Annotated in this window: 46 protein-coding genes and 1 riboswitch; of the genes, 14 read left to right on the top strand and 32 right to left on the bottom strand. The window is 44.7% G+C overall.

The genetic code is table 11. The features are described 5' to 3' along the window. Positions 1-121 precede the first annotated feature (121 nt). Positions 122-202: riboswitch (glycine riboswitch) on the bottom strand. A gap of 310 nt (positions 203-512) precedes the next feature. From DW826_RS13920 to DW826_RS13880, 9 genes are all read right to left on the bottom strand, one after another. Next, complete coding sequence (locus tag DW826_RS13920; protein ID WP_117553035.1) at positions 513-1,385, bottom strand: PD-(D/E)XK nuclease family transposase; 873 nt, start codon at positions 1,383-1,385, stop codon at positions 513-515. Positions 1,386-2,755: 1,370 nt separating this feature from the next. Continuing rightward, on the bottom strand, positions 2,756-4,864 hold the full coding sequence (locus tag DW826_RS13915) for a TasA family protein (protein ID WP_181968081.1): 2,109 nt from the start codon (positions 4,862-4,864) through the stop codon (positions 2,756-2,758). A 124-nt stretch (positions 4,865-4,988) separates the two neighbouring features. Further along, positions 4,989-5,747: a SipW-dependent-type signal peptide-containing protein gene (locus tag DW826_RS13910; protein ID WP_181968080.1), complete on the bottom strand. Its 759-nt coding sequence runs from the start codon at positions 5,745-5,747 to the stop codon at positions 4,989-4,991. Between the two features lie 394 nt (positions 5,748-6,141). After that, a complete protein-coding gene (locus DW826_RS13905) occupies positions 6,142-8,553 on the bottom strand; it encodes a TniQ family protein (RefSeq protein WP_181968079.1) in 2,412 nt (803 codons plus the stop codon). A 129-nt stretch (positions 8,554-8,682) separates the two neighbouring features. Continuing rightward, a complete protein-coding gene (locus DW826_RS13900) occupies positions 8,683-9,483 on the bottom strand; it encodes a metallophosphoesterase family protein (RefSeq protein ID WP_117553033.1) in 801 nt (266 codons plus the stop codon). 68 nt (positions 9,484-9,551) lie between these two features. Further along, positions 9,552-11,594, bottom strand: coding sequence for a TniQ family protein (locus tag DW826_RS13895; RefSeq protein WP_207659893.1), 2,043 nt, complete (start codon positions 11,592-11,594; stop codon positions 9,552-9,554). Between the two features lie 41 nt (positions 11,595-11,635). Further along, positions 11,636-13,270, bottom strand: a complete 1,635-nt coding sequence (locus DW826_RS13890) for an ATP-binding protein (RefSeq protein WP_117513303.1) — start codon at positions 13,268-13,270, stop codon at positions 11,636-11,638. A 24-nt stretch (positions 13,271-13,294) separates the two neighbouring features. Then, a complete protein-coding gene (locus DW826_RS13885) occupies positions 13,295-15,487 on the bottom strand; it encodes a DDE-type integrase/transposase/recombinase (protein WP_117513301.1) in 2,193 nt (730 codons plus the stop codon). After that, on the bottom strand, positions 15,474-16,163 hold the full coding sequence (locus tag DW826_RS13880; protein ID WP_177968669.1) for a TnsA endonuclease N-terminal domain-containing protein: 690 nt from the start codon (positions 16,161-16,163) through the stop codon (positions 15,474-15,476). The genes DW826_RS13885 and DW826_RS13880 overlap by 14 nt, the downstream gene beginning before the upstream one ends. 523 nt (positions 16,164-16,686) lie before the next feature. Here DW826_RS13880 and DW826_RS13875 point away from each other — a divergent pair. Beyond that, on the top strand, positions 16,687-17,058 hold the full coding sequence (locus DW826_RS13875; RefSeq protein WP_117513297.1) for a helix-turn-helix transcriptional regulator: 372 nt from the start codon (positions 16,687-16,689) through the stop codon (positions 17,056-17,058). Positions 17,059-17,199: 141 nt separating this feature from the next. Here DW826_RS13875 and DW826_RS13870 read toward each other — a convergent pair whose 3' ends face one another. Beyond that, on the bottom strand, positions 17,200-17,403 hold the full coding sequence (locus DW826_RS13870; RefSeq protein WP_117513295.1) for a helix-turn-helix domain-containing protein: 204 nt from the start codon (positions 17,401-17,403) through the stop codon (positions 17,200-17,202). Positions 17,404-17,441: 38 nt separating this feature from the next. Then, the gene (locus DW826_RS13865) at positions 17,442-18,437 is read right to left on the bottom strand and encodes a hypothetical protein (RefSeq protein WP_117553031.1); all 996 of its coding nucleotides are present in this window, start codon (positions 18,435-18,437) and stop codon (positions 17,442-17,444) included. Between the two features lie 296 nt (positions 18,438-18,733). Here DW826_RS13865 and DW826_RS13855 point away from each other — a divergent pair, with 296 nt between their 5' ends. The 6 genes from DW826_RS13855 (at position 18,734) to DW826_RS13830 (ending at position 23,762) form a co-directional block, all read left to right on the top strand. Next, a complete protein-coding gene (locus DW826_RS13855) occupies positions 18,734-19,063 on the top strand; it encodes a hypothetical protein (RefSeq protein WP_117513289.1) in 330 nt (109 codons plus the stop codon). Positions 19,064-20,442: 1,379 nt separating this feature from the next. After that, a complete protein-coding gene (locus DW826_RS13850) occupies positions 20,443-20,703 on the top strand; it encodes a hypothetical protein (protein WP_117513287.1) in 261 nt (86 codons plus the stop codon). A 72-nt stretch (positions 20,704-20,775) separates the two neighbouring features. Then, positions 20,776-21,639 carry a replication initiation protein gene (locus DW826_RS13845; RefSeq protein WP_117513285.1) on the top strand — a complete coding sequence of 288 codons (864 nt, stop codon included), beginning with the start codon at positions 20,776-20,778 and terminating at the stop codon, positions 21,637-21,639. A gap of 78 nt (positions 21,640-21,717) precedes the next feature. Continuing rightward, positions 21,718-22,569: a replication initiation protein gene (locus DW826_RS13840; RefSeq protein WP_177968670.1), complete on the top strand. Its 852-nt coding sequence runs from the start codon at positions 21,718-21,720 to the stop codon at positions 22,567-22,569. 119 nt (positions 22,570-22,688) lie between these two features. Beyond that, positions 22,689-23,552 carry a hypothetical protein gene (locus tag DW826_RS13835; protein WP_117553029.1) on the top strand — a complete coding sequence of 288 codons (864 nt, stop codon included), beginning with the start codon at positions 22,689-22,691 and terminating at the stop codon, positions 23,550-23,552. An 18-nt stretch (positions 23,553-23,570) separates the two neighbouring features. Beyond that, positions 23,571-23,762: a hypothetical protein gene (locus DW826_RS13830; protein ID WP_117513277.1), complete on the top strand. Its 192-nt coding sequence runs from the start codon at positions 23,571-23,573 to the stop codon at positions 23,760-23,762. Positions 23,763-23,852: 90 nt separating this feature from the next. Here DW826_RS13830 and DW826_RS13825 read toward each other — a convergent pair whose 3' ends face one another. Then, positions 23,853-24,806 carry a HEPN domain-containing protein gene (locus DW826_RS13825; RefSeq protein ID WP_117513275.1) on the bottom strand — a complete coding sequence of 318 codons (954 nt, stop codon included), beginning with the start codon at positions 24,804-24,806 and terminating at the stop codon, positions 23,853-23,855. A 138-nt stretch (positions 24,807-24,944) separates the two neighbouring features. Then, positions 24,945-25,142, bottom strand: a complete 198-nt coding sequence (locus tag DW826_RS13820; protein ID WP_117553028.1) for a helix-turn-helix domain-containing protein — start codon at positions 25,140-25,142, stop codon at positions 24,945-24,947. A gap of 233 nt (positions 25,143-25,375) precedes the next feature. Between DW826_RS13820 and DW826_RS13815 the strand changes: the two genes are divergently transcribed. The 7 genes from DW826_RS13815 (at position 25,376) to DW826_RS13785 (ending at position 30,273) form a co-directional block, all read left to right on the top strand. Then, positions 25,376-26,782: a hypothetical protein gene (locus DW826_RS13815; RefSeq protein ID WP_117513270.1), complete on the top strand. Its 1,407-nt coding sequence runs from the start codon at positions 25,376-25,378 to the stop codon at positions 26,780-26,782. Between the two features lie 139 nt (positions 26,783-26,921). Continuing rightward, positions 26,922-27,227, top strand: coding sequence for a hypothetical protein (locus DW826_RS13810; RefSeq protein WP_117513269.1), 306 nt, complete (start codon positions 26,922-26,924; stop codon positions 27,225-27,227). Between the two features lie 71 nt (positions 27,228-27,298). After that, a complete protein-coding gene (locus tag DW826_RS13805) occupies positions 27,299-27,613 on the top strand; it encodes a helix-turn-helix transcriptional regulator (RefSeq protein ID WP_117513267.1) in 315 nt (104 codons plus the stop codon). Positions 27,614-27,745: 132 nt separating this feature from the next. Then, on the top strand, positions 27,746-28,195 hold the full coding sequence (locus DW826_RS13800) for a hypothetical protein (RefSeq protein ID WP_117553027.1): 450 nt from the start codon (positions 27,746-27,748) through the stop codon (positions 28,193-28,195). A 92-nt stretch (positions 28,196-28,287) separates the two neighbouring features. Next, on the top strand, positions 28,288-28,770 hold the full coding sequence (locus DW826_RS13795) for a DUF3841 domain-containing protein (protein WP_117513261.1): 483 nt from the start codon (positions 28,288-28,290) through the stop codon (positions 28,768-28,770). A 101-nt stretch (positions 28,771-28,871) separates the two neighbouring features. Further along, a complete protein-coding gene (locus DW826_RS13790; protein WP_181968078.1) occupies positions 28,872-29,633 on the top strand; it encodes a class I SAM-dependent methyltransferase in 762 nt (253 codons plus the stop codon). A 37-nt stretch (positions 29,634-29,670) separates the two neighbouring features. Then, positions 29,671-30,273 carry a Type 1 glutamine amidotransferase-like domain-containing protein gene (locus tag DW826_RS13785; RefSeq protein ID WP_117513256.1) on the top strand — a complete coding sequence of 201 codons (603 nt, stop codon included), beginning with the start codon at positions 29,671-29,673 and terminating at the stop codon, positions 30,271-30,273. A 152-nt stretch (positions 30,274-30,425) separates the two neighbouring features. On the opposite strand, the gene DW826_RS13780 is transcribed toward DW826_RS13785, so the two are convergent. The 19 genes from DW826_RS13780 to DW826_RS13690 all read right to left on the bottom strand — a co-directional run bounded on the left by DW826_RS13780 (position 30,426) and on the right by DW826_RS13690 (position 43,774). Beyond that, positions 30,426-30,962: an RNA 2'-phosphotransferase gene (locus DW826_RS13780; RefSeq protein ID WP_117513254.1), complete on the bottom strand. Its 537-nt coding sequence runs from the start codon at positions 30,960-30,962 to the stop codon at positions 30,426-30,428. 28 nt (positions 30,963-30,990) lie between these two features. After that, entirely contained in the window at positions 30,991-31,584 is a 594-nt protein-coding gene (locus tag DW826_RS13775; RefSeq protein WP_117513248.1) for a hypothetical protein, read from the bottom strand. 24 nt (positions 31,585-31,608) lie between these two features. Next, entirely contained in the window at positions 31,609-32,445 is an 837-nt protein-coding gene (locus DW826_RS13770) for a TIGR02452 family protein (RefSeq protein WP_117553026.1), read from the bottom strand. 100 nt (positions 32,446-32,545) lie between these two features. After that, positions 32,546-32,902 (bottom strand): hypothetical protein, encoded by a 357-nt coding sequence (locus DW826_RS13765; protein WP_117513244.1) that lies wholly within the window; start codon positions 32,900-32,902, stop codon positions 32,546-32,548. 524 nt (positions 32,903-33,426) lie between these two features. Beyond that, on the bottom strand, positions 33,427-33,780 hold the full coding sequence (rsfS, locus tag DW826_RS13760; protein WP_117484561.1) for a ribosome silencing factor: 354 nt from the start codon (positions 33,778-33,780) through the stop codon (positions 33,427-33,429). Continuing rightward, the gene (gene yqeK / locus DW826_RS13755; RefSeq protein WP_117553025.1) at positions 33,701-34,429 is read right to left on the bottom strand and encodes a bis(5'-nucleosyl)-tetraphosphatase (symmetrical) YqeK; all 729 of its coding nucleotides are present in this window, start codon (positions 34,427-34,429) and stop codon (positions 33,701-33,703) included. Before yqeK ends, rsfS begins: the two co-directional genes overlap by 80 nt. 124 nt (positions 34,430-34,553) lie before the next feature. After that, positions 34,554-35,165, bottom strand: a complete 612-nt coding sequence (gene nadD, locus DW826_RS13750) for a nicotinate-nucleotide adenylyltransferase (protein ID WP_117553024.1) — start codon at positions 35,163-35,165, stop codon at positions 34,554-34,556. 70 nt (positions 35,166-35,235) lie between these two features. After that, complete coding sequence (gene yhbY, locus DW826_RS13745; protein ID WP_021905028.1) at positions 35,236-35,529, bottom strand: ribosome assembly RNA-binding protein YhbY; 294 nt, start codon at positions 35,527-35,529, stop codon at positions 35,236-35,238. A 74-nt stretch (positions 35,530-35,603) separates the two neighbouring features. Beyond that, positions 35,604-36,887 carry a GTPase ObgE gene (gene obgE / locus DW826_RS13740; RefSeq protein ID WP_015554474.1) on the bottom strand — a complete coding sequence of 428 codons (1,284 nt, stop codon included), beginning with the start codon at positions 36,885-36,887 and terminating at the stop codon, positions 35,604-35,606. A gap of 133 nt (positions 36,888-37,020) precedes the next feature. Further along, positions 37,021-37,311, bottom strand: coding sequence for a 50S ribosomal protein L27 (rpmA, locus tag DW826_RS13735; protein ID WP_015554473.1), 291 nt, complete (start codon positions 37,309-37,311; stop codon positions 37,021-37,023). A gap of 4 nt (positions 37,312-37,315) precedes the next feature. After that, positions 37,316-37,645: a ribosomal-processing cysteine protease Prp gene (locus DW826_RS13730; protein ID WP_015554472.1), complete on the bottom strand. Its 330-nt coding sequence runs from the start codon at positions 37,643-37,645 to the stop codon at positions 37,316-37,318. 8 nt (positions 37,646-37,653) lie between these two features. After that, positions 37,654-37,962, bottom strand: coding sequence for a 50S ribosomal protein L21 (gene rplU, locus DW826_RS13725; RefSeq protein ID WP_021905027.1), 309 nt, complete (start codon positions 37,960-37,962; stop codon positions 37,654-37,656). Between the two features lie 299 nt (positions 37,963-38,261). Then, on the bottom strand, positions 38,262-39,323 hold the full coding sequence (locus tag DW826_RS13720) for an IS30 family transposase (protein WP_002591292.1): 1,062 nt from the start codon (positions 39,321-39,323) through the stop codon (positions 38,262-38,264). Between the two features lie 270 nt (positions 39,324-39,593). Then, positions 39,594-40,097 (bottom strand): hypothetical protein, encoded by a 504-nt coding sequence (locus tag DW826_RS13715; RefSeq protein ID WP_117553023.1) that lies wholly within the window; start codon positions 40,095-40,097, stop codon positions 39,594-39,596. Positions 40,098-40,118: 21 nt separating this feature from the next. Next, complete coding sequence (locus DW826_RS13710) at positions 40,119-40,316, bottom strand: helix-turn-helix transcriptional regulator (RefSeq protein ID WP_003023288.1); 198 nt, start codon at positions 40,314-40,316, stop codon at positions 40,119-40,121. A 465-nt stretch (positions 40,317-40,781) separates the two neighbouring features. Beyond that, positions 40,782-42,191 (bottom strand): phage tail tip lysozyme, encoded by a 1,410-nt coding sequence (locus DW826_RS13705; RefSeq protein ID WP_117553036.1) that lies wholly within the window; start codon positions 42,189-42,191, stop codon positions 40,782-40,784. Positions 42,192-42,269: 78 nt separating this feature from the next. After that, positions 42,270-42,752, bottom strand: coding sequence for a phage holin family protein (locus DW826_RS13700; protein ID WP_002591287.1), 483 nt, complete (start codon positions 42,750-42,752; stop codon positions 42,270-42,272). Positions 42,753-42,754: 2 nt separating this feature from the next. Then, positions 42,755-42,934, bottom strand: a complete 180-nt coding sequence (locus tag DW826_RS13695) for a hypothetical protein (RefSeq protein ID WP_117553022.1) — start codon at positions 42,932-42,934, stop codon at positions 42,755-42,757. 24 nt (positions 42,935-42,958) lie between these two features. After that, positions 42,959-43,774 (bottom strand): reverse transcriptase/maturase family protein, encoded by an 816-nt coding sequence (locus tag DW826_RS13690; RefSeq protein ID WP_242994107.1) that lies wholly within the window; start codon positions 43,772-43,774, stop codon positions 42,959-42,961. Positions 43,775-43,802 lie beyond the last annotated feature (28 nt).

The following is a 43,802-nucleotide window of genomic DNA, read 5'->3' as shown; positions in this document are numbered from 1 at the left end:
AAGGGCACAAAACCGCCCTTTACGGTTTTGTGCCCCCGTTGAGTTACCTGAGAGATTCCCTCCGCTTTGGGAGGTTGCACCTTCGGTGGTCGGGCGCTGCCGCCCGGCCTTTTCGGAGCGTCGTCCGAAACCGGTCCTTTTGCCTGGGAGCTTCTGCGTTCCCCTTCGGCATCGCCTGAGCGATCTCTCCCAAAACAAAACTACTTTTTTATTTCCAAAATAGAAAATTATCGCAAATCCTTTATCCATGCGGATTTGCCGCTATTTTGTACATTTCCTAAATTTTTTCCAAAATCCAAAATAGGCCGTCAAATCTTACCTCAAATTTTCTCCAATTTTCCAAAATGAATTTTTCCAATATCGCCCCATTTTGGCTGTAAAATTTTTGACAGCCAGCAGGGTATGTGTCGCAAAAGTTGGTGCTGGCATCAAAAAAGAGCCTCCTCTCAGGGAAGCTCTTGGGGAAATATCTTTTGCTGTAATGTTTCTCCACAAGGAGAGTTTCGGCAGCTCTACAAGTTTAATGCCTTATAAATAGCATCAACGTTGTAATCCGGACCAAAGTTCGGGGCTACATCCATAATTTTCTGGATCAACGGCACGTCCTGCTCAACAAGATCATTTGCAATTTCCTCTGCTGAAGAAAACTTCTGCATCTTGGCGCAAACCTGCTTAATCAACTGCAGCATTCTACCTTTTTTGATGCCTATTTCAACACCTTCCTCATGTGCCAGATTTCTCATAATTTCCATTTCACGACACATAATCGCCACTCCTCTCTCATCTTCCTTAAAATACCGGACGCGGTCTGCAAGGACCTTGTTATGCATATCCTTTGCGTTTGTGCAACTGAAATCATGCATTAATCGCCCAAGTTTCGTTTCATCCTTAATCTGGGAATTCACATATATGATATGCGCCTCATCCTTAAACAATTTCCCAGTTTCCTTTACAACCCTATCAATATGATAGATTGGGAGATCTGCTTTCATAACATCATTTTCTGTAATGAAGATTACGAAAGTCTCATTCAGAGCCTCATACAAATCACCTGGTTCGGTGACATTCGCATCAATCAATGCGCTGTTGTATCGGGCCCTCTTCGCGCCAGCACCTTTGTCACTCCGCTGAACCTCTACATTAAATACACGGCCATGACTATCGATAGCAAGAATGTCCAGTCTTACGGACCGGCCCTGTAAGTTCTTGATGCCACGCTGACTGTGTACTTCCAGAACGTGGATGCCTTCATCGTTCAGGATGATCCGAAGCAACAGTTCCGCACACTGGATATCTTCAAATACTTTCGTCATGAAGTCATCATCCAATAAGCGGAAACCTCTGAGTCTTTGCAGATCTTCCTGATGTTTCTTTTCAAAATCCATGCATCTTCCTCACTTTCTCTGTGATATTTTATATAAACAGGGAAAGCCCTTCTGTAGGCATCCCCTGATCATATCGATCTCGGGGCAATGCCCACTTATCAACTTTTTGGAACTAATAATGTATAGTATTATCTTACCACACTTGAAACAGCGTCGCAAGATTTCCTTCGATATTTCACCATTACTCTATGCCTTGCATCAACCTATTATAAGTATGGATATGGATCATGGTTCCCAACTGCGATTTTTCGGTGCAGAGGAATTTTAAGCTTCTTTTTATCCCCTCAATTTCTCATTTATATGTAACATTATCGGTATGTCTTTTGTACTGTGTCAAAAGACATCAAAATCCTGACAGCTACAGGTAGATGGAACCCTCATTGAACCAAAATGTGAGGTCAGCCACGGGAACTTCCGTGACTGGCCTCATGTGTTTTATATCTACAAACAAGTGAGTAAATTCTGTGATTGTATAAAGATATACATTTTCCATTTTGGATGTTTTTGGGGGACATATCCAAAATGCATTCTACTGATGTTAACCTATTTTGCGGATAACGGTTTTTGGAATTCTTGTAACCCAATCCATTCCATTTTTGTAACCCACTTTGGTTCACAAATTTTGAAATATCCAAAATGGAGCGATTTTAAAAAGTAAGTTTTAATATGTAACGTTTTCAGTGAAATTTTCGCTCAGACGTTCCTGCCTGAAATCATAAAGCGCTTTATCATAATTCCGGTACCGGTATTCCGTTCATTTCAGCATTCGCCAAACCGTTGCCGCCACTATATCATCAAGTTTTTTAAATTGCAAGAGGGTATTTTTAGATAATCAGATGTTTGAGAAATAAAAGGAAAACACTTTATCAGCCTTGTTCGCGATAGATGGGAAAACACAGATTTCAAGTTTTTCTCTCTTATTCGCGATAAAAGGGAAAAACCATTTGCAGGTTTTTCCCTTTCTGTTCGTGATATAAAAGGAATTTTTCACGCTTATTTTATCCCTTGTTCGTGATTAGAGGGAATGTTCGCGAAATAAAAGGAATTAAACAATTTTTGTTTCTTTCCTTTTATTTCGCAAACATACTCCCCTCTTTTCCCTTGTTTTTCTGTACGTTTTTTCCTTTTATATCGCAAACAAGCGATTTTTCCTGCATCCTGTTTTTTCCTTTTATTTCTTAAACAAGCAGAATGCGTTTTCCTTTTATTTCCTAAACAAGCAAGTTTCATGTCGGTGAGTTTTTTCCTTTTATATCCTAAACAAGCGTATTGAGGAATGGTGCGAATTTTCCTTTTATTTCGTAAACACCTGGAGGTAAAGTGAAGAAAAAAAATCCTGCGGCCAACCACCGCAGGATTGTAGAATTAGATCAGGTTGTTGGGGTGAAGGTGCCCTTGCTATCCCAGGTACCTGCTCGCTTGGTGAAGATCGGGTGCGATGGGCAGTTCTGGAACATGTATTTAAACGCAGTGACACTTGAGATATCCCAATTGTTGATGGCGGAAGGATTTGCCAACTTCGTACAACCACTAAACATATATCTCATAGTTGTTACATTACCAGTATTCCAACTTGCGAGTGGACTCAAATCAACGATACTACTACACCTATTAAATATTCCATTCATATTCACAACTTTTTCTGTATTCCAATTTGTTAATGGCGTCAGATTTACGAGACTGGTACACTCATAAAACATATCAGACATTGTTGTGAGGTTATCAGTATCCCAGTTAGCTATTGGTGTTAAACTTGCAAGACTGGCACATTGAAAGAACATGTTATTCATACTGGTAACATTGCTTGTATTCCAATTTGTTAACGGATTTAAGTTCAAAAGATTAATGCATTCTTTGAACATATCTCCCATATTGGTAATGTTGTTTGTATTCCAGCTGGCTAGTGGGGTTAAATCAGAAAGGCTGGTACAACGGGAAAATATACAACTGACATCTATCAAATTTCTAGTATCCCAACGTTTTAATGCTGTTAAATCAGTTAGATTGTTACAGGCAGAGAATGTGGATCGCATGCTTGTTACGTCTTTAGTATCCAAATCTGATAACCCACTGATGTCGATAAGGTTTGTCATGTAATGACATAAATAATTTAGATTTGAATTTGCTACAACTGAATTTGCTGCTGACCACCACTTAATTGTTCCATCCTCGAACCACATATATACTGGAACTTCGGAATCTTCTGTAGATACCAATGAAGTAGGATTTGTTTTTATCTCATCTGAAGGTTCTTGGATAGAATGTTGGATTGCTGTAATTTTGGTATCTACCTCATAACAGTCTGCATTTTTCTTTCCAGCCAATACTTTCATTCTGGCATTTAATGTTTCGCCATCCAGAGTGGTGGCTGTTTCTTCTTCCCATGATGCTGCAAAAGTCACATTTCCTGTACTGTCAGTCTGTATTTTTGCCGGACTCCATCCCGTGAACTTATATCCAGTTTTTGTCGGTGTTGGAGGAATATATCCGTAATCATCCGCTGTATAGGAAGCCTTTTCTCCGCTTATGTTGCCGCCATCCAGATTGTACGAAATGCTACCAAGCACATCTGCAGTCCACTTCGCAGTCATTGTTACGGTTCCCGTGCTGCCGGCCGGAATGTTCTCCGGTTCCCATCCCGTAAAAGTATAGTTTTTCTTCGCTGGAGCTGGCGGCGTGTATCCATAATCAGCGCTTCCATACTCCGTCAGTGTTCCGGCTGCCAGGGTGCCTCCATCCAGTTCATAGCTGATCTTACCGAGTTTTCCTGACTGGTTCCGGTCACCTTCATCTGCCGGTCGGCTTGTCTTGTTCCCGGACTGGTTCAGGAAGATGGTGTATACCTGATCCAGAGCATCCTTACTCAGATTTCCATCACTGCCAGGTGTCAGGTTCACATCCGGGATATCGGTTGCCTGAATGGCGCAGGCGGTCACAATGATATCTTCCACGTTTCCGCTCAAATCGGATTCCACAGCATTTTTCATCTGTACCTTCTGGAACAGCTTGTCCGTGGTTGCGTCTTTCCCCAGGGTCTTTTTGTAACCGTACACATAGGATGTTTTTGCTTTCCCGTCTTCCCCGGCCACTGTTTCCGTCCGCAGCAGTTCCCACTGGTCACTGACGCCTTTTAATCGGAACAGATCCTGCTTCTTCTGCTCTCCTATGCCGTCATCCTCGTCGGTAAACGTTTCCTGTGGTATCTCCACCCGTATAAATACCAGAGCATCATTATTGCCGGTATTTTCAATCTGCGGATCCTTCACGATCTCCTGGTTCGGGATGATGTTTTTGACCTCGTCACTGTCATTTCCGGGATAGCTGGGTTCCTCCAGGTCGATCTTGACCTTGCCGACCGTGAACGTGTTGGTGGCTGTCTCGGCATCGGTCAGATAGGCCACGGTGCCGCCTGCTGCCACGGAAACCACCAGACCACAGGCAATCAGTGTCCGAAGCAGCTGCTTCTTTGATTTCCTCATAAAAAGAAAACCTCCTTCCATATTTTTTTGTCGGTATAATTATGGAAAATTTGCACCCAGAATTGGTGGAACGCAAAAGAACCTGCTCCGATAAGGAACAGGCTCTTGTTTTATGAAAATATGATCAGACTGACAGGTCATTGCCTTCCAGGTTCTTGCTGTTATTGGTATTTGCTTCCGGGACGGTCTGACCGTTGTTCTGCTTGCCGTAGATATCATAGATCTTCTGCAGATTCTCTTTGGTCAGGGTATCGGTCAGGTCGGTATCCTCGCCCTCCAGCACCTCGGCTGCCTGGATCGCGTAAGCGGTCACCTTGATATTTTCGGTATTGGTATCGATCTGTCCCTCGATGACGTTCTGCAGCTGGATACTGTCAAACAGTGCCGTGGTCTTGGCATCCTTTGCCAGTTTCTCCTTGTAAGCATAAACATGTACATTTGTATCAGCACCGGTATCATCGCCCTGAAGCTCTACCCAGTTCTTTCCAGCGGTACTGCCGTCAGTTGCCGGATCGATATCGGTATTCAGCATGGTAAAGAGCTCGGTCACCGCAGTGGTCTTTCTTGTGCCGTCTTTCTCTGCCACAATTACGGCCTTCTTCGGCATCTCAACCTTTAAGAATACGATTGCATCGTTGACACCGGTATTCTCCACCTGCGGGTCCTTTGCCACGATCTGGTTCGGTACCAGGTGCTGCTTCTGGGTTTCCGTCAGTTTTGCATACTCCGGCTCTTCCAGATCAATCTTTACCTGACCAATGGTAAAAGTGTTGGTTGCGGTCTCACTGTCAGTTAAATACGCCATGGTTCCTCCGATGGCCATTACTCCCATCATGGCACAGGCTGCTGCTGCCATGACCATCTGCTTCTTTGATTTCCTCATAAAAAGAAAACCTCCTTCCATAAATTTTCTTGCGGAACAATTATGGAAGAATTACTGCATAAATTAGCAAAACGTAAAAAGAACCCATTCCCACCAGGGAACAGGCTCTCGTTTGATGTGACATACCCAATCTTATTGGTTATTTCATCATATGATTTTTTGACAGAAAAATTATGGAAGAAATTGGTTTTAATGCCACACCTTACAATTTTACTTTTCTTCTTATGTGAACTGCCTCTCTACTTAGGCTTTCTCCTTTCCTGTTTGATATAGGAATTATGGAAGAAATTTACGCAGAATTGGTCAGGAAACAAAAAAATGGAACACGATTGTTTTTCATTTAGCCAACTTATTTCGTTACCTGTAGAGATAGGGGAATTTTCAAGGGTTCTTCCTATTTAAAAAGTCCCTTGACAATCTTTTTGATCATATTCGGATAATACTGGAAATACGGCTCCATATCTGCAACATACACGCGGTTCTCCAGAAGCCAGTCTTCTACCTGTTTTTTATATTCCGGGTGCTTGCCGGAAAACATCAGCAGATTGATCCCCTCGATTGCCCTGTAATTCCGGTTATTGATTTCCGCATATGCCGCTCTGGTTTTGAACTTTGTATTTCCCACCTTCTGATTCCTGAAGTCATCCGTTTTCACGTCATTACACAGAATGTATTCCGTTTCCGGTTTCTTATCCAGAATACCGGCATGGTACGCGGCGGATTCATGGTAATAAGCCCCGATATGTTCCCCGCGACGCTCCAGGTAAATCTCCCGGATTGCAGTCTCATCGGGAACATCCAGATCCACGGAGAATACGCCCGGACATTTCCGGAACAGGTGCCCTTCGGCAAGCAGCTGACGTGACAGATACTGAATCTTTGCAAACTCCATGGCGGCGTCCGTTTCTTCCGGTATCCAGACTCCATATTTTCCGCAGACTTCCTTCGCCTTGAAATACAAAACCGCGGCATCCCGCAGGGGAATTTCCGGTTTTTTGACCACGTGATTAAACACGGAGGATTTCTCGCCGAGCGAAAGCTCCTGTATAAAAAACTGTACCGAGTTCGTCAGTTCCTTTCCGTCCGGGCCGCATACCGTTATCGTGTTCCGTTCAATGCTGCTCACACGATATTCCCCGCCGGTACACTCCGTCACATATCCTCTCATGTCTTCCTTCGGTATGATCGGCGTACACAGGGCACACCGCTTGCCGTTCAGAAAGCTGAGGGCATATCCTTCGGTTGTTGTTCCGCAGGTGCGGTGGCGTACCGTCATCATCTTTGACAGTCCCTGATAGGGAGTGACCATTTCATACTCATCGCCCATGAGTTCATGAAATCTCTCTCCGAAGCGGTCAACGACCGCCTGACCGCTCCTGCAGCAACGACAGAACGGTGCCCGTTCAAATTCCCGAAGAGATACTGTGAATTCGCCTCCGCATTCCTCATGCCGGAGCGTCACGAACTGTCCGATTCCCTTACCGCCCCGGTATTTCACCAACGTGTATGTATTTTCCGCATGCGCGGCCCTGTCGATCCTTGCCTGCAGTTCTTCCTGTCTGAGATATGTTTCACAGTAACAACGTTTCTCCATCCATATCAGCTCCGTGGCGTTCACATTACGTTCCTTGCCACAGGTCTTATGTCGGATCTTTACGGGTCTTCCATATCCCGGGAAGTGTTCCTCCAGTTCGTAGGTACCGTCCCCAATCATATGAAGCTGGCGCTGAAACACCTCATCCGGATCCGCTTCCCGGTCACATTTTGGACATCCGGCACCAAGGAAAAGAGCATAAGGATGGATATGGAACCGCTCCCCGCATTTCCGACACTCCAGTTCTGCAATCCAGTGATCCACGGAATGCACGATGTATCCCGGGAAAAGCTCGGCAAGCGTTCCCGTATCATCCGTCTGTACCTTCAATGCCGCCTTCTGAAAATCCTCGTAATCATGGAACAGGAATAACAACAGTGCAATCGCGTCTTCCGGTACAATTTTCTTCTGTGACAGAACCTTGAACACACGCACATCCGTTTTACCGGCGAACAGACCGGCATATCCGGCAGTCCAAAGATCATCCGCAAGATTTCCGTACGGTGACTCCAGTGGATATCCGCCTTCTCCCATGCGCGCCAGAATCATCGCCTGTAAGCCATTCAGATCCAGATCCGGCGGGCACTCATATAATTTCCGCATAAACTCACTGATACGCTGTTCCGTTGTTTCATCTGCTCTAAGCTCCACCGGAACCATGGACCCGTCATCAAGTCCGCGTTCCCAATCGTCCGGTTCTATCTGTACACGCATCAGTACCCGGTGATGTTTCGGACACATCCGAACGCCAGGCAAATGATGGACGGTATGAAGATACGGTCTTTCATATGCGGCAATATCCTCCCGCGCGCAGTCCGGGCATACGTGCAACTCAGTGATGTCACTGTCCATTACGGGGATATCCAGTTTGCAGCCGCTATGTTCCCGGAGCAGAATTTCCATACATTCCGCCTGATATCCCCTGGTCATAAACGGAAACAGGGCTGTGAGCGGTGTCATTTCCGCAATCATGCTCCTGACATCCGGGAAACATTCGAATTCTTCGTTCTCCGAGCATATATGGTCCAGATTGAATCGGTAATCCAGACGAACGGGAACCGGTTTCCCCATTTTAAATTTTCGATCTTCATACGGGATATAAGCTGCACAGAATTTCTCAATGGAATCGTACATATTGACCCTGAATAACCGTACAATCCAGCCGTACAGCAGTTCACCGGGATAAGGTTTCAGGCATGTCGGCATAAGCATAAATAGCACTTCCTTTCCATAACTTCTTTGCATAAATTATGGAAGAAAAGCCCCCTGTTACCGCAAAAAGAAAGCCCCGGAAGGCTCATTCCTCCGGGGTTCCAAGCAGATATTATTAACTTTTTGAGTTTAGCAGATTCTTGTGATCTGCTCATAAATCACGGAGTCTTTTTCCGTGATTTGACGGTCCACATGATGATGACCGAAAAACCATTTATTGTATGAAGTCTTCTTTTTCACTTTTTCCAGATATTGATTCAGCGGATCTGGAGACAAAAGTCCGCCTCCCAGAATCTCCAGGCTGGAAGACGGTCCGTCATGGGAAAAGATAAAATCCGTTTTCCAATTGTGAGCTTTCAACGTTTCCAGTCCATGCAGCATTTCCAATCGGGTCGGCATTTCTGACCGCCACCAGCTCACCTCTTCGATTCTGGCACAGCAATTTGTTGTTCGCAATATTTTTAATTTTTCGTAAATCAGCGGATCATCCGGCTGCAAAATTCCCGCCGTATAATCTTTCTTTAAAGCACTGTTTGTGGCAAAACCATCAATGTCATGAGAACGTGCGCCGCCAAAAGTAAAGATCATTTTCCCATCCAAATCGAACATCTCACCCCGCATCAAATGGATGACGTGTTCCCGAATTTTATGAACGCGGCCACCGTGCCACTCTTCTATTGGAAGTGAGTTGAGTCTGGTAAAGTTTTCATGATTCCCGTCCACGAAAAGGGTGGTGTATGTTTTGTTTTCCAGCCAGTCGAGCCACCAGGTCTCTCTCTTACTTTCCCGATCCTCCGACCATACCAGCCCAAAATCACCGCAGATAATAACATAATCATCCCGGGTCATTTCTTTCTGTTCCGGAAAATTTTCCGTATTAAACCGATCCGGCTCCGAGTGAATATCTCCAGTAACGTAAATTCTTCCCATTTTTTTCTCCTTTTTGTATAATTCTATTCCAATCCCCAAGGAGTCTACCATTATCATACCATTGGGTCTTACTCCTGTACAGTCCCGTCATCGGCAGTTTGATTTTCATCGCTGTGCTCTCCCGAAAGCTTCTTTTCTGACAGGACATATTTACCGTAGCCTATCCGCTCTAAATAACTGTTTCGAACCAACCAGCGCATAAGATCCTGTACCTGCTTCAGCAGCAGTATGTCAGCCGAGTCCCTGGGGCTCCAGAATCCCTTCTGTCGGCAGATTTCTTTTGCGGATAAATAAATCAACGCTTCTTTTCTTGGTGCAGGCTTCGGTTTTGCCACTCGGTGCGTAAAAAGCTTTGATTCTGTCGGTCTGGACAATTCCTGCATGATGTATCCTGGATCCCGAAAGAATCTCTCTCCGTTTTCACCCTCGATAGCGTATCTGACGTTTTTCATTCCCGTGATCCGGTAGTACCCTCCGGTACATGATTCCAGTTCCGCTTCCAGTTCCGCCCGTCTGATTACTTTGTGGCATAAGTTGCATCTTCTGCCGCGGAGAAAATCATTTGGAATCATCTCGGTAACGGTTCCGCACGCCCGGTGTCTGACCAGAATCCGACTCCTCAAATCCGTGAACCCGCTTGCCAGCTCGTATTCATCGCCGACCAGATCACTCATCCTTTTTATGAAGTCTTCTACTGATTCTCTTGGAGCACGGCGTCTTTCACATACCATGCAGGTCGGTCTTTTCTGAAAGCGCCCGAGCTCCCAATCAAAGGTCTGACCGCAAACTTTATGTTTTAACCGGACGATGTGGTCCTTTTTCCCTCCGATATACCGAATCAGTGTAAAATCTGTGGATGCAGCGCGAACACGTTCCGCCGCATCCGAAAAACTTACTTTTGTCTCGCAGTCGCATTTCTTCTGCATCCAGAGTGTTTCCATGAGGCGGGTCTTCCGGACGTTTCCGCAGGTTTTATGGAGGATGCTGACCCGCTCTCCCATGGCTTCTTCGTTGACATCCTCCGCCAGTTCGTAATTTCCGTCTCCGAGAAAAGAAAGTCTCCGGTTGATTCGCTGCTGCAATGACATCCTTGTTTCGCAAAAAGGACATCCGCAGCCCAGACCGAGTGAATACGGGTGGATATGGAATCCCTTTCCGCAGGTTACGCATTTCAGATGCACAAGTCTGCCGAATCCGGACAGTAATTGGAACCGTCCGTGGATTACGTCCGCAAACGGCTCCTCCAGTTCGCCCAGAAAGCGCTGTGCTTTTTCTTCCAGAACGGAATATTCGCCAAACAGGAATGCCGAGAATGCCATGATTTCATCCATTCCGTTCCGCGGTTCCATCAGCATTTTCTGTACCCTTTTTTCGCATTCGGCGTTCAGGTAAGGAAGAAATCCGGCTGATTTCACGGCTTCCGCAATTTTCTTCCTGATGTCCAATTCTTCCATACGTTCTGAAAGTAAAGCCTGCAACCCACGAAGATCAAAAAACAGAGGTTTCTCATATAATTTTTTTGCAAAGGAACTGATCCCCCATTCCGTTTCTAAATCCCCGACCAATTCTTTTTCCGACAGGATGATTCCGTCCTCATCCAGGTCCAGAACCTTCTGCTTTTTGTATTCCAGGATCTGCAGCGGAACCTTGTGAACAGCGCACACCCGCACGCCCGGCAGATGGTGCCAAGTGCGCAGATAAGAAAAACCATACTTTTCATGATCCTGCCGCCTGCATTCTGGGCACGACAGGAACTCAGAGATCATGTTGCCCCGGTTTCCCGTCCCGGTCAGGGCAGTGCCTGGTTCTCTCAGGATGAACTGTGTCCACCAGGACTGGTTCCCGTATGTAAGAAACGGGAAAACGGTATACAGCGGAGTCATCTTCCGAAGCATTTCATCCGCTGTTGGGAAGCAACCAATCTCCTTGTATTCCTCACAGACCCGGTCCAAATCCCGGATGAAATCCACCCGTGGATACCAAGATATCCTTTCCGGCGGCTGAAGTGCGGTTCTTTCGGTGAGGAACCGTTTTCCAAATTCCGTGAGTGAAGAATATCTGTTTTCCAGTGACAGCCTTGACAGCCACCCATACAGTAATTCATCAGGCATAGGTCTCATACATACGGGCATGATCATGGTACAGGCTCCTTTCACTTCGCGATGCAGTTCATCAGTTCACGCTCAATTCCTTTCATTTTTCCTTCATCCGTCTCTGTCTGTTTTACTCCCGTCGTCCGCTTTTTTCCTTTTCCGACCTTTTTTAATACGGCAAGAACCTTCTGAACACGTTCTCCCTTGGCTGCCTTTTTGAAACTGTCTTCCTGCTCCGCTTTTGCAAAGGCTTTCCGAATCTGAAGCTCCGAATATTCCGGATAACAATCTGAAATGGATCCCATCATCTGAGAAAGAATCATGTCGCGGTCATAATGATTATCAATATTTTCCTTCGCTTCCCGGCGGAATGCTTCCACGACTTTTCTTTCCTCATCCGCCAGGGCTGACTGCTGAATATCCATCAGCATATTTTCACGAAGTTCCAGAAATCGCTCTTCATTCTCAATCAGGGATTCCTTTAACAGCCCCCGCATTTCCTTGATGTGTTTCTCGGCAACCTTATGAACAAACACTTCATCAATAGTCGGCTGCTCCTCATTGCTTAATACCTCAAACTGCATCATCATCCATAACGTTGTCAGAAGATCGATGCTTCCGCAGCTTTCCTCATACATGCTATTTTCAATTCCCTCCGTCAGGGGTGCCGGTTCGTCCAGCCACTGGTATTTCCAGATTCTCTCGATAATCTCGCTCATGAACTTCTTGTCTTTGCAGTAAGAATCTGCCCGGATAATTGTGCTTGCCATGCGTCTCTGGATCCGCAGCATGCCTCCCCATAACCGGCATGCTTCCGGGGTTCCGATTGCCACGATTGCAACGCCAGTCTGAGCCGTGATTGTCAGGAAATTCTCAAAACTTTTCGCGCTGCTCTGTGAAAAATCCAAAAACTGGATCTCGTCAATCGCAATCGCGCCAATATGATACAGTTCAATCCACCCACAGATGATGGAAACAATCTTTCCTAAATTCGCCTTACCCGAAATCACATTCAAATGATCTTCCCCGGTATCCAGCAGCCGGTCAAGCTGCTTGGCGAATGATAAGAACAATGCCGTTAAGTTGGAATTCGAAAATGCCGTCAAACGAATAATCGGAATCTGCGTGTAAAATCCATCCGGGAAGGTGTGGCGGATGACCCGCGGATACTTCGCGCATGTCAGGTCAAAAGCGGTCGATTTGCCTACTCCGGATGTTCCGACAATGGAGAAGCCCAGTACGTTGGCAGAAATATCATTCGCATATGAAATAATATTGGTCTCCATCTCCTCGCCCGCAACTTTGATCGGTCTGGCCATAGCCGTTATTCCGTTCCGTCTGCTGGCGTATGACGAAATCAAAGCCGTGGACAAGTGGTATTCAATAAGCGAATGGAACGGAATCGGATAACGGATCTTTTTCAGACTGATCAGTTGACGTTTCCGCTCAGACAGCGAGGCCATTTTCACCTTTGCCGGGTCATATCCGGAAATGGGGATATTGTTCTGTTTGAGCAGTTCAGTGATATCCGCTGCACGCGGCAATGAACAAATGTCCGGATTTCCAAGATGTCCGTTCTGCTTCCAGTAGCGTGCCTCCACACAATCTTCCACTGACAGATCCACGCCGTCATACAGATTTTTTCCGCCGGCCGGTTCCACATAATCAAGATTCATGTTCTTAACAAATTTCATGATTTTTTCCGTCCTTTCTGCATTCTACACACCAAAATATTTTGTCATCCCGCTAAAATCGTCCGGGAGCACTTCAAGTACCTTTTCGGCTGCTTTAGGTGCCTTATCTTTCACCTTTTCCGTAACGTTCTCTTTTTCCGTTTCCGGCTTCTTTTGAAGGATATTCGCATCCGGCAGTCCGGTCACGACATCCTCTCCGCCTACCGTAAGGCGCTCCGCAAGCGTATTCTGGAGTTGTCCGTTTTCCTGTTCCTGTTTTCTGGCCTCCCGAATATTTTTCTTTCTGTTTTTCCCGGCATTCTGCAGCTTTTTCGCCGTTGTGATGACATCCGCCATGTCACGCTGGACAGCGACCTGCTGTTCCAGATCATATGCCTCCAGGCTACGGCTGGTATCCTTTCTCCGTTTCCAGAGCTCATCATATTCTTTCCAGCTCATGTCTCTGAATGTTCTCTGTTCCTCCCGGATCTCGTTCAGGGCGATGACATGCAGTGCACCATCTTCCATTAAATACACGTTATTGATGCTCCGCGGGTCGTAGCGCACACCCGGTAATGCTTCTTTTTTCTTTCCTGTCTTCCACATTTTCTCCAGAAGCCACTGTTCTCCGTTTTCATAAAAGAGCCCGCGGTATGTAACGCCCCGCCTGGAGATCTGGAACTTCCTGTCCGTTTTCAGAAGTGCGAAAAATGCAGTCTTTTTCGTACTCTCCGTCAGCCACCGAGGTGTCATCAGATACTCACATCCGTACTGCCAGATGGAAGCCGGGATTGGCGGAACATCTGCCTGAATCATTTCCTTCGTCAGAGGGTATCCGTCCCGTTTGTGCTGGTTAAAATAAACGACAAAGCGATACGCCATGCGACGAATATCGTCCAGGTCGGTGCAGGCCGTTTCATAGTGCTTCGAGTCATGCGTTTTCATAATGACTCCCGTTCCACCAGCTGCGCTGCGCACGAGCTCCTGGAACTGATGGAACGACTGCTCAACGATGCCTTTCATGGAACCCGTGGCCGGAGGCGCCAGAACAATGTTCATTCCGATTTCCCGGCCGACACGCCTCATATCTTCTGATGTGTATTCGGCACCGTGGTCCGTGCGCAACTCCTGCGGAATGAATCCCATCGGACAAACCTCTGACGGTGCGGTCAGACCGTATTTTGCATACTGCTCACGGCCGTCAAAAAACAGCGCCATAAGTAAATTTGTGATTCCAACAAAGCTATTGTTTGCGTAATCGACCCAGCAGCCTACAATACAGCAGGAATAAACGTCGATTGCGAGGTACATGACTGCGCGCCCGACCACCTGCCTGCTGTCCCGTGAGGACACGTTAATCATGTCGATCTCCACTTCGTCCACCTCAACGATATGTCCCGGTCCCAAGCAGCCGGATTGGCTGTTGCCGCGCAGGAGCCTTGCGTTGTTTCTCCGCTCCTTGGCGCTCATCTTTAACGGTGTAATGCCGTTCCTGTCATTCTGTTTATTGCAGTATGTCCAGAAACGCTTATATGTCGGAATTTCCTCAAGCGAAGCCATTTTCTGAACCAGAATTCCATTATTGTATTCCTGTGTCATGTAATGCTTTCCGACCAGATATCTGTATGCCGATTTAAGCGACACTCCAGCCTCTTTTCCTTTCAGAAAATACTGATAGCCGTCCTGGAAAACCTCCTCCAAATGCTCATCGTTGGCAACTGTCTTATCACCATGTCCACGGACAGGGTCTCCTACCTTGTACTCATTCTTCCTGTTTTTTTCTCCCTTTCTTCCATCCACAAGCGAATAAGGATTTCTTCCGGATTGAAGATAGTTGCGTATTTTTCGATGGGTAACCGCCTTGCTGCGCCCGAGCTCCTGCATCAATTCCTTTATTTCCGGCTTTGTTTCCTTCGACTGGATTCGTTCCCATTCCGGGTATAAGCTCTGCAGCATACGCTCTATCGCAACTGCTTTCCGGTTCAGTTCTTCCTTTTCCTCATCCGTCAGATCTTTCACCAAAAGCTCTTCATCTTTCCAATCAGATCTTTTTATACCGCCTATGGATATCTGATACTTTACGAAATCCATGGAAAAACGCAGGATGTTCAATCTGGTTGTTTCTATTTGGATAAAAATTCCGCAATTAGGAGTCATGACCAAAACCCGATATAAACCGTCAGGCATCTGTACCACGTCACCCACCTGCATCTGCAACTGCCCGTTATCTACCATCATGATACCTCCTGAATGCTTCTCTAATCTGGTCCTCGTTACCTCTTACCAGACTTGCAAACCGTACGATTTCCCCATCCATGGGGATTGATACAGCTTTATGCGCGACCAGGTATTTCAGCATGGTTTCCGTTCCCGTCACATGAGCTGAATCATAGTACGCCATACAATGTTCAATGTTGGCCGCCAAGGTTTTATTCAGATTTTCCCGTAAGACAATCTTAAAATCCACGCCGTACCGTTTCCAATATTCCAGCTCGACATATTGCCGGATCAGAATCTTTCCGTACTTCGGCGAATCCGGGGTAAAATCATCCGAACCCGATTTAACGCTGTATGCGACCCTACTGCCGTCACGGAATGTAATGAGAAAATCCGTGGATAAGCGATTCCGCGGAATACGGAATCCATGCTCTTCACAGATTTTCCGAACCGTATCGGAAGAAAGCATCATCTGTTCCTGAATCAGTTCCACGTCATCCCGGTACCGCATGATCCAGAAAAATTCCTTTTCACCCATGGATAACGTATCCACTGTCCGGCCTGCAATGGGGTCATACACTGCCGATGATGTTCCGATACTGCCGATTTCATTCGCCTTAATAAATCCGATGTACTGATCTCCGCCTCCCAAGCATCTGCCCTCGGCCAATTTCGTTTTATCACTCTTCCGTTTCAATTTCTCACCTCCTCGCTCCGTTTCAATTATGGAATATACTGATCCGTGTCCTTTCCGCCGGAAAGCATATGGAACATTAAAATTCCGTTTCTTTAAAAAAATCCGCTCATACCGACTGTGCCTTTTTTGAGTTTCCACGAATTGCATGATCATAATGACTGCCCTTTTGTTTATTTTTCTTTGCGGATAGACAGAGTTCATTTTTTTAAACAACATGTATGTACCATCTCGCATATATGCAGTCATTTTGTTTTGAAAATGTTGTTTTTAACGTTGATACACACTATGACTGTGTGTTTCATCATATTTTTCGCAAAATCACACACTGTGACTGTGCTAGACTGTGCTTTTGGGTTGCGGATATCTAAATTCATCATATTCAATCGTACTGACTGTGTAATTTTAGCTTTTCGCAGTCATTTTGATATATGATTTTCCTTCATAAATTCAGTTTCCCGGAATCCGGAACTGTGTTATACTTTTCTTATTACTGACGATAAAAAATCTTCGAGGTACACATACGATGAAATTAAAACGCAATGATGAACTGATCCCTAAACGGCTCAAAAAACTTCGGGAGGAAAAAGGCTGGTCCCAAACACAGGCCGGTGATGCCATCGGCGCAGGCCGCGGTGCCTGGCAGCAGTGGGAACTCCGCAAGCGTACGCCAAGTGACACGGCCCTTATCGCCGCTTCCTATATTTTCAACGTAAGCCTTCCGTATATCTGCGGTGTGGATGACGAACCGACTCCACAAAGCATGATTATCCCGGAGTCCCGCTTACAGCCGATGGACCGTAACGGGATTGAGGCTTATCTCAGTCTGACGCGGCAGGAAAAAGAGTTTGTGCGAAAAACCATGGATTTCCTTCAATCTCATCGGCATCAACAGTAGAGTCCCCGCTGCCGGAACAGTAATCTGCTCCGGCAGCGTGCTTTTTCGATATCATTTTTCTTCTCTTAATCATCGCATACAACTTTTTCAAACGACTTTTCTGCATAATCCGCAGCTTTTTCAAGGGACTTTTCAAATTTCTTATTTCTTTTCGCCACACAGCCAGGCATCAAAATCTTCCTTTGGCACACGGTACATGGTACCGATTTTATGCACCAGAAAGGGCCCGCCGTCCGTGTAAACCTTTGTCAAATAATTATATGTTGCTGACCTTTTTATTCCGAGAATTTCCTGAATCTCCTCTGCGCTGTACACTCGTCTTTCAATATCCATTTTCTTTTCCATATTCCTTCCGTCCTTTCTTGACCTTTCATACTTTTCCGTCAGAACCGGAAATATTTCATTCGCAGTTTTGTGTTGGTCATCACTGCCAGAAATCTCTTAACCGTCATCCGCCCATCATTGCGGATGAGATTCTGATTTCCAAGATCCCAAAACATACCGCGCTGCTTGATGATTCTGCCGGATGCCCGGTTTGCCTCATCTTTCTGCAGCTGATACAGTAAGATAACCGCAGCCCTATAGTCAGCCTTCCGCCGATTCTCCATGAACTCATCATACATGGAACAGAATGCGTACACGTGCTCATAGTACTCATCAATCTTAGCCAGTACAGTCTTTAAGTCCGGTGCCTTTGACGGGTTTCTCCGGTAGCGAATATCCTCTGATATGGCTTTATGTTTTACTGCCATCTCTTTCAGCCAGGCATCCATTTCATCAGACAGCTTTACCTCATCGGAACCTTCTGTCCACCAATAAAGGCGCTCATCATCGGTCAGGTAACGTCTTGGCCAGAATGCCAGCTCCGCTGGGCTGTTTGAAAATTCCATTGCCCCGTCACGTTTCAGAAACTTGCAGGTGGTCACCGGCGGCATCGCCTCTGCGGAACCGAATTTGGTATAACCTGTCCCCAAAATGTGATTGAGCCATCCAACAGAAAAATCACTTTCAACTTTCTCTCCGTTCACTTCCAGATCACCGCAATCGGGTAAGATACACTGATACAGGGTATATGCCGCAAGCATGACACGTCCAAATTCTCCTCTGCCGATTTTGCCTGTCTCCAATTTGCAGACCGCCGGATCATAATTAGCCGTCTCCAGCACACAATCCTCAAAATAATTAAAGCAAAAGCTGTGCTTCTCCCCATCTGACAGATCAACCGGTTCCAGCAGGAAAATCTCATCAAAATCCAACTCCACACGCGACAGATCCATGATTCCGCCAATGTCCAGGATTTTCTGCATATACCGGTTAAAAAGCTCCATCTCTTCTTCCGGCACACTCATATCCCCGGTAAAATTCACAAACGTTCCCATCTGCACCTTCTCCTCTCTTTTTTCCTAAAAGACGCAAAAAGGCACAGCCCCTGCCGCCAATTCTATGGCCTCTAAACAGGAACTGCACCTATTGGTGTCCGTAACAATATTTTCTTTATATTTTAAGTATAATATCCCGATCGTCGGGTGTCAATCCATTTCCCGCGATCTTTTGCGATCTTTTCCATTCTATTTTTTCATGTTTCCTTACGTTACCCATTTCCATAATTTCTGTACAAATCATAGGCATTTGGAGTGAATGCTTCGTGCCTGCTTTTACAAGAGGAGGATTTATCATGATGCACGACTTCTATGATCCTGTTAATCTGCAGCGCCTACATACTGCTCTTCCACTGCTGCATAGCCAGTTGGAAAAGATCCTGATGCAGATACATGAGTGCTGGCAATTCCTTGTCTCTGATCCGGCTCCACCGAATGAGGACAGAATTTTGAGCGTCTTGGACCTGGTTGATTTACTCGACTGTTTTTCAGAACTTTGTAAGCGTCTTCGAATGGAATACCATACGCGAACCGGACGGCAGTTTTTCAAGCGGATTGATAATTTCAATCGACGGCGAACGCTGTTGCTGATCGCGCTGGCCATGTATGACGATCTTTCTCAGTAGCACGAACCTAACAGCCTCCTGCCATTTTTCGGCGGGAGGTCGTTTTTTACCCGGATGTTATCAGTTTTCGTGATAGCTTATGGTACAGCAATATCAGCTTCATGATAACTACGACATAGAAGCTATCAGCTTCCGTGATAATCACGGTTGGCCCGTGGATATCAGTATACGTGATAACCGGATGATTACTGGATATCAGCTTTCATGATAACTTTGTTTCAGCGGAAAGTTATCAATATATGTGATAATGTATTGGCAAGAATATATCACCTTTCGTGATAACATATGGATCTGAGACGATGAATATCAGTTTCGTGATAATTGCAGGCTGACAAGATATCAATATACGTGATAACAAAGTAACCGCTGGATATCAGTATACGTGATAATATATGTTGCTTTCAGATATCACTTACGTGATAATACCTGAAGAAATTATCACGTAAGCTGATAGCCAATCAATAAAAATACGTATTTTTGCTCACCTTTCCTGTAAGAGATGGTGTAGAAAAGTACTGAGGTGTAGAAAAGTACTAAGGTGGAAAAAAGTACTATATTCATACGTATTTTTCCTCACCATATACGTATTTTTCCTCACCTTAGTGCATGTAAAGATACCCCGGAAACGCCCTCTACGCTTGCGGATGGGCAACGGGCGGCTGCGCCGTAAACAGTTGTTTTTAAACATCTCAAAATTTCCCATGGAAAATTTTTCGGGCATAAAAAAGAAAAAAAAGAAAAGTAATCTCGTTATAAAAAACTATATCGTGGAACAGACCGTGAATTGACTCCACTGCGGTAAGTTTACGGAACCGATTCCTCATGAGTAGAACAGACCGACCAAGCTACTGTTAAATGAACCAGTAACGGTACCGACTATAAAGTGGATGTATTATCATTCGCTACATACACAGATACGGATATTGGAATACAAAACTGTACCGGTTATCAATAACCGAGTCGCATACGCTGCCTCCCATCTTATGGAGAGGTGGTAACTGGTGTTGGGAAATATATTGGTTAGCAATAACTGTATCGGCAGAGATTGCGTATATTCTTTCGTAGAAAACATACGCACACCGTAAAAATATTCCTCAGGGTACAGATCCGGGTATTGGAATACGGAAATTGACTGGTTATCAGATACCGAATGGCATACGCTGCTTCCCATCTTGTGGAGAGGTGGTAACTGGTGTTGGGGAATGTGTCGGTTATCAATGAACTCATTGCAGAAGTCACGTACCATTCCGGGAAAGAGATCAGTGTACTGCAAAATGCTCCCATAGGAACAATGTAGGTATTGAAATGTGAAACTGTACTGGTTATCAGTAACCGATTCGCATACGCTGTCTTCCATCTTATGGAAAAGAGGACTGGTGATGGGAAGTGTATTGGTTAATGTTACCTGCATAGGAAAAAATTGGTTCTTTTTTCAGTCAGAGCATCAGCTCACAGTCAAAATCCCTCTCAGAAATGATGTGGATTTTATAAATTCATCCACATTTTTCTTTAGTGGATCTCCGTCATACTTAGGAATTTGCCATGAACACAACGATTTTCTCACTCTGAAAATGAAAATTAACGCCGATGAATTGTATGGTGAGCAAAAATACGTATCTGAATTTCCGCCGAAACCATAATTCTCCGTTTAGTCTCCATAATTAGACCAGCAATCAGGCAGCTGATGCTGCCCGTGAAACGGAGGAATTCGAATGAATCATTACATCCAATCAGCATCACATGATTTTAAACTGTTCGAAATGAATGACATCGCCAAATACGGCATTATGACCATGACAAGCAAAGTCTTATCTCCCCTGCAATACAAGAGTTTAATGTATTTGATATGGAAAAACCTGCAGAAAACTCCCGGGCAAATCGATTGTGTAGAGCTTTCACTTTCCGAGCTGTGTTTTGCACTGGGATACTCCAAAGACAAAAACTGCAATTTTTCTCACATGAAAAGGAAGGTCGGAGCTGTCATTAAAGGACTGATGACGCAGGAGCTGACCATCCACGACAAGAAATATGACATGTATCTCTCGTTTGTATGGATACAGACGGTCGGTATATCATACTCCAAAGATCTTATCAAGGTTCGCTTTAACACGGATCTTGCAAGATATTTCGGACAGGCACTGGCAAAGGACTTTACCGTGGTTCGGCTTAAGTACATGAATCGACTTTCAACCTCTTCCGCGGTTCTGCTGTATGCCTTCTTCTGCCGTTATCAAAACATGCACGTTTTCAATTACGGAATTGAAGAATTAACCAGCCTTTTAACCGGAACTCCAGATTACGAGTACAAATACCTGAAACGTGATCGCCTTATACCTGCCATTTTGGAAATCAACCAGTTAACTGATTTGAAGGTGGTCATAGACGAAAATTTTTACGGCCATAAAGTCTGCAGCTTGAAATTCGTTGTTTCATCCGCTCCGTCAGAAGATGAACTGAAACATTGTCTGGGTAACCAGTACAATAGGCGTAATCGTAACATATATAATACGGACTGGAAGGCACAGTATGTTTACGATATGGCCACTCAGAAATATGTACCGCGTGATGAATTATGAGAATGATGCGGATTTCAATATTGCGTTTTATTCCGCATCATGCTGCACACGAATCACTCTCGCATACAGGAGGTAATTATGCATTCCAATTTACGTTTGGAAGTTCCGGAAAGTGTCCTATCCGACGGAATCTTCAAGGACAATAAGCCGCTTTCAGCAATCAGCCTGAAAACTCTGCTGTTTCTCATGTACTACTTTGATGGAAATTGTGAAGATAAAGTAACCGTACCTCTCTCAGATTTGTGCTTCATGTTCGGGCATGATTCCAATGCACTCTGCAGCAATAACCGCGCGCATCATGCCCGACGCATTATTTCCCATTTGGAACGGATTACTGATCAACCACTCTCATTCGGCGGTTATTACGATATGGTCTGTATAGATTCCGTCGATTCGGATATTCGCAAGAATCTGTGTACTGTCCATTTTTCACATAAGTTCATTCATTATTGGAATGATTGCCTGGAGCAGAAGTTTTATTTCGTAAATATCGGAAATTTGTTTCATCTTCATACGCTTCCGTCCGTACTGCTGTACCTTTTCTGTTTACAATATAAAACCACCGTCATTGTTTCCGTATCACGGCTGGCAATGCTGTTAACTGGAAACCCGGATTATCCGTATAAGCTGCTCAAAAAGGATAAGCTCCGACCGGCCATTGCCGCCATCTCATCGAATACAAGTCTCCAAATTCAGTTTGGTGAGATATCGTTCAATCGCAGCGTTCAGAAAATCAACTTCACTTTTACTCACAAATCGATCGCACAAGATGATAATGTGCTGGATAATGAAAATGAAGAGCAGGAAAAACTTTTAAACTCCCCAAATGGAGGTCTGCATTTTTTGAGTGACAAGGAGTTACGCGACTGGGAGAAAATACAGGAAGATTGTGCTCGAAAGCACTACTGGAATTACTATCGTGATTACTGATTTTTGGATTAACATTATTATTCTTTATCACAGGCACAAAATGTATTATAATGGGCTTAACCCAAAGATTGGTATGTCAGGCTGCCATGCAGCACTTATCAATTTGGGAGGAATGATTTATGAACAAATGGGATGAATTACGAAAGGAATGTTATGGGAAAGACACTCTCGAAAGATATCAGAACGGTCGGATAGACTTCTCTCCGGACAGCATGCAGGATGTGGAGAATGGCGATTTCAAGTCCTACGATGAATATCTGGAGGTACAGAAACGTTCCTGCGACAAGGTCCGGCAATTTTTCGAGTTGTGCTACTATCACGTTTCAGGCTCATCCGCTGACTTTAAAGGCCAGATTTTACGGTTCGATCAGCAGAAAAACAAAGTACTTTTCAAACGTATCATGGTAAACGGCATGTATGGTGACGGTATCGGTTTTGTCGGCAAGGAAGATCATGTCTGGATGGACAGAACCGGTTTTGAATTATTTAATCCCGGCGACTGCCTCTGGTTCGAAGCGGATATTTACCGTTACATGCGTAAGAGCGATGGTAAACTGATTGATTACGGACTGCGGAATCCTGACAATATTGAAAAGATTGAATCGTATGAGGTTCCTACCGACGAACAGCTTATTGATCAGCAGATCGACCAGCTTGTCTGTGAAACCTGCAGATACTTCGATCACTGCTATCTCGGAATGTGCGTGGCCAATGAAGAGGAACGGAAGGAACGGTTCGAGACACTGAAAAATTTCCAACCCGGCAAGTTTACACCCTTCACGGTTATGCTTGCATATGAGATGGAATATCGTGTCATCATGCAAGACAAAAACTTCCGATGCGATCCCACGGATCCAAATTTCCCAATTATAAAGAAAATGCTGGATATCTGTCAGGCTCACCCGGTCTACTATGTGGGAAATCCGCAGGAAGCATTTGTTAAAATGCTCTTTTCCGATAAACCGCGTATGTATATCGAATAAAAAGAAGGAGGCGACACAATGTACGACAGCCATATATTCTGCAAGGAATACAAGGATCTGAAAGATCAGATTGTGGATATTGTGAATGGAGACACAGAGGATTATGACATCGATGCTCTGGCGGAGCACATTCAGGAACTGTATGATAATGGCGAAATGTCCTCGTCACAGTATGATGATCTCATGAGCTACATACAGGATTTACAGTAATATAAAAGAAACATACATAACGAATAAGCGCAGGCACTCGCACCTGCGCTTTCTTATCATTGTTCCTGTAGTATACTGCTGTCGCTTCTTTCATTTCTTTTTTATTCTTAATTTTTTGAAATCAGCATTGTAACCGTTTATGGCCTCTGCAAGTTCATTTTCCAGATCTGCATTCCACAGTTTTAATTCTGACAGCACCACTACCCGATACAATTCTACATATTTTCTGATGTAAAATCCACACTGGCCGCCCGTCATTGCATCTTCTTTTTTCGCATCAACATGAAGCATTTTATTTCTTGTGTTGACAGTCCTTTTTAGAATTTCAGGAATATTATCGCCATTAAACGCTGTTCTTCCGTATCCTTGTATCACCGAATCTATCTTATCCTTGAAGGAGGGAATACTCGGTATGGAAATTTTATACTTGCAGCCACATTGTGGGCATTTTGTATTCCTCTGTTTTGGCGGCTGTGAACAATTAATTTGGATTTTTTGCAATGATGCAAGATACTCTGATAACGGCTCAAATATCTCTGAGAATAATGCCAACCTCAAATCGGCTGTCAAGCCATCACCGAACCCGATATAATAAAACATCTGATCCATTTGTAATGCCTTTTTATCGTACCTCTCCCATGCACAAAAACCTCTTTTATAGGCCATATCATTCACTGGTTGACTGAATATTGTATATGCCCGTTTACCTTCATAATATGACAGCATGTTTTCTCTCATCTCAGCCGTGATATCAATACCGTCTACTTCATATTTATTCATTTTGAAAAAACGGCCATCAAAAAGACATTCATACCTCAGAATTTTGCAGAGTATCGCATGTACCCTTTCAAAAGGTACCGAATCTGACAGCTTTATCGTTATTGATTTCTGATTCAGCTTGGTTAAGATTTCTATGTCATAATTTATTTTGGACCTCTTCAGTTCCCAGTTCCTTTCAATGGCGTACGGAAGCAGGCTTTTGCCATCGTAAAGACCATGATATTTTACTTCCGTACAAGGTCTCTTTTTTAATGTATTTTCCATATAATTGCTCTACTCCATTCAATGAGGTATTTATAAGGTGTACATAAAAAATCTCTATACGAACAAATCCCAAGTCAACCGCCGCGCGGCACTGACATGGGATTTTATTTATAATTTCCGATCAAATATACTACTGTTCTATTTTGTAAACCGAATCACGTCATTCGGTGTGCAATCCAGATAGGTGCAGATACGCTCCAATGTAATCAACGTGATGTTCATGTTCTTTTTCAGACGATCAAGCGTATGATTATCGAGGACCTTATCCTGCAGAATCATATATTGCGTTATTCCGCGTTTGCGCATTGTGTCCCACAGCGGGCTGTAATCAACCATGACAAGTCCTCCTCCTGCGAACAATCATAGCTGATTTTCTTTCAGATCAATATTGTGTATATATCCACAATACGATATACTATTCATAGTACAGCTGAATTTTTCTTGAAAACAGAATTAAAATAGTTCTTTTGGATATCGGCAGAATACAAAAGCATTGTCAGAAATCACCCAAGGAACTATAATAAGTCTATAGCGCAAGAAAAAGGGCTAACGAACAAAGGAGGAACATTATGGGTAAAAAGCAAATTTACAAAAAAGCGGTAGCTCTGTCACTGGCAACGGCCATGGTAGCAGGTTCTGCAACAACCGCATTGGCCGGGCAATGGAAACAGGATGCAAACGGATACTGGTGGGATGAAAACGGCAGCTATCCGAAGAATGAATGGAAATGGCTGGATGGTAATGGGGACGGCATTTCCGAGAGTTATTATTTCGGTGCAGACGGTTACCTCTTAACCAACACCACAACCCCGGACGGCTATACCGTAAATGCAGACGGACAGTGGGTAGAGAACGGCGTGGTAAAGACGCAGGGGACTGTAAAAAGTACCGGTTCAACAGGAAAAACCCAGTCTTCCGCAAAATCCAACGTCAAACAGTCGAGCCTTGTCAGCTATATGAGAGATGTCGATAAACCGGAGAATACTACAAGAGTAAACCCAGTTGGAACTGGTGTCGCATTTCCAACAACCGATTTGAAAGTTGGCGACAATATGTACTGGCGCAACTGGAACGGTGGTAACGAATATATTCTGTATTATCACGGAAAAACAGATACAAAAGCAGCGGGAGATATCGGAGATCCGACATCTGCAGGTTACCAGATGAAACTTTATCCGAATGCGCAGTCGTACTGGACATTCGATAAATGGACAACTCCTGACGGAGTGACAATCGATTACCTGTACCGCGTACTGGATGAAAACGGCAAAATTAAAACTGCCACTGCAGAAGAACTTGGCTTGACCTATGAAGGCGGCAAGGTGCGTGATGTAGCGTATGATAGTAATTATCCACTTAAAAGGGTCGTGGATCTGTATGCACTGAATATTGAAGCAACTAAAGACTGGCTTGAAAAATATTCGGAAATTAATCATCACGGACTCGCAGGACACAATCAGTTTATCACAAACTATGGTTATTACATCGCACAGCTGACCGGTCAAACAGATCCATTCAATCGTGTAAATTCCATGACAGACGAAGAGAAAAAACAGGCCGATGAAGTTATTGCTGTGTTGAGGAACTGGTTAAATAGTTTTGATTTCGAACATGCTACAGAACCAGAGAGACTCGCAAAGATTTCAGAATTGTTAATCGGATCAAAATACGACGATGAAGTAAAAAACAATCCAAGTCTGCATACGTACGATAAATTTTATCAGGTGCTTATCAACAAAAAGGGCGTATGTATTGATTTTGCTGATACAGGACATCTGCTTGCAACGCTGCTTGGTTTAAAATGCGCCGTTGTCGGGGACACAGTACACGCATGTTGGATTGTACAGGCAGACGGCGTTCCGCATATGGCTGAAAACGGAGCTATCGACCTCGTTAATGATTGGAGAGAAACTTCAAAACTCGGAACAAGACAGTCTTACAATTTCAATTTCGGTGAATACATTAAATACGAATAAATCGTTTCTCCAACACAAGGACTTTCTCTAAGAAATTAGAGGAAGTCTTTTTTGTATGTATAACAAAATCACATCAAAACCAAATTTGCATCATTTTTCTCCATAATTAGCCTATAAAAAAAGTAAGGAAGGAGAATCTATGCAAAAACATAAAAAAGGGAACTGGAAGCGTCCGGTTGCCGGGCTGCTTGCTGTATTGCTCGCAACTGGTACCATTGATATCAGTCAATTTGCATCATTGACATCCTATGCGTATAGTAAAGACTACGGAATTTGCACGGATAACCATCTGTACAGCGACACCGGCGCGAACTGTAGCGGTGATATTTATGTACGCACCACGGAATTAGCACAGGATTTGCAACATGAATCAGACGCATGCAAGATAATAATCATTCATAATCTTTCCTTATATTGTTCTTTAGACCAATATATAGTTTCGTAGATTCTGTATTGCATCCTGCCCAACAGATATAATATCTTTAGACCAATTTTTTGTGCTAAAGGAGATGTACGATGGATTTAAAAGCAGTAGGATTGCGTATTAAGACCGCAAGGGAAGCAAAAGGCTTGACACAGGAAAATCTGGCTGCCATTGTCGATCTCAGTTCAACACATATAAGTGTCATTGAACGCGGTATGAAAACTGTAAGATTAGATACGTTCGTCGCCATAGCAAATGCTTTGGATGTCTCCGCGGATACCCTCCTGGTTGATGTTGTCACTCATTCCGTGGATGGATTGGCGAATGGTCTACCGGAAGCAATCCATACTCTTCCACCGGATGAACAGAAAAGATTGATGAAAGCTCTCAAGGCTTATCTCGAATAGGAGGATCTCTGTGATCCTCCATTTTTGTCGTTTTTTGTCGAAACACGTCGAACGAAAATAATTTCTTTCCCATCTTTTATATGCTATATTTGTTCTAAAGAACAATATATAAATCTATGGAGAATATGCTTTATGGAACAGAATGAACTTTTGGAAAACAATGAAAACGATAATGTACTCGAATTTGATTATACCGGTACGGATCAAGCCGGTAATTTAGCCGACATGGCAGAAAACCTCTCACAAGAAGAAGCTGCGGCCGCTATAGAGGCTATTGAAAAAGTACGCCGGGAACGCGCTGATGATGCGGTACGGGATTTCAGAGCATGGTTTGATGCGGCTCTTCTGCCGATCCTGAAGGGATTTGCAGAATTGACCGGTGCCAAATTGACTATCCGGCAGGACCATTTTCATGATATTACCGCAACTTTTACCGGCCGGTGCGGTTTTGATATCACGGCCACCCAGAAACGGATGCGGATGGCCATGGCTGCGGCGGATCATATCAGCGTCAACAGGTGGTCCGGCAGTAATGAGGTGGAATTTTCTCTGATATTTGGATTTTCTGAAACTGAAGAATGAATGTCCGGATAGGGTTGGCGTGATTTTTTACACTGGCTCTATTTTTTATGGTAGAATAATAAATAACTCAGAAGATTTAAGTGAGGTGTACTATGCTTTTGTGGTCCATACAGCATCAATGTACATATGAAAAAATGGAACAAACCGGAGTGCTCAGAGCAGACAAAAATTTCATTGCGACGGATTGGTTTGAAGATTCTTATCTGTGGATGGCAGAGCAAATGAAAAAGCGTATAGGTGAACCACCAGAAGGTGTTATATTCCCCGTGTGGGCCTGGTACCAGTGGGAAGGCATGCGGAAACGACTGGATATGCGTGTGCATGGGCGTAATTGGGGAGAAAAAGGTACACCTATTGTTTTACTGACTATTGAAGTCCCGGACAATCTGGTTTTACTTTCTGATTTTGATTACTGGCACTGCGTCCTAAATGATGGCGACATTATTTTCCCTATTGACGATTCAGCAGTGTATTCTGAAGAGGAAAAACAGAAAAGCTGGGAAAATATTTTCGATATCAGCTGTTCTTTTGAAGGTGAAGTACATCCACATCTTAGTACCCAGGCAACCATGTGAGAAATAAAAAAAGAATGGGTGAAAAAAGCTGAATATTTTGTATCACGATAAATCGAAATTTGTAAGGAACAGAAACTTTGAAGTTTACAGCGAGGTGAAAGATGTTGAATTATGTAGAATATGGAAAAGAAAACAAATATGATGATGATATATTTTTTCAAAAATACAGTCAAATGAGTCGCTCACAGCAGGGACTAGCCGGTGCAGGAGAATGGGAAACATTGAGAAAGCTGCTGCCGGATTTTAAAGATAAGCGTGTGCTTGATTTAGGATGCGGCTATGGATGGCACTGTATTTATGCGATGGAACACGGAGCGTCTTCTGTTGTAGGTGTTGATATTTCTCATAAAATGCTCGAGGTAGCCAAAGAAAAAACACATTTTCCACAGGTTGAATATAAATGCTGTGCTATAGAAGATGTGGAATTCCCAGAGGAGAGTTTTGATGTAATATTAAGTTCACTTGCGTTTCACTATGTAGCAGATTATGAGATTTTAGTAAAAAAGATATATAGAATACTGAAGTCTGGTGGTAAGCTAGTTTTTACGGTTGAACATCCTGTTTTTACTGCCTATGGAACACAAGACTGGTATTATAACAAAAAAGGAGAAATACTGCATTTTCCGGTGGATAATTATTATTATGAGGGCAAACGAACAGCTGTGTTTTTGGGAGAAAAGGTTACAAAATTTCATAGAACACTGACCACATATCTAAATACACTGCTTTCAAATGGTTTTATAATAAATCATATTGTGGAGCCGCAGCCGCCGGAATACATGATGGATATTCCGGGGATGCAGGATGAAATGCGCCGTCCCATGATGCTGATTGTATCGGCGAACAAAAAAGTGGATAGATAGAACTAAAACACCTATAAGGTATAAATGGAGGATATGGATGAAACTGTTTTTATGTTCGCACTTTTCAAGTGTAGGAAGTTTGATAAAAGAAGAAATTGATAACAAGAAAGTCGCATTTATTCCAACAGCTTCGCTGCGTGAAGGCTATACCGGTTATGTCGGCTCGGCTCGAAAGCTATTCAATAAACTGGGAGCAGCCGTAACTGAAATTGATATTTCAACGGAGGCTTATTTAACGATACAGTCCGTTTTTGAAGATGCGGATGTGATATATTTTACTGGTGGAAATTCGTTCTTCCTTATGGACCAGCTCCGTAAAACGGGAACGGATGAGCTATTGAAGAAGGAATTGGCAAAGGGAAAACTGATGATTGGTGAATCGGCGGGTGCGATTATATGCGCTCCAACTATCCAATATATTGAACAAATGGATGAAAAACCGGAGGACTACTCACAAGAAGATGATGCAGGGCTTGATTTGCTTGATTTCTATGTTCTTCCGCATTATCTTACAGCACCATTTAAGAAAGTTACTGAGAAAATAATGACTGAATTTTCGGATTTGAATCTATGCCCAATTAACAACCGTCAGGGAATTGTAATTGATGGTGAAGGTTCAAAGGTTGTTTGCAAAGACTAATTTGAAAATTCCAGTTTATGGAATTGCTCCTGAAAATAAGACATTGACGGAGTAAGAACTTTAGAGAAAAACGGAGTAATAAAACAGGGAGGTCGAGGTTCCATCGAGAGAACCTCGCATCTCTGTTTTATATTCTTTACTGCAGAACGTTTTTATAAAGTGCTTAAATACTGTACAGGCACTTCTTTGGTCAGCCATACCCCATTTACCGATAAATAGAACGGATAGCCATCTTCTGCCATTTGCTTTGCATTTACCCGGTATACAACCGGCTTTCCATGTCGGTTCCCCACTGTTTTGGCAATCTCATAATCTTTTGACAGATGCACATACAGCCTGGATTTCGGAATCAATCCAATCCGATTGATTGATTCCACATACTTCTCTCCCGTTCCATGCCATAAAACATCCGGCGGGGTCTTTTGCTCCAGTTCCACATCCACTGGAATGGAATGCCCCTGGTTTGCCCGGATCAGCGTTTTATCCTCATTGAAGGAATACCGCTGCTTGGAATCAGTCCGTACAATTTCTTCCAGCATCTGCATGTCAAATGGTCTGCTCTTCGCTATCCCGGCAATCAGATCTTCCGTACGCGCCCATCCGTGTTCATCCAGTTTCATACCAATGGCTTCCGGGTGGTGCCGCAAAATAAACGCTATGAATTTTCCGGCATTGTCCTGATGTCCCATATTCTCACCTGCCCTTCCACTGTAATGCCTACTCTTTTGACTGTGCCGCCATATATCCTTTCATATAGCCGATATCATAGCCCTCTTTTCTTCCCTCTTTCAGAATCTCACGTGTCATGGTCAGCATGCTCACGCCTTCGCCTTCATCCTCATCATCGCTCAGCCATTTTTCTTCCGGCGGTACCGGGATTATCTTTCCGGCGTTTTCCGCAACCTGTTTTACCCTTGTATTCACGAACTCCGTGCGCAGTACGGCAACAATGGCATTCATCGCATCGTCCACGCTGCTCTTTCCGCCCATATACTCCTTGTAAGCAGATGCCGCAAGATTAAACGCCGTTCTGGCGACATGTTCCTGCCACTCGTCATGCGCTGTCCAGCAATGTTCATGTTCCTCAACCTTCCGCGTCTCTTCATCTTCCTTGAATAATTTCTGGCAGTCTTTATTCCAGAATCCATAATACGCCTGCTCCTGGCCACGGTTGAATCCCGAAACGTATGCTTCTTTTCTGACTTCAGTCACCAGATCCGGGATCTGGTATCCTTTCCGTAAAAAGAACTCATCCGCAGTATAGAAGGAAGCTGCCTCATTCTCTTTTCCGCCTTTTTTGATTTTCTTCATCCCGTTACCTCCTCACATTCGTATTTAACCCATCACTCGCTTAAACACCTTGAAATTTGTATCATCCCGCGGGGAACAGTATACGGCAAATTCAATGGTTTTAAATGTGTGCAGATAATCCGCAATTACTTCTTTTGCTGCTCTTGCCACCACTTCCGGCTTATTCTGAAACGCACCGCATCCGAAAGCACCAAGAATTACCACTTCAGCGCCATTCAATGCGGCAACATCCAGAATCCTTGTCAGTCTCTTCTTATGGATTTCCAGAAGCTCCTTGTCGCTGACTTTTACCGACCGGTCACCGTTATCCTGGTTGAACTGGTTGCTCGGCCTCTTCCGCAGGTTCGGCGCTGCGCAGGTGATCACATCCACATCATACCAGTCCTTCTCATCCATCAGCTTCGGGCGGCTAGTATCTGTCTTGAATACGGTCGCATCTGGCGTATAGATGATATCTGCATTGTTGATCGGATTTTTCGCATTCCGATGCGGATAATAGAAGCTCTTCATCATTTCCGGTACGCTCAGGCAGAAATACAGCCCGGAGCATCTGCACAGACACTCTTCCTGCGCGCTGGATCCCCTTGTCACGCCACCGCCCGGATTGGTCGCAGAGGCAAAGTTATGTACCGCTACTTTCTGGCCTGCATAACCTGCAGCCGCCTCGAAAGTCCGCTTTGTGGATACGATGATCTTCGCTTCATCTTCAAAGCGTGCCTTATCCACAGCAGACAGCTCCGTTCCTTCCAGAATCAGCTTCTGGTTTTTCACAGACCGCGCAAGAGCGTCCTTAATCTTTCCGTTTGTTTCACACAGTCTTTTAGTATCTTCAAAAATTTCTACATTTTCAAAACTGCTCATACGTTTATCATTCCTTTTTCTCTTTGTTAATTTCAGATCCCAACGCTATGAAAACGGCCGCGGAATCACTCCCGTAGCCCAGTGCCTGGCCTCGTCCGCCTTACATGCTGTTATCACGAAAATATTCGTTTACCGTATGTAACAGCAAAACCATATCCGCCTTTGAAACACATGACGCATCCAGTTCAAATTCATAGACGCTGTTCTTTGTTCTGATTGTCAATGAACCATCTTCCACCTGGATACTTCCGTAGGTTGTGTGCAGATATTTGCCCGGACAATCGCTTGCCGGACTTGTGAAAAAGTAAATCATATACTTTTCATACCGGCTGTCGGATTTATAGACCATGATCAGACCTGGCTGATCCATATACGGTATCCGCCAATCCATGTATTTCCGACCGTTCTTATCTTCTGCTTTACGCAGGATTCCCAATGCCGACTGATCCAAATGCATCTCATCCACTCCTTAATTTTATCACACGGGTATTTCACCGACCGCTGCGATAAAATCCCGAACCCGGTATCCGTGTTATTTTTTCGTTGCAACTATATCATCATCGAATTCGAATTTCCAATTAGCGATTTCTGCGGATAACGTTTTGAGTCAAATTTTCACTCCGACGTTCCTGCCTGAAATCATAAAGCGCTTTGTCATAATTCCGGTTTCAGCATTCGCCAAACCGTTGCCGCCACTATATCATCAAGTATTTCAAATTGCAAGAGGGTATTTTTCAGATAATCGGATGTTTCGGAAATAAAAGGAAAACCAGTTCTCGCCCTTATACCCTCTTGTTTCGGATATAAAAGGAAAACTGGTTTTTTGATTTTTATTCTTTGTTTGCGATATAAAAGGAAAACTCAAATCCCTGTTTTACACCGCTTGTTTTGGATATAAAAGGAAAATTATTACGTTTCCGCATCCCTTGTTTCGGGTATAAAAGGAATGTTTCGGAAATAAAAGGAATTAAACAATTTTTCCTACAGCTCGTCCACAGACTCCACGATCTTTCCGTCTCTCCAGATCCTCTCCAGATCATAAAACAGGCGGTCTTCCTTGGAGAATACGTGTACGATCACATCGCCGTAATCCATAAGGACCCATGTGGAGCTCATGCTTCCCTCTTTCTGATGACACTCATAACCGGCTTTGAAAAGCTTTTCTTCTACATTGTCAACTAAAGCCTGTGTCTGGTTTGCATTGGAAGCGCTTGCGAGAACGAAGTAATCCGCGATCACGGAAACGCCCTCAATGTCAATAATTTTTACGTCTTCGCCTTTTTTCTCTTCCAAAGCCTCGACTGCAAGTTTTACCATTTCTTTTGACTGATTCAACTGATTGTTCCTCCTTGTCCTGATGGGTTATTCCGGTCACGGCTGATGCCTCTCCGGCTGTCTCTTTCTTCCTTTCCGAAACGACACGGCGCATATCCTCACACGCCGCCTCTGTCATCGGATCGATCTGGCAGCCCGTACTTTTTAAATATACAAGAATGCTCTCCATAATCTCGAGGCACGCCTCGTCAAGATTGATGAACGCAAGCTTCCGCATAGCCGTAAGATTGGCCGCCTTGGATCGTCTCGGTTCAATGTAATCTGCCACATAGAGGATCTTGTCGAGCAGGCTCATGCCCGGCTTTCCCGTCGTATGGCAGGTGATCGCGCTTAAGATCTCCGGATCATCCACCTCGTATTTATGTTCCGCCATCCATGCCCCGAGTTTTGCGTGAAGCAGGGACGGATCCCTCTCCTCCTCAGCAGTCACCGGAATATTGCGGTCCAGACATTTTTGAAGCATGACCGGATCCTCAAAACGCTTTGCCGAGTCATGCAGGAGTCCCGCAAGATCGGCTTTATCAAGATCGTACCCATATCGCATCGCAAGTGCCTGGCAGGTAAATTCCACGCCAAGCGTATGCTCATAGCGGTACGCATCGAGTTTTTTCTTTAAATGTTTTCTGATTTCAGGTACACGACTATCCATAATGAATCTTCTTTCTGAATTCAAGAATGCCCCGGCATTTTTGCTGTGAGATGCGGGTCATCTGTTTCCGCATGTTCTTTTCCCGCGTCTGATGCACCGTCCTGATACCGGAATATCCGGCAGACTATTTTGTCAGATACAGGCCTGTCTCTCTGATATACTCCGCCACAGCCGCCGGCATGTCTTTTGAAAGATCCCTGCCTTCTGCCGCCTTTTTCCGGATATCCGCGGACGCCACGTCAATCTTTGGATTATGAAGGATCCGGATATCCGCGTTGTACTTCTCATTGAAGTAAGCAACCTTATCCTCAAGCGGCACACCACCGTCCTCGTAGGTTCTTCCGGATACCAGAAGCACAGCCTGCGCCATCACCTGTTCCGGATGATACCAGGATTCCAGCTGGTACAGGGAATCTGCCCCTATGATAAAATAGACCTCTATATCCGGATATGCCTCTTTTAAGAGCGCCAGAGTCTGCGCCGTGTAGGTGTTCCCTTCCCGTCCCATCTCAAAATCAGAGACAGTAAAATACGGGATTGATTCCGTGGCAAGCTCCAGCATCCTGATGCGCGCCGCCCCATCCGTGATAAAATGATCTTTTTTGTGCGGCGGAACATGGGACGGCATAAACCAGATCTCATCCAGTCCATACTCCCGATACGCCTGTTCCCCAAGAAGCAGGTGACCGTTGTGGACCGGATCAAATGTTCCCCCAAGAATACCGATGCGTCTCATCGTATCCCCCCTTTGCCCGCGCACAATCCGGACGTCAAACAGTCCCGGATTGCCGCGATCGTCACACTGTTTACGGAAGAATGATCTTTCTGTCCTTCTCTTCCTTCGCCGGCTTATACAGAACGATCATCTTTCCGATGACCTGTACAACCTCGGAATGAGTGCGCTCTGCAAGGATCTGCGCAAGGTCTTTTCCGTCATCCGCACAGTTCTTCAGTACATGGATCTTAATCAATTCTCTTGCGTTTAACGCTTCCTCGACGGATTTGGTAATCTCCGGTGTGAGGCTGGACTTGCCGATCTGTAAAACGGCATCCATGGTCATTGCAAGTCCCTTTAAATAGGAACGCTGTTTGCTGGTCATAGTAACTCCTTTTCATATATGGAAAAGCATGGTCTCCGGGCATTCATACGGACGCCCGGAGAAGATCCGATGCATTATTTATAGTAGTCAAATACGAGTCCGTACATGCGGACCGTATCGCCTTCCTGAATTCCCGCCTTTTCAAGATCGGCAAGGATTCCGGACTGCTTTAAGAATTTCTGGAAGAAATCAAAGCCCTTCTCAGAATCAAGGTTCGTGTAACCAAGCATCTTCTCGATTCTCGGCCCCTCAACCACATAGATGCCCTCTTCATCCTTCTCAACAGTATAAGGAAGAGAACGGTCACCCACATACTCGATCTCGAATTCTTTCTCAAAGATCTTCGGCGTACGGTCTGTCTTCCTGATCACATCATAGAGATAGTAGAGAAGATCATTTACACCTTCGCCGCTGACAGCAGAAATTCCAAATACCGGGATTCCCATCGGCTCGAACTCTTTCTTTAAGTCTGCGAGCGGATCCGCCCCCTCATCATAAACTGCATCCAGCTTATTGGCTGCGATAGCCTGCGGCAGTTTTAAGAGTTCTGGATTATAAGCGGAAAGCTCGTCCATGATCGCATGGACATCCTCGATCGGGTCACGTCCCTCAACGGAAGCTGCGTCCACCACATGAAGCAGGACTTTCGTGCGCTCGATATGGCGAAGAAACTCATGCCCAAGGCCGGCTCCCTCAGACGCACCCTCTATAAGGCCAGGGATATCCGCCATTACAAAACTGTTGCCATCGCCTAAATTAACTACGCCGAGATGCGGGTTCAAAGTCGTGAAATGATAATTCGCGATTTTCGGTCTTGCGTTGGAAACACGGGATAACAGAGTGGATTTTCCGACATTCGGAAACCCTACGAGTCCCACATCTGCGATCACCTTCAGCTCTAACTGTACCCAGAGCTCCTGCCCCGGCTGTCCCGGCTGGGCATATTTCGGAACCTGCATGGTTGCTGTCGCAAAATGCATATTCCCAAGACCGCCTTTACCGCCCTTTAAGATCACTTCCCGGCGGTTTTCACCGGACATGTCTGTGATAACCTTACCGGTTTCCAGGTCCTTAACGACAGTACCTTCCGGGACCCTGACGATCAGGTCCTTTCCGTCAGCGCCATGGCAGCGGCGTTTTCCGCCCTCTTCGCCATTTTCGGCCGCATACTTCCTTACATGACGGAAATCCACAAGCGTGTTCAGTCCATCATCCACTTCAAAGATGATGTCTCCGCCTCTTCCGCCGTCACCGCCGTCAGGTCCTCCATTCGGAACATACAGTTCACGCCGGAAGCTCACATGCCCGTTTCCGCCGTTTCCTGATCTGATATATACTTTTGCACTGTCTGTAAACATGGAAAACCGTCCTCTCAATAAAATTAAAAAATATAACAGTGCCGCTTCTTATTCTTTTCATGAATCCAAAGTCTCACTGTTACACATAAATCTTAAAAAAGCTCCATACCATCCAGTATGGAGCTCATCGTTATTATTCGTTGATTGCCTGAGGATATACAGAAACCTGCTTTTTGTCTCTGCCCTTTCTCTCAAACTTAACAACACCGTCAACTTTAGCGAATAAAGTATCATCACCGCCGATGCCTACGTTGAGACCCGGGTGAATCTTTGTTCCGCGCTGTCTGTAAAGGATGTTGCCAGCTAATACGAACTGTCCGTCTGCTCTCTTAGCTCCAAGGCGTTTGGACTCAGAATCACGTCCGTTCTTTGTGGAACCAACACCTTTCTTATGAGCAAATAACTGAAGGTTCATCTTAAACATATCGTTACACCTCCCTGAATCGAAATTTGATATATTCTGCTCCATATTCATCCCGGATATTTTCGAGTCCGAGAATCAGGGATTTCATGAGGAGCTGCGACTCAGAACTTATTTTGTCCGGGAAGGAAAAAGAAAAGCTTCCACCATCTTCCCCCACACTTCCTTCAAAGTGATCGTCCGTAAATGTTTCAACGGAGTTTGCCATGTTGAGAACCAGTGCGGAAACAGCAGCACAAATCACGTCCTGTCCGTATTCTGCATAGCCAGCATGACCATTGATATCGATTCCCTTTACTACTTCGTTCCTGTCACGCAGGATATTTACCTGAATCATAATCTTAATTAAGCATTGATCTTTTCAATCTTAACCTGAGTATAAAGCTGTCTGTGACCATTTTTCTTATGGTAGCCAGATTTGCGCTTATACTTGTAAACGATAACTTTTTTGCCCTTGCCAACTTTCTCTACTGTTGCAGATACTGTTGCACCCTCAACGGTCGGGCATCCGATTGTAAGCTCTCCGTTGTTAACAGCAAGAACCTGATCAAAAGTTACTGCAGAACCAACCTCTGCGTCAATTCTCTCGATCTTGATGCTGTCGCCCTCGGCTACTCTATACTGCTTACCGCCAGTTGCAATAATCGCGTACATATTGCACCTCCTATTATCATTACTCGCCAGTTATGGTGTCTTCCATCATGGAATCCTTGAAAACCTCACTGTGCGGCACACTATAAAACTATAACAAACTGTGCTTGCATTGTCAAGCATTTTTTCGCAATTTCGATATTTTAAAAATGTCAACATTAAATTCGACATTTTTTTCATGTTTTTATCGTTTTGCCATTTTGCACAATACGCAGCCTGTTTTATTGTATATTTTCACTTTTAGGCAGCGCAATAGTAAGGCTGCCACTCCTGCCAGCCTCTCACGCCCCCTATTCTCGTTCTTATGCAAGCTGTTTTACCTCTTCCTCGAATAGTTCCCCTGCTGAATGATAGCCATGTATTTTGCGTGGGTATCCGTTTATCCAGTTCTCTATACTCTCTACCTCTTCCTCTGTCCTGTCGTCAAAATTTGTGCCTTTCGGTATCTTCCGGCGTATCATCTTATTTGTTACCTCATTCGTGCCACGTTCCCAGCTACTATAAGGGTGGCAGTAATATACCTTTGTCCGTTTTTCTCCCTCGTTGATAATAGAACGCTGTAAGCCCTCTGCATCTGCAAACTCGCTACCGTTGTCTACTGTGATTGTCTTAAATACCCGCTTAAACATATCAGCGCCCCATTTTCTTTCTAATCTATCCAGTGCCGCTACTACTGCCTCGTCTGTATGGTCTGGCAGTTTAAATATAATCTCGTTTCTGGTTTTCCGCTCTGTCAGTACCAGCAACGTATTTTTTGACTTTCCCCGCTTACCTAAAACGCTGTCCATTTCCCAGTTGCCAAACTCTTCCCGTGTATCTATCTCTTTCGGGCGTTTGTCTATACTCTCTCCTGCTGCCGCCCTTTTCTGTTGTCTCTGTACTTTCTTATAATTTCTCTTCTTATTCTTCTTTACTGGCAAATTCTTATTAGACAGCTTAAGGAAAATACCCTTATCAATGTAGCTGTATAAGGTCGTTACGCATACTGTTACGGAAAAGTCCCCCTCTTTCCCCTGTGCTTTCAATTCTCCCAGTACCGCAGCTGGGCTGTAATCTTCATTTACTATTTTATCCTCTATATAATTTGCGTATGCAATATCGTTTCCTATTTTAAGCTGTGTACCCCTTGCCTTTAAATTTTCCTCTGCTTTCATTTGTGCCTTGTTTGGGCTATAACTTAATGTTTCTGTATAGTCGCTATTTCTGTGCATATATTCCCCTCGCTTAAGCTCATTGTATATAGTGCTGCGGTGTACGCCCAGCTGTTCTGCTATCTCTATCACGCTATGCCCTGCTTTTTTCAATGCCTCAATACTTATACGGTCTGTCCATGTCAGCTGTCGGCTGCCTTTCTTATTCGCCATTTCTGCTACCTCTCTTTCGTTCCTGTTTTTTCCCCATATACGACGAAAAGCCGCAAACTCTTTTACAAGTCTGCGGCTTATGCCTTTACCTATTTACAACACTTTTTACAAGCGGTGTATTTCTTCTTTGCTTGGCTTAGCGGTATGCTCTTTGGGTTTTTCATTCCCGAACAGTTAGGCTTACTATGGTATTTTTTGTTGCTACGGTCTACATATACTGTAGTTTCTCCCGTATGCTGGCTTACGCTGGGCGTTGCGTCCTCGATTACGTCAAGCTCTATATTGCACCCGAACGTCTGTACCCCCCCCCCCAGAAATTTCCAGTATTTCTGCGGTGTAGCGGGCTTTCGGGTACTTTCTCGCTAAGTCCCCCGCCAGCTCTGCCGATAGATTGCCTATTACCTTATCGCCCCACTTTACGTATGCGGCAGGCTCTCCGTTGTATGTATACTTTTCTACTGTAATATCTTCGCTGCCGGACATTCTGCTTAAAATATCCTGCCTGTTTTCTCCGTCCTCATTATTGAACGTCACGCCTACTACTTTCGTTCTGATTGTATCTAAAACTCTGCCACCAGATGCAGCGGCAGGCGCAGGCGTTCTGTTTTCGTTCTTTTTTCCTGCGCTTTTCTTTTTCAGTCCAAAATAGGCGCATACTGCCGCAACCGCAATGCAGCCCACCCCACCTGTTATATTTCCAGACGGCAGCGCCGTTAAACCGCTTACTGCAAATAATGCAGCCGCTGCCGCTAAAATTACCTTTTTCTTTGTCATAGTAAGCCCTCGCTTTCGTATTTACTTCAATTCTAAAATTTCATCAGCAGAGGCGTTAAGCTCTCTGCATATTTTCGCAAACATTTCTATTGTCGGTGCGTGCGCCCCGTTCTCCCACCTGCTTATATCTTTCTGGTGGACTTGCAGGCGTTCCGCAAGTTCTGACTGTGAAACGCCCGCCGCTTTTCGTGCTTTCCTTATGTTCTCGCCTAAATTCATGCCTTACCTCTCTTTTTCCTTTGCTCTCAAAATGAAAGCAATAATCAGCTTTACCAGTCCTACTACTACTAAAAATACTCCTAATTTCAAAAGCATACTCTTTACTCGGCTGTGGGTTTGTGTTATATTTTTTTATAGGCGGCGGGCTTATCGCCCGCCTGTCGGTTAGGGCTTTCGCCCTAACCTATGTGCTTACCGATTATGATAAGTATTATGCCTATGATTAAGTCTATCAATGCGTTGATTGTCAGGTCTCGCCATTCGATAGGCTTTTTCTTTTGTTTCTTTTTCTTACCCATTGTGCCGTTTCTCCTTTCCAGTGGCTTTGCCTCTTATTTGTTCTTATCTCCTTTCCATGATTTTATTATATACCAACTTTGGTATATTGTCAATTCTTTTATGCGGAAAATGCTATAAAATTGCAAAAAATTGAGGGCAGACAGTGAACCGCCCACCCTCGAAAACTTAAGCTAATCTTGTGGCATAATCTAAGCTAATCCAGCCTGCGCCACTCTTCAAGCGTCCCCAGCCAACGCTTGCGCCCTGTCCGGCTTTCACTTCCACAATGGTAAATACTCCCTTTCCTGTGGTTTCTCCCGTCTTTGCATAATTCGTGCCTGCTCCTGTTCTGATATTAAGGTCTAAAATATCTACCTGTACGCTAAACGGAACGCCTGCGCTTGCCTGCTGCCCTGCTGCGGTATATACCGCCTTGCCGTTATCATCATATACAGTATAGCCCGCCTTGCAAGCGCTCTTTGCATTTTCCAGCGACGTAAACGCCCCCAGCTGGCTTGCTGCGTCCGTCCAGCTCTTGCGCACTCTGTAATACTTTGTACCGTTTCCTGCTGCATACTTTTTATAGTATCCCTCGCCGTACTCTGCACGCTTTTTCTTTGCTGTTTCGCTCTGGTCTGCTGGCTTTTCATATCCAGTAAGAACGGCATCAGATGCAGCACGCACGCTGCCCGCCTTTTTCAGTGCGTCCATTACTGCTGTGTATCCCTGCAATTCTTCCCATAAAAAGCCCAGCTGCATATTAAGGTCTGCAATGGATACGCCCGCCTGTTTTGCATGATTAAACAACGCCTGCTTTCTGCTCCAATACGTCCACTGCGCCAGCCCATAGCCTGCACTGTCTTTTACAAAATTGCCATAGCTGCCATTATCCACCGCTGCTGTATATTCTGCGTCCGTCTTACCCAGCTTATTGTTATAGGCGTTCTGTAAGTTGTTCGGCATAAGCCCGCTTTCAGCATACAGATTACCCATAATACCAGCCACGGCATAAGCATTTAAGCCCTTTCCTGTAAGAAAATTCCAGATTGTTTTTTCATTGCCGCCCTGCGGTGTTTCTGCCTGTCCGCTGATTTTACGCTTAAACTCGTCCCATGTGTGGGCGCTGGTGTTATATACATACGGGTTAGGGCAAATCTTGCCCGTTACGTCGTAATGTCTGATTACATGAGATGCAGGCACGCCGTATTTATTCATAAGGTAACGGGTAAGCTCTGCCGCTGCCTCTACTGTTGCGTCCTCAAAATACCAGTCTTTATCTGTTGCGCCCATGCTCTTTGTGTTTTTCTTCCTTACGCACATTTCAATACCGATACTATTAGCGTTTCGGCACTCTGCGTGCTTATAGCTCGACGCTCCGCAATGCCACGCTATATTAGCGTCCTCTACGCACTGCCATACCTCGCCGTTAAATCCTACAAAGTAATGCGCCGACGCATTTCTATTGCCGCCGCCATAATATCGGCAGTTGTCCTCTGCGCCGCCCAGTGCGCCTACATAATGGATAACAATATACTTAATTCTGGAAACGCTGCCCTTATTGAAATTGTACTTACTTATCTTTCTGTTAATGTTCATATTTCCTGCCTTTCCGCATACAAAATAAGCGCCTGCGGTGTCCCGCAAGCGCTCTTTGCTGCTATGTCCTTATTATTCTTATCTTTCCTGTGTCCTGTGTTCCTCTACGTTGCCTGTGGTGCTGTCCCCGTCCAGTTCGTCTGTGTCCGGCAGTTCGTCCGTATACTTCGCCAGAAACTCCCGCACCTTTTCCCATACCTTTTTTACGGGCAGCCCGCATAATGCCATATTCTTAAAAATACTCACTACCTCATAGGCAATGTAAAGCAATGCAAAAAATTCAGCCACGCCCACGGTATCAAGCCCTAAATATGTACGTGCCTGCTCCGGTATAAATCCGATTAAGTTAATCTTAATCAGTACGTCGATTGCCAGCATGAATACCAGAGAAATAAGCATACCTACTTTTCTGATAGCCCCGTCAATGCCTGCGCAGCTGTTAAATTTCTTCTCTTTGATTGCACGCAGCACGCCAAAAACCGTGTCGCACACAATCGCCAATACTACCAGCTGGATAATTTTGTTATGTGCCGCCGCCTCAATAAATTCTGTAATAGTCATGTTCATAAATCCTGCCTTTCTCTTAATTGCAAATCTTTTGCCCGCTCTTTCAGCTCTGCGCCGTCGTAGCCTGCTGTCTGCTCCCAGCTTTCCAGAGTGGCTATTAAATCAGCAATAAGCCTGCTTTGCTTTTCTATGGTTTCCTGTTGTTCTTGTACTACCCTTAGTAAATTGCTACTCATGTACTCGCTCCTGCATTCTGCCGCTTAAGCAGCCTTTTCTATGGCTGCCTCTGCCAGCGTTTCTATTTTCTTTCGTAGGTTATAACTGTCGGCGTGTCCTGCGTGTCCCGTCCAGCTCTGTATACTCTTTTGTAACTGCTCTTTTGTGATTTTCCCGCTCTCGCACTTCTTGATAGTACGCTTTATGCGCTTTATGCTGTCCTTTCGTACTTTCCTGTGCGTTGCCCTGTGTTTGTAGCCTACAAAGTCTATACCGTTCTTTGCTGCCAGCATGGTAGTTTTCGGGTTAAACTCTAACTTAAGCTCTTCCCGTAAGAATTGCTCTATCCGTGCAAGCCAGTTGCGCAGCTGTTCCTTGTCTGGGCTTAATATTACAAAGTCGTCCATATATCGTATGTACGCCTCTACGCCCAGCTCATGCTTAATAAACTGGTCTAATGCGTCCAGATAGATATTTGCAAATAACTGACTGGTAAGGTTTCCTACTGGTATCCCTACGCCGTCCGGCATATTGCCGTTGTGGTCTATTATCCTGTCCAGCAATGCCAGTACCCCAGCGTCTTTTATAACCTTACGTATTTCAGTTTTTAATACCGCATGGTCTATGCTCTGGAAATAGTGGTGTATATCTGCCTTGATAGCATAAAGCGGCTGGTCTGGGTGGTATTTGTTCCACTCATACAGCCACTCTTTTAGCGTATCAGACGCAGCGTGCATACCTTTACCTTTCCGGCAGGCGTAAGACTGCGATATAAACCGCTTATCAAATATAGGCTCTAACACGTTGTTTATGGCGTGCTGTACCACCCTGTCATAGAACGGCAGCGCTGTTGTGGTCAAGCTTTTTTGTAACACTTGTGGCTAAAAA

This window comes from Clostridium sp. AM34-11AC, assembly GCF_003435375.1.
GTDB lineage: Bacteria > Bacillota > Clostridia > Lachnospirales > Lachnospiraceae > Pilosibacter > Pilosibacter fragilis.
The sequence above is the reverse complement of the archived record's forward strand: the minus strand, read 5'-3'. Positions and strand labels throughout refer to the sequence as shown.

Excerpts from the sequence above, each read along its gene's own strand:
- DW826_RS13920 (WP_117553035.1), bottom strand. The coding sequence starts at position 1,385 with ATGGATTTTGAAAAGAAACATCAGGAAGATCTGCAAAGACTCAGAGGT.
- DW826_RS13915 (WP_181968081.1), bottom strand. The coding sequence starts at position 4,864 with ATGAGGAAATCAAAGAAGCAGCTGCTTCGGACACTGATTGCCTGTGGT.
- DW826_RS13910 (WP_181968080.1), bottom strand. The coding sequence starts at position 5,747 with ATGAGGAAATCAAAGAAGCAGATGGTCATGGCAGCAGCAGCCTGTGCC.
- DW826_RS13905 (WP_181968079.1), bottom strand. The coding sequence starts at position 8,553 with ATGCTTATGCCGACATGCCTGAAACCTTATCCCGGTGAACTGCTGTAC.
- DW826_RS13900 (WP_117553033.1), bottom strand. The coding sequence starts at position 9,483 with ATGGGAAGAATTTACGTTACTGGAGATATTCACTCGGAGCCGGATCGG.
- DW826_RS13895 (WP_207659893.1), bottom strand. The coding sequence starts at position 11,594 with ATGCCTGATGAATTACTGTATGGGTGGCTGTCAAGGCTGTCACTGGAA.
- DW826_RS13890 (WP_117513303.1), bottom strand. The coding sequence starts at position 13,270 with ATGAAATTTGTTAAGAACATGAATCTTGATTATGTGGAACCGGCCGGC.
- DW826_RS13885 (WP_117513301.1), bottom strand. The coding sequence starts at position 15,487 with ATGATGGTAGATAACGGGCAGTTGCAGATGCAGGTGGGTGACGTGGTA.
- DW826_RS13875 (WP_117513297.1), top strand. The coding sequence starts at position 16,687 with ATGAAATTAAAACGCAATGATGAACTGATCCCTAAACGGCTCAAAAAA.
- DW826_RS13870 (WP_117513295.1), bottom strand. The coding sequence starts at position 17,403 with ATGGAAAAGAAAATGGATATTGAAAGACGAGTGTACAGCGCAGAGGAG.
- DW826_RS13865 (WP_117553031.1), bottom strand. The coding sequence starts at position 18,437 with ATGGGAACGTTTGTGAATTTTACCGGGGATATGAGTGTGCCGGAAGAA.
- DW826_RS13855 (WP_117513289.1), top strand. The coding sequence starts at position 18,734 with ATGATGCACGACTTCTATGATCCTGTTAATCTGCAGCGCCTACATACT.
- DW826_RS13850 (WP_117513287.1), top strand. The coding sequence starts at position 20,443 with ATGGGAAGTGTATTGGTTAATGTTACCTGCATAGGAAAAAATTGGTTC.
- DW826_RS13845 (WP_117513285.1), top strand. The coding sequence starts at position 20,776 with ATGAATCATTACATCCAATCAGCATCACATGATTTTAAACTGTTCGAA.
- DW826_RS13840 (WP_177968670.1), top strand. The coding sequence starts at position 21,718 with ATGCATTCCAATTTACGTTTGGAAGTTCCGGAAAGTGTCCTATCCGAC.
- DW826_RS13835 (WP_117553029.1), top strand. The coding sequence starts at position 22,689 with ATGAACAAATGGGATGAATTACGAAAGGAATGTTATGGGAAAGACACT.
- DW826_RS13830 (WP_117513277.1), top strand. The coding sequence starts at position 23,571 with ATGTACGACAGCCATATATTCTGCAAGGAATACAAGGATCTGAAAGAT.
- DW826_RS13825 (WP_117513275.1), bottom strand. The coding sequence starts at position 24,806 with ATGGAAAATACATTAAAAAAGAGACCTTGTACGGAAGTAAAATATCAT.
- DW826_RS13820 (WP_117553028.1), bottom strand. The coding sequence starts at position 25,142 with ATGGTTGATTACAGCCCGCTGTGGGACACAATGCGCAAACGCGGAATA.
- DW826_RS13815 (WP_117513270.1), top strand. The coding sequence starts at position 25,376 with ATGGGTAAAAAGCAAATTTACAAAAAAGCGGTAGCTCTGTCACTGGCA.
- DW826_RS13810 (WP_117513269.1), top strand. The coding sequence starts at position 26,922 with ATGCAAAAACATAAAAAAGGGAACTGGAAGCGTCCGGTTGCCGGGCTG.
- DW826_RS13805 (WP_117513267.1), top strand. The coding sequence starts at position 27,299 with ATGGATTTAAAAGCAGTAGGATTGCGTATTAAGACCGCAAGGGAAGCA.
- DW826_RS13800 (WP_117553027.1), top strand. The coding sequence starts at position 27,746 with ATGGAACAGAATGAACTTTTGGAAAACAATGAAAACGATAATGTACTC.
- DW826_RS13795 (WP_117513261.1), top strand. The coding sequence starts at position 28,288 with ATGCTTTTGTGGTCCATACAGCATCAATGTACATATGAAAAAATGGAA.
- DW826_RS13790 (WP_181968078.1), top strand. The coding sequence starts at position 28,872 with ATGTTGAATTATGTAGAATATGGAAAAGAAAACAAATATGATGATGAT.
- DW826_RS13785 (WP_117513256.1), top strand. The coding sequence starts at position 29,671 with ATGAAACTGTTTTTATGTTCGCACTTTTCAAGTGTAGGAAGTTTGATA.
- DW826_RS13780 (WP_117513254.1), bottom strand. The coding sequence starts at position 30,962 with ATGGGACATCAGGACAATGCCGGAAAATTCATAGCGTTTATTTTGCGG.
- DW826_RS13775 (WP_117513248.1), bottom strand. The coding sequence starts at position 31,584 with ATGAAGAAAATCAAAAAAGGCGGAAAAGAGAATGAGGCAGCTTCCTTC.
- DW826_RS13770 (WP_117553026.1), bottom strand. The coding sequence starts at position 32,445 with ATGAGCAGTTTTGAAAATGTAGAAATTTTTGAAGATACTAAAAGACTG.
- DW826_RS13765 (WP_117513244.1), bottom strand. The coding sequence starts at position 32,902 with ATGCATTTGGATCAGTCGGCATTGGGAATCCTGCGTAAAGCAGAAGAT.
- yqeK (WP_117553025.1), bottom strand. The coding sequence starts at position 34,429 with ATGGATAGTCGTGTACCTGAAATCAGAAAACATTTAAAGAAAAAACTC.
- nadD (WP_117553024.1), bottom strand. The coding sequence starts at position 35,165 with ATGAGACGCATCGGTATTCTTGGGGGAACATTTGATCCGGTCCACAAC.
- yhbY (WP_021905028.1), bottom strand. The coding sequence starts at position 35,529 with ATGACCAGCAAACAGCGTTCCTATTTAAAGGGACTTGCAATGACCATG.
- obgE (WP_015554474.1), bottom strand. The coding sequence starts at position 36,887 with ATGTTTACAGACAGTGCAAAAGTATATATCAGATCAGGAAACGGCGGA.
- rpmA (WP_015554473.1), bottom strand. The coding sequence starts at position 37,311 with ATGTTTAAGATGAACCTTCAGTTATTTGCTCATAAGAAAGGTGTTGGT.
- DW826_RS13730 (WP_015554472.1), bottom strand. The coding sequence starts at position 37,645 with ATGATTCAGGTAAATATCCTGCGTGACAGGAACGAAGTAGTAAAGGGA.
- rplU (WP_021905027.1), bottom strand. The coding sequence starts at position 37,962 with ATGTACGCGATTATTGCAACTGGCGGTAAGCAGTATAGAGTAGCCGAG.
- DW826_RS13720 (WP_002591292.1), bottom strand. The coding sequence starts at position 39,323 with ATGGCGAATAAGAAAGGCAGCCGACAGCTGACATGGACAGACCGTATA.
- DW826_RS13715 (WP_117553023.1), bottom strand. The coding sequence starts at position 40,097 with ATGACAAAGAAAAAGGTAATTTTAGCGGCAGCGGCTGCATTATTTGCA.
- DW826_RS13710 (WP_003023288.1), bottom strand. The coding sequence starts at position 40,316 with ATGAATTTAGGCGAGAACATAAGGAAAGCACGAAAAGCGGCGGGCGTT.
- DW826_RS13705 (WP_117553036.1), bottom strand. The coding sequence starts at position 42,191 with ATGAACATTAACAGAAAGATAAGTAAGTACAATTTCAATAAGGGCAGC.
- DW826_RS13700 (WP_002591287.1), bottom strand. The coding sequence starts at position 42,752 with ATGACTATTACAGAATTTATTGAGGCGGCGGCACATAACAAAATTATC.
- DW826_RS13695 (WP_117553022.1), bottom strand. The coding sequence starts at position 42,934 with ATGAGTAGCAATTTACTAAGGGTAGTACAAGAACAACAGGAAACCATA.